Annotated in this window: 50 protein-coding genes and 1 tRNA gene (1 of these 51 cut by a window edge); 30 read left to right on the top strand and 21 right to left on the bottom strand. The window is 72.1% G+C overall.

What is annotated here, in order from left to right:
• Nucleotides 1-140: 140 nt before the first annotated feature.
• The 4 genes from OOJ91_RS19355 to OOJ91_RS19340 all read left to right on the top strand — a co-directional run bounded on the left by OOJ91_RS19355 (nt 141) and on the right by OOJ91_RS19340 (nt 2,781).
• Nucleotides 141-350 carry a DUF397 domain-containing protein gene (locus OOJ91_RS19355; RefSeq protein WP_266246817.1) on the top strand — a complete coding sequence of 70 codons (210 nt, stop codon included), beginning with the start codon at nt 141-143 and terminating at the stop codon, nt 348-350.
• Between the two features lie 140 nt (nt 351-490).
• Complete coding sequence (locus tag OOJ91_RS19350; RefSeq protein WP_266246816.1) at nt 491-973, top strand: SRPBCC family protein; 483 nt, start codon at nt 491-493, stop codon at nt 971-973.
• An 85-nt stretch (nt 974-1,058) separates the two neighbouring features.
• Nucleotides 1,059-2,315 (top strand): outer membrane protein assembly factor BamB family protein, encoded by a 1,257-nt coding sequence (locus OOJ91_RS19345; RefSeq protein ID WP_266246813.1) that lies wholly within the window; start codon nt 1,059-1,061, stop codon nt 2,313-2,315.
• An 88-nt stretch (nt 2,316-2,403) separates the two neighbouring features.
• Nucleotides 2,404-2,781, top strand: coding sequence for an LPXTG cell wall anchor domain-containing protein (locus tag OOJ91_RS19340; protein WP_266246811.1), 378 nt, complete (start codon nt 2,404-2,406; stop codon nt 2,779-2,781).
• A 54-nt stretch (nt 2,782-2,835) separates the two neighbouring features.
• On the opposite strand, the gene OOJ91_RS19335 is transcribed toward OOJ91_RS19340, so the two are convergent.
• The 6 genes from OOJ91_RS19335 to hppD form a co-directional block, all read right to left on the bottom strand.
• Nucleotides 2,836-3,717, bottom strand: a complete 882-nt coding sequence (locus tag OOJ91_RS19335) for a hypothetical protein (protein WP_266246809.1) — start codon at nt 3,715-3,717, stop codon at nt 2,836-2,838.
• 160 nt (nt 3,718-3,877) lie between these two features.
• Entirely contained in the window at nt 3,878-4,432 is a 555-nt protein-coding gene (locus OOJ91_RS19330) for a hypothetical protein (protein ID WP_266246808.1), read from the bottom strand.
• Nucleotides 4,433-4,566: 134 nt separating this feature from the next.
• Nucleotides 4,567-5,670, bottom strand: coding sequence for a histidinol-phosphate transaminase (gene hisC, locus OOJ91_RS19325; RefSeq protein ID WP_266246807.1), 1,104 nt, complete (start codon nt 5,668-5,670; stop codon nt 4,567-4,569).
• Entirely contained in the window at nt 5,667-6,710 is a 1,044-nt protein-coding gene (locus OOJ91_RS19320; protein WP_266246805.1) for an RDD family protein, read from the bottom strand. Before OOJ91_RS19320 ends, hisC begins: the two co-directional genes overlap by 4 nt.
• 46 nt (nt 6,711-6,756) lie before the next feature.
• Entirely contained in the window at nt 6,757-7,503 is a 747-nt protein-coding gene (locus tag OOJ91_RS19315) for an RDD family protein (RefSeq protein WP_266246803.1), read from the bottom strand.
• Nucleotides 7,504-7,514: 11 nt separating this feature from the next.
• Nucleotides 7,515-8,720 (bottom strand): 4-hydroxyphenylpyruvate dioxygenase, encoded by a 1,206-nt coding sequence (gene hppD, locus OOJ91_RS19310; protein WP_266246802.1) that lies wholly within the window; start codon nt 8,718-8,720, stop codon nt 7,515-7,517.
• 130 nt (nt 8,721-8,850) lie between these two features.
• Between hppD and OOJ91_RS19305 the strand changes: the two genes are divergently transcribed.
• The 5 genes from OOJ91_RS19305 (at nt 8,851) to OOJ91_RS19285 (ending at nt 17,343) form a co-directional block, all read left to right on the top strand.
• Nucleotides 8,851-9,357: an Lrp/AsnC family transcriptional regulator gene (locus tag OOJ91_RS19305; protein ID WP_266246801.1), complete on the top strand. Its 507-nt coding sequence runs from the start codon at nt 8,851-8,853 to the stop codon at nt 9,355-9,357.
• A gap of 79 nt (nt 9,358-9,436) precedes the next feature.
• A complete protein-coding gene (locus tag OOJ91_RS19300) occupies nt 9,437-10,885 on the top strand; it encodes an outer membrane protein assembly factor BamB family protein (RefSeq protein WP_439117080.1) in 1,449 nt (482 codons plus the stop codon).
• 105 nt (nt 10,886-10,990) lie between these two features.
• On the top strand, nt 10,991-12,658 hold the full coding sequence (locus OOJ91_RS19295) for a fumarate hydratase (RefSeq protein WP_266246800.1): 1,668 nt from the start codon (nt 10,991-10,993) through the stop codon (nt 12,656-12,658).
• Nucleotides 12,659-12,919: 261 nt separating this feature from the next.
• Nucleotides 12,920-15,898: an AfsR/SARP family transcriptional regulator gene (locus OOJ91_RS19290; protein ID WP_266246798.1), complete on the top strand. Its 2,979-nt coding sequence runs from the start codon at nt 12,920-12,922 to the stop codon at nt 15,896-15,898.
• Nucleotides 15,899-15,933: 35 nt separating this feature from the next.
• Nucleotides 15,934-17,343: a class II fumarate hydratase gene (locus OOJ91_RS19285; RefSeq protein ID WP_266246796.1), complete on the top strand. Its 1,410-nt coding sequence runs from the start codon at nt 15,934-15,936 to the stop codon at nt 17,341-17,343.
• A gap of 17 nt (nt 17,344-17,360) precedes the next feature.
• Here OOJ91_RS19285 and eno read toward each other — a convergent pair whose 3' ends face one another.
• Nucleotides 17,361-18,680 carry a phosphopyruvate hydratase gene (eno, locus tag OOJ91_RS19280; protein WP_266246794.1) on the bottom strand — a complete coding sequence of 440 codons (1,320 nt, stop codon included), beginning with the start codon at nt 18,678-18,680 and terminating at the stop codon, nt 17,361-17,363.
• Nucleotides 18,681-18,844: 164 nt separating this feature from the next.
• Between eno and OOJ91_RS19275 the strand changes: the two genes are divergently transcribed.
• The gene (locus tag OOJ91_RS19275) at nt 18,845-19,267 is read left to right on the top strand and encodes a MarR family winged helix-turn-helix transcriptional regulator (protein WP_266246792.1); all 423 of its coding nucleotides are present in this window, start codon (nt 18,845-18,847) and stop codon (nt 19,265-19,267) included.
• 3 nt (nt 19,268-19,270) lie between these two features.
• On the opposite strand, the gene OOJ91_RS19270 is transcribed toward OOJ91_RS19275, so the two are convergent.
• Complete coding sequence (locus tag OOJ91_RS19270) at nt 19,271-19,558, bottom strand: hypothetical protein (protein WP_266246789.1); 288 nt, start codon at nt 19,556-19,558, stop codon at nt 19,271-19,273.
• Between the two features lie 719 nt (nt 19,559-20,277).
• Here OOJ91_RS19270 and OOJ91_RS19265 point away from each other — a divergent pair.
• On the top strand, nt 20,278-20,865 hold the full coding sequence (locus OOJ91_RS19265) for a GNAT family N-acetyltransferase (RefSeq protein ID WP_266246787.1): 588 nt from the start codon (nt 20,278-20,280) through the stop codon (nt 20,863-20,865).
• Here the strand turns inward: OOJ91_RS19265 and OOJ91_RS19260 are convergent.
• Nucleotides 20,832-21,377 carry a CGNR zinc finger domain-containing protein gene (locus tag OOJ91_RS19260; protein WP_266246785.1) on the bottom strand — a complete coding sequence of 182 codons (546 nt, stop codon included), beginning with the start codon at nt 21,375-21,377 and terminating at the stop codon, nt 20,832-20,834. The genes OOJ91_RS19265 and OOJ91_RS19260 overlap by 34 nt on opposite strands.
• A gap of 85 nt (nt 21,378-21,462) precedes the next feature.
• Here OOJ91_RS19260 and OOJ91_RS19255 point away from each other — a divergent pair, with 85 nt between their 5' ends.
• The 3 genes from OOJ91_RS19255 (at nt 21,463) to OOJ91_RS19245 (ending at nt 24,928) form a co-directional block, all read left to right on the top strand.
• Nucleotides 21,463-22,419 carry an EamA family transporter gene (locus OOJ91_RS19255; protein WP_266246783.1) on the top strand — a complete coding sequence of 319 codons (957 nt, stop codon included), beginning with the start codon at nt 21,463-21,465 and terminating at the stop codon, nt 22,417-22,419.
• 13 nt (nt 22,420-22,432) lie between these two features.
• Nucleotides 22,433-23,131 (top strand): HAD family hydrolase, encoded by a 699-nt coding sequence (locus OOJ91_RS19250; protein ID WP_266246782.1) that lies wholly within the window; start codon nt 22,433-22,435, stop codon nt 23,129-23,131.
• A gap of 105 nt (nt 23,132-23,236) precedes the next feature.
• Nucleotides 23,237-24,928 carry a S8 family serine peptidase gene (locus OOJ91_RS19245; protein WP_266246780.1) on the top strand — a complete coding sequence of 564 codons (1,692 nt, stop codon included), beginning with the start codon at nt 23,237-23,239 and terminating at the stop codon, nt 24,926-24,928.
• Between the two features lie 148 nt (nt 24,929-25,076).
• Here the strand turns inward: OOJ91_RS19245 and OOJ91_RS19240 are convergent, their stop codons facing one another.
• Nucleotides 25,077-25,961 (bottom strand): DUF559 domain-containing protein, encoded by an 885-nt coding sequence (locus OOJ91_RS19240; RefSeq protein WP_266246778.1) that lies wholly within the window; start codon nt 25,959-25,961, stop codon nt 25,077-25,079.
• Nucleotides 25,962-26,232: 271 nt separating this feature from the next.
• Nucleotides 26,233-26,946 carry an IclR family transcriptional regulator gene (locus OOJ91_RS19235; protein WP_439117119.1) on the bottom strand — a complete coding sequence of 238 codons (714 nt, stop codon included), beginning with the start codon at nt 26,944-26,946 and terminating at the stop codon, nt 26,233-26,235.
• Between the two features lie 162 nt (nt 26,947-27,108).
• Between OOJ91_RS19235 and cysS the strand changes: the two genes are divergently transcribed.
• Nucleotides 27,109-28,524, top strand: a complete 1,416-nt coding sequence (cysS, locus tag OOJ91_RS19230; RefSeq protein WP_266246775.1) for a cysteine--tRNA ligase — start codon at nt 27,109-27,111, stop codon at nt 28,522-28,524.
• Nucleotides 28,524-29,657, top strand: coding sequence for a 23S rRNA (guanosine(2251)-2'-O)-methyltransferase RlmB (gene rlmB, locus OOJ91_RS19225; RefSeq protein ID WP_266246774.1), 1,134 nt, complete (start codon nt 28,524-28,526; stop codon nt 29,655-29,657). Before cysS ends, rlmB begins: the two co-directional genes overlap by 1 nt.
• A gap of 48 nt (nt 29,658-29,705) precedes the next feature.
• Here the strand turns inward: rlmB and OOJ91_RS19220 are convergent, their stop codons facing one another.
• Together OOJ91_RS19220 and OOJ91_RS19215 are read right to left on the bottom strand one after the other, a co-directional pair.
• On the bottom strand, nt 29,706-30,287 hold the full coding sequence (locus tag OOJ91_RS19220) for a hypothetical protein (protein ID WP_266246773.1): 582 nt from the start codon (nt 30,285-30,287) through the stop codon (nt 29,706-29,708).
• 171 nt (nt 30,288-30,458) lie between these two features.
• Nucleotides 30,459-31,550, bottom strand: a complete 1,092-nt coding sequence (locus OOJ91_RS19215) for an ABC transporter ATP-binding protein (RefSeq protein ID WP_266246772.1) — start codon at nt 31,548-31,550, stop codon at nt 30,459-30,461.
• Nucleotides 31,551-31,890: 340 nt separating this feature from the next.
• On the opposite strand from OOJ91_RS19215, the gene OOJ91_RS19210 reads away from it, so the two are divergent.
• From OOJ91_RS19210 to OOJ91_RS19185, 6 genes are all read left to right on the top strand, one after another.
• A tRNA-Thr gene (locus OOJ91_RS19210) sits at nt 31,891-31,967 on the top strand.
• 302 nt (nt 31,968-32,269) lie between these two features.
• A complete protein-coding gene (locus OOJ91_RS19205; protein ID WP_266246770.1) occupies nt 32,270-33,286 on the top strand; it encodes a hypothetical protein in 1,017 nt (338 codons plus the stop codon).
• A 106-nt stretch (nt 33,287-33,392) separates the two neighbouring features.
• Complete coding sequence (locus tag OOJ91_RS19200; RefSeq protein WP_266246768.1) at nt 33,393-34,451, top strand: hypothetical protein; 1,059 nt, start codon at nt 33,393-33,395, stop codon at nt 34,449-34,451.
• Nucleotides 34,448-34,849 carry a helix-turn-helix domain-containing protein gene (locus OOJ91_RS19195; protein ID WP_266246766.1) on the top strand — a complete coding sequence of 134 codons (402 nt, stop codon included), beginning with the start codon at nt 34,448-34,450 and terminating at the stop codon, nt 34,847-34,849. The genes OOJ91_RS19200 and OOJ91_RS19195 overlap by 4 nt, the downstream gene beginning before the upstream one ends.
• 34 nt (nt 34,850-34,883) lie before the next feature.
• Nucleotides 34,884-35,303, top strand: a complete 420-nt coding sequence (locus tag OOJ91_RS19190) for a VOC family protein (protein WP_266246765.1) — start codon at nt 34,884-34,886, stop codon at nt 35,301-35,303.
• A gap of 67 nt (nt 35,304-35,370) precedes the next feature.
• Entirely contained in the window at nt 35,371-36,021 is a 651-nt protein-coding gene (locus OOJ91_RS19185) for a histidine phosphatase family protein (protein WP_266246764.1), read from the top strand.
• A gap of 12 nt (nt 36,022-36,033) precedes the next feature.
• Here the strand turns inward: OOJ91_RS19185 and OOJ91_RS19180 are convergent, their stop codons facing one another.
• Nucleotides 36,034-36,582 (bottom strand): protealysin inhibitor emfourin, encoded by a 549-nt coding sequence (locus OOJ91_RS19180; RefSeq protein ID WP_266246763.1) that lies wholly within the window; start codon nt 36,580-36,582, stop codon nt 36,034-36,036.
• A gap of 168 nt (nt 36,583-36,750) precedes the next feature.
• On the opposite strand from OOJ91_RS19180, the gene OOJ91_RS19175 reads away from it, so the two are divergent.
• The 3 genes from OOJ91_RS19175 to OOJ91_RS19165 all read left to right on the top strand — a co-directional run bounded on the left by OOJ91_RS19175 (nt 36,751) and on the right by OOJ91_RS19165 (nt 41,940).
• Nucleotides 36,751-39,138, top strand: a complete 2,388-nt coding sequence (locus tag OOJ91_RS19175; protein WP_266246762.1) for a M4 family metallopeptidase — start codon at nt 36,751-36,753, stop codon at nt 39,136-39,138.
• A 175-nt stretch (nt 39,139-39,313) separates the two neighbouring features.
• Entirely contained in the window at nt 39,314-40,081 is a 768-nt protein-coding gene (locus tag OOJ91_RS19170; RefSeq protein ID WP_266246761.1) for an enoyl-CoA hydratase/isomerase family protein, read from the top strand.
• A 185-nt stretch (nt 40,082-40,266) separates the two neighbouring features.
• Nucleotides 40,267-41,940: a serine/threonine-protein kinase gene (locus OOJ91_RS19165; protein WP_266246760.1), complete on the top strand. Its 1,674-nt coding sequence runs from the start codon at nt 40,267-40,269 to the stop codon at nt 41,938-41,940.
• Nucleotides 41,941-42,007: 67 nt separating this feature from the next.
• On the opposite strand, the gene OOJ91_RS19160 is transcribed toward OOJ91_RS19165, so the two are convergent.
• From OOJ91_RS19160 to OOJ91_RS19145, 4 genes are all read right to left on the bottom strand, one after another.
• Nucleotides 42,008-42,451: an HNH endonuclease gene (locus OOJ91_RS19160; protein ID WP_266246758.1), complete on the bottom strand. Its 444-nt coding sequence runs from the start codon at nt 42,449-42,451 to the stop codon at nt 42,008-42,010.
• A 215-nt stretch (nt 42,452-42,666) separates the two neighbouring features.
• Nucleotides 42,667-43,923, bottom strand: coding sequence for a hypothetical protein (locus OOJ91_RS19155; protein WP_266246757.1), 1,257 nt, complete (start codon nt 43,921-43,923; stop codon nt 42,667-42,669).
• 66 nt (nt 43,924-43,989) lie between these two features.
• Entirely contained in the window at nt 43,990-45,543 is a 1,554-nt protein-coding gene (locus OOJ91_RS19150; protein WP_266246755.1) for an FAD-dependent oxidoreductase, read from the bottom strand.
• A gap of 30 nt (nt 45,544-45,573) precedes the next feature.
• The gene (locus tag OOJ91_RS19145; protein WP_266246753.1) at nt 45,574-46,056 is read right to left on the bottom strand and encodes an MSMEG_6728 family protein; all 483 of its coding nucleotides are present in this window, start codon (nt 46,054-46,056) and stop codon (nt 45,574-45,576) included.
• Between the two features lie 106 nt (nt 46,057-46,162).
• Between OOJ91_RS19145 and OOJ91_RS19140 the strand changes: the two genes are divergently transcribed.
• The 4 genes from OOJ91_RS19140 to OOJ91_RS19125 are packed head-to-tail and all read left to right on the top strand — an operon-like array spanning nt 46,163 to nt 52,995.
• Complete coding sequence (locus OOJ91_RS19140) at nt 46,163-48,223, top strand: NAD-binding protein (protein WP_266246751.1); 2,061 nt, start codon at nt 46,163-46,165, stop codon at nt 48,221-48,223.
• A gap of 60 nt (nt 48,224-48,283) precedes the next feature.
• Nucleotides 48,284-51,193 carry a BTAD domain-containing putative transcriptional regulator gene (locus OOJ91_RS19135; protein ID WP_266246749.1) on the top strand — a complete coding sequence of 970 codons (2,910 nt, stop codon included), beginning with the start codon at nt 48,284-48,286 and terminating at the stop codon, nt 51,191-51,193.
• Between the two features lie 30 nt (nt 51,194-51,223).
• On the top strand, nt 51,224-52,213 hold the full coding sequence (locus tag OOJ91_RS19130) for an ATP-binding cassette domain-containing protein (RefSeq protein WP_266246747.1): 990 nt from the start codon (nt 51,224-51,226) through the stop codon (nt 52,211-52,213).
• Nucleotides 52,210-52,995, top strand: a complete 786-nt coding sequence (locus OOJ91_RS19125; RefSeq protein WP_266246746.1) for an ABC transporter permease — start codon at nt 52,210-52,212, stop codon at nt 52,993-52,995. The genes OOJ91_RS19130 and OOJ91_RS19125 overlap by 4 nt, the downstream gene beginning before the upstream one ends.
• 28 nt (nt 52,996-53,023) lie before the next feature.
• On the opposite strand, the gene OOJ91_RS19120 is transcribed toward OOJ91_RS19125, so the two are convergent.
• Together OOJ91_RS19120 and OOJ91_RS19115 are read right to left on the bottom strand one after the other, a co-directional pair.
• Nucleotides 53,024-54,262, bottom strand: a complete 1,239-nt coding sequence (locus OOJ91_RS19120; RefSeq protein ID WP_266246744.1) for an APC family permease — start codon at nt 54,260-54,262, stop codon at nt 53,024-53,026.
• A gap of 9 nt (nt 54,263-54,271) precedes the next feature.
• Complete coding sequence (locus OOJ91_RS19115; protein WP_266249764.1) at nt 54,272-55,009, bottom strand: phosphatase PAP2 family protein; 738 nt, start codon at nt 55,007-55,009, stop codon at nt 54,272-54,274.
• Between the two features lie 120 nt (nt 55,010-55,129).
• Between OOJ91_RS19115 and OOJ91_RS19110 the strand changes: the two genes are divergently transcribed.
• Complete coding sequence (locus tag OOJ91_RS19110) at nt 55,130-56,353, top strand: DUF4032 domain-containing protein (RefSeq protein WP_266246741.1); 1,224 nt, start codon at nt 55,130-55,132, stop codon at nt 56,351-56,353.
• Nucleotides 56,354-56,991: 638 nt separating this feature from the next.
• Here OOJ91_RS19110 and nagA read toward each other — a convergent pair.
• Nucleotides 56,992-57,178 carry the final stretch of an N-acetylglucosamine-6-phosphate deacetylase gene (gene nagA / locus OOJ91_RS19105; protein ID WP_266246740.1) on the bottom strand. It continues 923 nt past the right edge of the window, so 187 of the gene's 1,110 nt are visible here — the last part of the coding sequence; its start codon lies off the right edge, out of view — the gene reads right to left on this strand; the stop codon is at nt 56,992-56,994.

Genomic DNA, 57,178 nt, shown 5'->3' with positions numbered 1-57,178 from the left:
CGTGCTCGCACCGTCTGTGCGATCACCAACCGTGGTTACCCCGTTGGTCATCCGGACCACGTCGCTCCGCCAGCCGTACGGCCGGATCTCCCCCGGTCGTCAGGTGGTGGGGCATCCCGACGCACACGGAGGTAACGACTATGCACGATCTCACCGGAGCGCTCTGGCGCACCAGCAGCCGCTCCAACGACCAGGGGCTCTGCGTGGAGGTGGCGGACAACCTGGTCGACGTCCTCGGTCTGGTCGCTCTCCGCGACTCCAAGGACCAGACCGGCCCCACGCTGGCCGTCAGCCCGCCGGGGTGGACGGCGTTCATCGGCGCGATCCGGGGCGGTCGCTTCGACCGCTGACCGGCACGCCGGGCACCTGTCGACGATCGGTGCCGGGCGACCGCCGAAAGGGACGACGGGGCCTCCGGGTGGTGGAAATTCCGCCCGGGGGCCTCGTCCTGCCCTCACCGCGCGTACCGTCGACGACACGGGAGGGTGGCATGTCGACGGTGGCGGTTACCGGTTTCATCGAGGCGCGCGCTGTCGATGTCTGGTGTCTGCTGACCGATCTGCCCGGCCGGGTCACCCGGTTGACCGCGGCCGGCCCGGTCGAGGTGCTGACCCCGGGCCCGTTCGGGCCGGGCACCGCCTGGCGTGAGGAGCGCGCCCAGCCGGGCGGTGGCACCCTCACCGAGGAGTTCCTGGTGGTGGAGGCGCTCGCGCCGCAGCGGCTGGTGCTGTGTTCCTCCGGCGCCGGTGCGGACTACCGGATCACCTGGAGCCTGCGCCCGGTCCGGCGTCGCCGCCGGGCCCGCACGGCGGTCACAGTCACCCAGGAGGCAGTGCCCACCGATCCGTACGGCCGGGTGGTGGCGTTGCTGCTCGGTGGCCTCGCCGCCCGGGCGGTCGAGGTGGCGCTCCGGCGCGACCTCGCCGACCTGGCCGTCGCGGCCGGCACCCTCGGCTCGGTCGAGGCGGCCTGACCCGCTCACCTGCGCACCACGACCCGTACGACCTGGCGGGGATCCGGTCGGTTGCGCTGGGTAGGGTGCCGGGCGGAGGTGCGGCATGGGGTTCCCGAGGGGCCGAGGACGATTGGTGCTGGCGGCGGCGGTGCTGCTCGCCGTGGCGGCCGTCGCGGTCATCGTCCACCGGGTGCTCGCGCCGGCCGAGGTGAGCACGCCGGCGCGCGGTGATCATCCGGACGCGCCCCGACCCGCCGCCGGTGTGGTCGGTCGGCTGCCGGTCGCCCCGTTGATCGTGGACGGCAGGCTGCGGGTGTACGCCGCACACCGCCAGGTCTACGCCGACCGGCCGGTCGACGGGCGGCACCGGGCCACGCCCTACTGGTCGTACCGGCGCTGGCCGGCGGAGTTGACCGGGGTGGTGGCGAGCGGCAGCACCGTGATCAGTCGCTGGTCCGACGGCCGGCTCGTCGCGCTCGACGCGTCCACCGGGCGGGTGCGGTGGCGGGCCGACGGACCGGTCCCGGCCCGGAGCACGGCTGTGGTCCGGCGGACCGGGGCAGCCACGGTCTGGGACCCGCGCGGGCTCCTCCTCGCCGATCTCGCGGACGGCCGGACGGTGCTGACGGTCACCGGGGACACGGAGGCTCGCGGGGTGGACGTGGCCGGTGGCCGGGAGCTGTGGCGGGCCGACCTGCCCGGCGGCTGCCGCAGCGACCTCGGCACCACTGCGACCGGGCAGTTGATGGGCCTGGACACCTGCGCCGGGCCGGCCACGATCGAGTTCCGGGACGCCGCGACGGGTGTGGTGGGTGAGCGTTGGCGGCCGCCGGGCGACGCGGATCGGCTGGTGGTCACCCCGCTCGGTTGTCGTACCGACCGGTCGGGCTGCCTGGCCCTGCGGACGGCCGGCCCCGGGGACGCCGGTGGCCGCGGCTGGCTGCTGGGCAGTGGTGCGCCGCTGGCCGCGCCCGCGCTGGACCCGGCCGGGGCAACCGTGGCCGGTGACCAGGCCGTCGCCGTCGTTGACGGGGTGGCGGTGGCCCGCTCGGCGCGAACGGGCGCCGAGCTGTGGCGTTTCCCGGGCCTGGGACCGGCGCGGGTGCTCGCGGCGCAGCCCGGCCGGGTGCATCTGCTGACCGAGGCCAACGAACTGGTGACGCTCGACCCGGTGACCGGTGCGCTGCTCTCCCGCTACACGCTCAACGTCGGCTCGGACGGCACGGGCTGGGTGCCCGGAGCGGTCTCCGCCGAGGACGGCTACGTCGCTGTGGAACGGCTGCGTGAGCCGGTCGACCCGAGCGGCGATGACCAGCGCTACTACCTGACCTCCGAGGCGGTGATCCTGGCCGCCACCTGATCGGGGCACCGGACCGTGAAACTTTCACCGCATCTGACCAGAAAAGGTACTTTTCTCACGGTTCAGGTTTCCGGTGGAGGGGGTCGGCATGGGCAACAGGGCAGCCAGATGGTGGGTCGGTGGCGTGCTGGCGGCCACCACGGGCCTCGTGATCACGGTGCCTCCGACCCTCGCGTCGGACCGGCCGTCGGCGAGCGCGTTCGCCGCCGTACGGGCCGCGCCGTCGGACGACACGGGAGTCACCTTCGAGGTGGTGCCCGCCTCGCCTACCGTCACCCCGCCAACGCCGACGCCCACCGCCACGGCAACGCCCCCGCCGACCCGGCACCCGCTCACTCCGACGCCCAGCCACGGCGGAGAGTTGCCTGTCACCGGCTCGGGTGGGTCGGTTCTGCTCCTCGTCGCGCTGGGTCTGACTCTGCTTGCCGTCGGTTGGCTGGCCGCACGCCGCCGCCGACCCAGCTGACGCATGCCGCCGACCGACCGCCGATGGGCTTCGGCGGCCGGTCGTCAGCGGGTCTCAGCGTCCGGCCGGGACCCGCTCGCGGGGTGCGGCGGCAGGGGCGCGACGGGACCGACGGGACCGGAGCAGGAGCACCGCGAGACCGGTGATCAGCAGCAGTGCCCCCACTGTCGCCCCCAGCGTCCAGGGAGACAGCATGCGGGAGACGACGCTGCCCTTGCGGCCGGCCTGGCCCGGGTCGGGGAACTGGATCCGCGCGGTCCCGCTCCGCTTCACGAGCCCGCTCTCCAGGTGCACCTCGGCCTTCCAGGGGCCGTTCGACAAATCGACGGGGAGCCGGGCGACGACCTGTCCGGCGCCACCCGGGGGCAGCGTGACGCCCTGCCCGACGGGGAACGGGCCAGCCCGGCTGCCGGCCGGTCCGTCGCTCAGGGCGACAGTGCCGGTCAGGTCGATGGCACGGCCGCCGGTGTTGGTGACCTGGACGGTCACCGACGGCACGCCCTCGGGACTGCGGGCCGGCCGCACCTCGCCGATGGCGAAGTCGGAGGCCGGTTCGCCACCGGGACCGATGTCGAGATACATCCGAACACCTACCCGGTGGATCTGCTTGATCTCGCCGCCGGCCCGGGGCGCGGAGGTGGCGGACGCCCAGACGACCCCGTACCGCTCGCCGCGGGATGCCTTCGGCGGCACCGTGACTGTCGCCCGGACCCGGGCCTCGCCCCACGGCTCCACCTCCACAGCCGTCTGGTCGAGGGTGATCCACGAGGTCAGCTCGTTCTCGGCGTGACCCTCGCCGAACGTGAACGCCGAACCCTCAAGCGTCGCCGCCGCCGGGTACACGTCGATGCGGCGGGCTTCGTCGGTGCGGTTGGTGATCAACAATTGTCGCTTGATCGTCGTGCCCGGCGGGAGATGATCGACGATGTAGCGCAACGCCCGGGGGTCGTCGCGACGATTGCTCGGCGCCTCCAGCAGTCGGATGCCGAGACGGTCGTCGTCGCCCGGCTCGGCCGCGCCGGCCCGGGTCGACAGACCCGGACCGGCGAGGCAGAACAGGGCGAGCGCGACCGCGATGGTCGACCGCCCCCGGCGGCTACGCGACCGAATGTGTCACCGTGCCGGTGTAGATGCCCGCGATGCTGTCCAGCGGGACGTTGACGATCATGGTCGGGTTCCAGGTCGCCGTGTTGCCGCCGGTGCCACCCGTGTGGGTGAACGCGGTCAGCGGAGCGACATTGTCCAGTGGCGCCGCGGCGGCCGCGTTGGCCTGGCCCGGCGTGAAGGTGCCGGTGCCGGTGGTCGCGGTGGCCGGACCCGACCAGTAGTCGATCTCCGTCGCGAGCACCGTCTCGGCCGGGGTGCCGCCGCCGGTCTGGAAGTTCGTCGCCGTCACCGTGGCCACCCAGGAGGCGTCCGCCGCACCCCGGGAGTCGGTGACCGTGACCGGGCCGAGCTGGCCGGTGATGGTGCCTCCGGGCGCGCCGCTGCCCAGGTCGGCGGTGGCCGGCGCGTCGATGTCGAGGGTGCCGACGAGCACCTCGAACGTGACGGTCGTGTCATCGGTGGGCGCCGCGGCGGCCGGCGCCGCGAGGAAGCCGACCATCGCGGCGGCGGCCGCTCCGGCGAGACAGATCTTGGCAGTACGCACTGTTCGTTACCCCGTTTTCTCGAAGTGAGCCGGCGCGGGTCCGCGCCGTACCGGCTACTTCGGAAGATAGGGCAAATAACACGCATAACTAGACAAACGGACCTTATGGCCCCGATGGGTGACGTGTGGGCCGCTCAGGTGAGCGCCGCCTCCGCGGCCGCGAGGAACGCGTCGTTCTCCGTCGGAGTGCCGATGGTGACCCGCACACCATCCCCGGCGAACGGCCGGACGATCACCCCGCGCGCCTCGCACGCCTTGCCGAACGCCACGGCCCGGTCACCGAGCGGCAGCCAGACGAAGTTGGCCTGGCTGGTCGGCACGTCGGGCACGAACTTACGCAGCGCCTCGGTGACCCGGTCCCGCTCGGCGACGACAAGCGCGCAGCGGCGCTCCATCTCGCCGGCCTGGGTCAGCGCGGCGAGCGCGCCGGCCTGGGCCGCCGTGCTCGTGGAGAACGGCGTCACCACCTTGCGGATGGCCGCCGCCACCACCGGCTGGGCAACCAGCCAGCCGATCCGCAGCCCGGCGAGGCCCCACGCCTTGGACAGGGTGCGCAGCACCGCCACGTTCGGCCGGTTCAGGTAGTCGAGGCCGTCGGGCACCTCGGCGTCGGTGACGAACTCCCGGTACGCCTCGTCGATGACCACAAGCACGTCGTCCGGCACCGCGTCGAGGAACCGGTCCAGCTCGGCCCGGCGTACGGCCGTGCCGGTGGGGTTGTTCGGGTTGCAGACCAGGATCATCCGCGTTCGGTCGGTCACCGCCGCGGCCATGGCCGCCAGGTCGTGCCCGTGCCCGGCGTCGTTGGGCACCCGCACGCTCGTCGCGCCGCTTGTCGCCGCGATGATCGGGTACGCCTCGAACGACCGCCACGAGTAGAGCACCTCGTCACCGGGCAGGCAGGTGGCCCGGACGAGGTGCTCGGCGAGCGCCACCGATCCGCAGCCGGTGGCGATCCGGTCCGCGTCCACGCCGTAGCGCTCTGCCAACGCGTCGCGCAGCGCGACCACGCCCATGTCCGGGTAACGGTGCGACGCGGTGACCGCCTCGGTGACCGCGTCGACCACACCCGGCAGCGGCCCGTACGGCACCTCGTTGCTGGCCAGCTTGATGGCCTCCGGCAGACCCAGCTCGCGCGCCAGGTCGGCGGGGCTGCGCCCCGGCACGTAGCTCGGCAGCGCGTCCAGGTCGGCGCGGGTCAGTCGCAGCGCGGGCTCGTGACGTCCGGAGTCGGTCATGGGGTGTCTCCCGAGGGCTGGGGGTGGTCGTCTGGGGCGGGGGTTGCGGGGGTGTCGGGGACCTCGACCACGACCGTCTGCGCGCGCTTGTCGTGCAGCGCCCGGCGCAGCGGGTGGTCGAAGAGGGGGGACAGGGAGTCGACAAGTTGCAGCAGCAGGCCGAGCCCGGCGCAGTACCAGAGCAGGGTGGGCAGGCCCAGCGTCGTCCACCGGGTCAGCGCCCGACCGAAGCCCAACGGCTGGTCGGCGGCGATCGGGACCGCGCGGATCCGCATCACCCGCTTGCCGATGGTCTGCCCGTTGGCCGCCATGGCGGGCACCTCGTACGCCAGCCACAGCGCGGTGGCGATCAGCACGATCACCACCTGGAGGAGCCCGGTCTGTTCGCTTATCGGCGGCATCCCCTCGCTGGAGGTGTTGCCCTCCATGCCGCGCCGGAACGCCTCCCGCCAGTACGGCATCAGCTCGTCCAGCCACCGCCAGACGAACCAGCCGTTGACAAGAACGTTCAGCGCGAACACGAGACCGAAGTCGATCAGCCGGGCGACGAGCCGGCGGCCGTAACCGGCCAACCTGAGCCCGTGCGGCCGAGGCTCGGGCGGTCTGCCGATCCAGCCGGGAGGACCGCCAGGTGCCCAGCCGGGCGGCACGCCCTGCGGCGGCCAGCCGGGGGGACCGGCCTGCGGCGTCCACCCGGGCGGGGCGCCCGGTGGCGTGCCCTGTGCGTCAGGTGGCGGCCAGCCGGAAGGGCCGGCCTGCGGGCCCCAACCCGGGCCCGGGTTGGCCTGCGGACCGTGTCCCGGGTGCGTACCGGCCTGCGGGGAGGGCCCGGAGTGCGGGGGCCGGCCCGCCGCGGCGCCCACCGGGTGGGCGGCGGGCGCGGCCGGGGTGACAGGTGCGGGCGGCGGCTCGGGCGGCGGCGGCCCGTCCGGCGGGGTGGCGTCGACGGGGATGGGCGCGCCGAGCCAGCCCTCGCCGTCCCAGTACCGCCGGGTGTCCCTGTCGGCGGGATCGACATACCAGCCGGGTTGCACGCTCACGCCGACGCTCCACTACTGAGCCTGCTGGTCCGCTCGCTGCGCTCGCTCACGAAGCCACCTTAACGACGATCGTTTCCGCGACCTTGTCGTGGAGGCACTGCTGCCAGGGCTTGTCCCAGAGCTGCCACAGCCCGTCGGCGTAACTCAGGCCCGGCACGACCGAGGAGGCCAGGTACTGCACCAGCCACCGCCGGCCGGCCATCCGCCTGTCGAGCGAGCGGGTCGGGTCGAGGGGCACCACGCGGAGCTTCATGACCTTCTTGCCGAGCGTCTGGCCGTCACGCTTGAGGTACTCCACGTGGTAGAGCCAGTAGAGCCCGAGCAGCACGACGAGCAGCCCGGCCTCGGCCAGCAGCATCGGCAGGAAGAACGAGGTGAAGAAGGTGGCCGGGTCGGGTTCCACGAGGGTCCCGTCCGGGTTGGTCCGGGTCATCTCGCTGAACATCCGCCACCACAGGACCAGGAAGACAGGCATGAACAGCACAAGCGAGACGGCTGTCGCCAGTGCCGTGTCGATGAGCCAGGCCAGCAGCCGGTCGGTGAAGCTGGCGAGCGGCTGCCCGCCGGGGCTCACCGTCGGCAGCGGCGCCATCGGCCGGGGCGGGCCGGGATACCACGGTGGCGGCGCGTACCCGGGTGGGGCGTACTGCGGCGGCACGGCGTACCCCAGTGGGACGTGGTGCGGCGGCACTGCGTACCCCTGGGGGTGTGGGCCGGGCGGCGGCGCGAGGCCGCCGGCGGCGGGCGGAGGCCCACCGACCGGCGGCGTCGGGTACGGCGGAGGCTGCGTCACGCTCGACAGTGTTACAGGTTGCCGCGGGCTTCCTGCTCCCGCTCGATGGCCTGGAAGAGGGCCTTGAAGTTGCCCTTGCCGAAGCCCAGCGAGCCGTGCCGCTCGATCAGCTCGAAGAAGACTGTCGGACGGTCCTGCACCGGCTTGGTGAAGATCTGCAGCAGGTAGCCGTCCTCGTCCCGGTCGACGAGGATCTTGTGGGCCTTCAGCTCCTCGATCGGCACCCGGACGTTGCCGATGCGGGCGCGCAGCTCCGGGTCCTCGTAGTACGAGTCCGGGGTGTCCAGGAACTCCACGCCTGCGGCGCGCATCGCGTCGACGCTGGCCACGATGTCGTTGGTGGCGACGGCGATGTGCTGGGCGCCGGGGCCCTGGTAGAACTCCAGGTACTCGTCGATCTGCGACTTCTTGCGGGCGATCGCCGGCTCGTTGAGCGGGAACTTCACCTTCCGGGTGCCGTTCGCGACGACCTTGCTCATCAGCGCCGAGTAGTCGGTGGCGATGTCGTCGCCGACGAACTCCGCCATGTTGGAGAAGCCCATCACCCGCTTGTAGAACTCGACCCACTCGTCCATCCGGCCCAGCTCCACGTTGCCGACGACGTGGTCGACGGCCTGGAAGAAGCGCTTCGGCTGGATGCCGGCGTCGATCATCGGCTGCCTGTCGACGATCGGGCCGCGGGCCACGAAGCCGGGCAGGAACGGGCCGCGGTAGCGGGAGCGGTCGACAAGCGTGTGCCTGGTGTCGCCGTACGCGGCGATGGCGGCCATCCGGACGGTGCCGTTCTCGTCGCTCACCTCGTGCGGCTCGACGACGCCTGTGGCGCCCTGGGCGACGGCGTGGGCGTACGCGGCGTCGACGTCCGGCACCTCGAGCGCGATGTCGCTGATCCCGTCGCTGTGCTTCGCCACGTGCTCGGCGCCGTCGGCGTCCGGGCGGACCGCACCGGTCAGCACGAACCGGGCCGAGCCGCTGGTCAGTACGTACTGGGCGTGGTCCCGGTAGCCCTGCTCGGGGCCCCGGTACGCCACGCAGGTCATGCCGAAGGCGGTGGAGTAGTAGTGCGCGGCCTGCTTGGCGTTGCCGACCAGGAAGTGCACGTGGTCGAGTCCACGGACGGGGAACGGGTCGTGGCTGATGTCGTGGTCGACAGCGCCGACGAGCCGGTCGACGTCGACGTCCTCGGTCGACTGGGGTCGGTCGATCGCCTGGGTCATGGTGGTCTCCCTCGCGTACCGGCCGGCCTCGTGGGCCGGTTCCTGACCGAAGGATCGCGGGGCGGGCGTCGAGTGGGCAACTGTCGACGTAAATGCTGGTCAGGTTGTGCATTCGGTATGGTGTGAACCCATGAATGGTGAGCAGGCTGTACAGCTCGACGCGCTCGACGTGCGCTTGATCGAACTGCTCGCCGAGGAGCCACGGATCGGGGTGCTGGAGTGCTCCCGGCGGCTTGGTGTGGCCCGGGGCACCGTGCAGGCCCGGCTGGACAAGCTCGTCGACAGGGGAGTCATCGGCGGCTTCGGCCCGGAGATCGCCCCGGCCGCGATCGGATTCGGGGTGACCAGCTTCGTCACCCTGGAGATCACTCAACGGCACGGCCACGACCCGGTCACCGCCCACCTCGCGGCGATCCCCGAGGTGCTGGAGGCGCACACCATCACCGGCTCCAGCGACCTGCTCTGCCGGATCGTGGCCCGCTCCAACACCGACCTGCAACGGGTCATCGACCAGATCGTCTCGTCGGCCGGCATCACACGCGCGTCGACGATCATCGCGCTGGCGGAGCAGATTCCCTACCGCACGCTCCCGCTCGTCCGCAGCGCCGTCCGCGCCGAGGGACGAACACCCACGTAACACCTCCGCGCCCAGAAAGCGCGGCGACACGGCGGCGCGGGGCGTACGGAAGATCCGAGAACGTGGCTACGGTGTGCGGGTGGCGAAGGGGAGCGTGCGCGGTGGGCTGCTGCTCGGCCTCGCCGTGGTCGTCGCCCTCGCCGCCACCGGCGTGTGGAACCCGTTCCCCGGGCTGTGGGAGTGGGTGGACCGCAGCGAACCCATCTCCGAGCCGGACGTGGTCTGGCAGCAGCGGGTCGGCGGCACCCCGCGCAGCGTGACGATCGCCGGCGACGCCGTCGTGGTCGAGCAGCGCACCCGGGTGGAGGCCCGCAGCCTGGCCACCGGCGCCCAGCTGTGGGAGCGCAAGGCGGACTGGTCGGCGGTCGCGGGCGGCGACCGCGACTCGGTAGTCGCCGTGGGCAAGCTCCTGGTCAAGGGGTACGAGCTGCTCGACCCGACCACCGGGGCGACCCGGCGGCGCGACGACGACGCAGTGGCTGTGTGGACGTACCGCAACCTGCTGCTGGACGCCCGCTGCTCGGACGCCACCGACTGCACCCTGAGCGCGTGGGACCCGCGCGGCACCGCCCCACTGTGGACGGCCTTCCTGCCCGGCGTGCACAGCGGCCTGCTCGCCGACAATCCGGGCCTGCGCGGCACCCGCCGGCTCACCTCCACCCGCATCGACGACGGGGTGGCCGGGCCCGAGCCGGTGCCCCCGCTGCTCGGCTTCCCGGTCGACGGCCGGGTGCACGTCGTCGACACGGCCACCGGCCGGGTCCTGCAGAACGTCGAGCCGGGCCGGGACGAGCGGCTCTCCGTGGTGGGCGGTCGGATGCTGCGGATCGCCGCCCGCTCCCAGGACGGCACCTGCTACTTCGCCATCTCGGCGCGGGACCCGGCGACGGGGCAGGAGGCGTGGCAGCGGGCCGGGGTCAACCTGCGTACCGCCGACACCGCCGGCTGCGTCCAGCGCGAGGATCCGCAGGGAGCGCGCAACGTGCTGATCGGCGTCGGTCCGGACGGCCGCGAGGCGGTCATCGACGGGTACGACGGGCGGCTGCTCTGGGTCGGCGAGGCCAGCACCAAGCTCGTCGCGGTCGACGACCGCTACGCGGTGTTCCGCTCCGCGGACAAGCGCTCGGTGGTGTCGCGTGAACTCGGCGCCGACCGGGTGCGGTGGACCCGCCCGGCAAGTGCCAAGGCCGGCGCGGCGCTCACCCCGTACGCGGCGGTGCTCGCCGACGAGAAGCCGTCGCGGTTGGTCGCCGTGGAGCCGCGTACCGGCACGGAGTTGGCCGTCCTGCGGACCTCCGCGAACGCCCTCGCGGTGGGGTCGCAAGGCATGATCATCGGCGAGGGCCGGGAGATCGGGTACGTCCGCTTCGGCGCCCCCGGCGGCGCCCCCGTCCCGCCGCCCGGCGACGGTGGCAACCCCGCCCCCGGCGGCACCGGTCCCGGATCGGGCAACGACGGCGACGGCGACGATGGCTGCGGGCCGAAGAGGGAACTCTGCCCCGATCCCGACGGCGGCAAGGACGGCTGAGCGGGCGGGCACCGGAGCGCTGCGGGGCGGGCGGATGAGAGCGGCGTCCCAGACCCAGCCCGGCGGGTGGGAATGATCGACCGGTCTGCCCTAGGCTTGCCGCTCATGAGCAGTGCCGCCGCATTCTCGTACGCCCCCCTGCTGCCGACCGGTCCCGACCAGACGGACTATCGCCTGGTCACCGACGAGGGCGTGGACGTCGTACACGGCCCGGGTGGCCGTCGTTTCCTCACCGTGGAGCCGGCCGCGCTCACCGCGCTGACCGCCGAGGCGATGCACGACATCGCGCACTTCCTGCGCCCGGCGCACCTGGCCCAGCTCCGGGCGATCATCGACGACCCGGCCGCGTCGCCGAACGACCGGTTCGTCGCGCTGGACCTGCTGCGCAACGCGAACATCGCGGCCGGCGGGGTGCTGCCGATGTGCCAGGACACCGGCACCGCGATCGTGATGGGCAAGCGCGGCCGGCACGTGCTGACCGACGGCGCCGACGCCGAGGCCATCTCCCGGGGCGTCTACCAGGCGTACACGAAGCTCAACCTGCGCTACTCCCAGCTCGCCCCGCTGACCATGTGGGACGAGCGGAACACCGGCAGCAACCTGCCGGCCCAGGTGGAGCTGTACGCCGAGGACCCGGACGGGCACCCCGACGCGTACAAGTTCCTGTTCATGGCCAAGGGTGGCGGCTCGGCCAACAAGTCGTACCTCTACCAGGAGACGAAGGCGCTGCTCAACCCGACGCGGATGATGCAGTTCCTGGAGGAGAAGCTGCGGCTGATCGGCACTGCCGCGTGCCCGCCGTACCACCTGGCCATCGTCATCGGCGGCACCTCCGCCGAGTACGCCCTGAAGACCGCGAAGTACGCCAGCGCGAAGTATCTCGACGCGCTGCCCACCTCCGGCTCGATGAGCGCGCACGGCTTCCGGGATCTGGAGCTGGAGGCGGAGGTGCTGGAGCTGACCCGCAACTTCGGCATCGGCGCGCAGTTCGGCGGCAGGTACTTCTGCCACGACGTGCGGGTGGTCCGGCTGCCCCGGCACGGCGCCTCGTGCCCGGTGGCGATCGCCGTCTCCTGCTCGGCCGACCGTCAGGCCGTCGCCAAGATCACCCCGTCGGGCGTCTGGCTGGAACGACTGGAGACCGACCCGGCGCGGTTCCTGCCCGACGTCACCGACGACACGCTCGACTCCGAGGTGGCCGTCCGGGTCGACCTCAACCGTCCGATGGACGAGATCCGCACCGAGCTGTCCAAGTACCCGGTGAAGACCCGACTGTCGCTGTCCGGCCCGCTTGTGGTGGCCCGCGACATCGCCCACGCCAAGATCGCCGAGCGGTTGGACGCGGGCGAGCCGATGCCGCAGTACCTGCGCGACCACGCCGTCTACTACGCCGGCCCGGCGAAGACCCCCGAGGGGTACGCGTCCGGCTCGTTCGGCCCGACCACGGCGGGCCGGATGGACGCGTACGTGGAGAAGTTCCAGGCCGCCGGTGGCTCGCAGGTGATGCTGGCCAAGGGCAACAGGTCGGGCCAGGTGACCCGCTCCTGCCAGCAGCACGGCGGCTTCTACCTCGGCTCGATCGGCGGCCCCGCGGCCCGCCTCGCCCAGGACTGCATCAAGCACGTCGAGGTGCTCGAATATCCGGAGTTGGGCATGGAGGCGGTCTGGAAGATCGAGGTGGAGGACTTCCCGGCCTTCATCGTGGTCGACGACAAGGGCAACGACTTCTTCGCCGAGGTCACCAAGCCGGTGCTCACCGTCGGCCGCCGCTGACAAACGCGTACGCGAAGGGGTGCCGGGCGAACCCGCCCGGCACCCCTTCTGTCGTCCGTGCTGAACCGACATCGGTGCGCCCGTACCGCCGGGGCGGCGGGGCGTGCGCACCGCCCCCGTCGGATGCCGTCACCGACAACCCGAAGTAAGTGTCCGATGGACCGCTGCCGATCCGCTCTCACATCGCTATCGCCTGACTGAGTCAATCTGTTACCGCCGGACTACGCTGCTGACAGTAGGGCCAGTGATGCGGGGGAGCAGATGCGGTTCGGGATCCTGGGTCCCCTGCGGGTCGGCGGTGGCGAGACCACTGTCACCGCTGGTCGAGACCGGATCGTGCTCGCCATGCTGCTGTTGCGGGCCGGCCGGCTCGTGCCTGTCGACGAGCTGGTCGACGCGGTGTGGGAGGAACGTCCCCCGGCCACCGCCCGTGCCCAACTGCAGACCTGTGTGTCACGGTTGCGCCGCCGGTTCGCCGAGCTTGGGCTTCCACCGGAGGTCATCGTCACCGATCCGGTGGGGTACGGCGTCCGCGCCGCTCCGGACGACCTGGACGTCGAGGTCTTCGGCCGGGGTGTGGAGGCGGCGCGTGCCGCAGTGGAGGCCGGTCGGCTGGACGACGCGCGCACCGAGTTCCGCGCTGCCCTGGCGCTCTGGCGCGGGTCGGCGCTCGCCGGTATCCCGAGCCGGAGCATCCGTCGCCGAGCGCAGGCCCTCGACGAGCAGCGCCTGACCACGTTGGAGGAGTGCGTCGACGTCGAGCTACGCCTCGGCCGAGCCGCCGAGCTGATCGACGAACTCGCGGAGAGCATCGACCAGCACCCGTTGCGGGAGCGGCTGCGCGGCCAACTGATGCTCGCCCTCTCCGCTGTCGGTCGACAGGCCGACGCGCTCGCGCTCTATCGGGAGGGTCGGCGGTTCTACGCCGACGAGTTGGGCATCGAGCCGGGCGTCGAGCTGCAGGAACTTCATCAGCGCGTACTCGCTGGCGATCTTGTCATGGCCGGTCGGGCACCGTTGCCGATCCACCCGGTCCGTTCGTTGCCCCGGGCGATCGGCGACTTCACCGGTCGGCACCAGACGCTGGCGCGTCTGGTGAAGGACGTGGAGGCCGGGGCCCGAATCCAACTCATCGATGGCATGGCCGGCAGCGGCAAGACCACTCTCGCCGTGCACGTCGCCACAGCCCTCGCGGACGACTACCCGGACGCCCAGCTCTACATCGACCTGCACGGGCACAGCGAGCGGACCCCGTTGACACCGGTCGCGGCGCTGGCGACGCTGCTGCGGCAGCTCGGTGTGCCCGCCGACCGGGTGCCGACGAACCTGGACGACCGGTTGGCGCTCTGGCGCAGTGAGCTGGCCGGCCGGCGGGCCCTGCTGGTGCTGGACAACGCCGCCAGCGCCGACCAGGTGACACCTCTGCTGCCCAACGGCTCGCACTGCCTGATCCTGATCACCAGCCGTCGCCGGCTGGTCGGTGTGGACGAGGGACGGCCGTCGTCGTTGCCGGTGCTCGACACGGACGAGGCGATCGAGCTGCTCGGGCACGTGGTCGGCGTCGACCGGGTGGCGGCCGAGCCGGAGGCCGCCACCGAGGTCGTCCGCCGTTGCGGCCATCTGCCACTCGCCATCCGACTGGCCGGTGCCCGACTGGCGCACCGGCCCCGCTGGCGCATCGCCGACCTGGCCGAGCGACTGACGAGCCGACCCGATCCGCTGGCCGAGTTCGAGGCGGGCGACCGGTCCGTCGGTCGCGCCTTCGCCCTGTCGTACGCCCAGGTGTCGCCGGCGGCGCAGCAGGCGTTCCGCCTGCTCGGCCTGCATCCGGGGGTACGGTTCGACAACTCGGTCGCCGCCGTCCTCGCCGAACTGCCCCTGCCCGACGCGCAGGACCTGCTTGACGAGTTGGTCGACGCGAACCTGGTGGAGGAGGCCGAGCCCGGTCGGTACCGGTTGCACGACCTGGTCCGCGAGTACGCGCGGACCCTGGTGGCGGAGCCGGAGCGGGCCGTCGAGCGGCGGCACGGCATCGAGCGTCTGCTCGACCACCATCTGCACGTCGCGATGGCGATCGCCCGCACGACGGAGTTCTCCTCGCTCCACTCGCTGATCCTGGTGGCGGAGCCGCTCCGCCCCGATCTCGTCGCGCTCGTCGCCGAGCAGGGCAGGGCCTGGCTCGACGAGAACTTGGCCGTGTGGACCGCCCTGGTCCGGCTGGCGGAGACCGAGGCCTTCCCGCAGTACTGCTGGCAGTTGGCTAGGGCCTGCTGGTACGCCCAGTTCGCGGGTGGTCGGTTGGACGAATTGATCGAGACGCACACCATCGGCCTGCGCGCCGCCGAGGCGTTGGGCGACGACCGGGCAGTGGGGACGATGCTCAACTATCTGGCCTCGGCCCACTACCGGCTGGCGGATTTTCCCGAGTCGATCCGGTTGATGGAGAGGTCACTGGAGATTTTCCGCCGCCTCGGTCTGTCCCGCGAGTTCCGCAACACCCTCGGCAACCTGGGCAGCTCGTACGCCGCCAACTTCCAGTTCCGCCGCGCCCGGGAGTGCTTCGACGCCGCTCGCAAGGTGGCGACGCGGATGCGCGACAAGGAGGCGCTGACGAACGAACTCAACAATCTGTCGCTGACCCTGCTGCTGTGGGGTCGCCACGAGGAGGCGCTGCACGTTGCCCGACGGCACCTGAGCATCGCCCGCGAGGTCGGCGACCCGCGGCGGATCGGCAACGCCCTCGGGCATCTCGGGATGATCCGGCATCGGATGGGTGACGTCGGACCGGCCAGCCGACTGCTGCGGGTGGCACTGCGGATCAAGCGACAGATGGGCAGCCGGTTCGGTGAGGGCGAGGTGTTGAACGAGATGGGGGCTGTGGAACGGGAGGCCGGGCGCCCGGAGCTGGCCGCCGACCTGCACCGCGCGGCGCTCGTCGCGATGACCGAGGTGGGGGATCGCATCGCCCAGTGCGGCTCGCGCAACCTACTGGCCCGAGCCATCCTGGACCAGGGGGACGTGACGAGCGCGCTCGACCTGCACCGTCGGGTGCTGGCGGACGCCGCCGCGTTGGGTGCCCGATACGAGCAGGCCCAGGCGCTGGAGGGCATCGCCCGCTGCCTCTTGCCGAGCGACCCGGCGACGGCCCGCGCGCACCTGACCCGGGCGCTTTCCCTGTACCGGCAGATCGACATGCCGGACCGGCACGAGGTGGAACGGCTGCTCGCCGGGTTGGGCTGACGGATCATCTGCGAGTCGGCCACGGGCGCGGCAGGATGGTACGCGTGACGACTCCAGAGGCGACCGGTTACCGGATCGAGCGCGACTCGATGGGCGAGGTCGAGGTGCCCGCCGAGGCGCTGTGGCGGGCGCAGACCCAGCGCGCGGTGCAGAACTTCCCGATCTCCGGCCGAGGCATCGAACCGGCCCAGATCAAGGCGCTCGCGCAGATCAAGGGCGCGGCGGCCGAGGTCAACGGCGAGCTGGGTGTGATCGACGCCGACGTGGCCGCGGCGATCGCGGCCGCCGCCGCGCACGTGGCCGACGGCGGCTACGACGACCAGTTCCCGGTCGACGTGTTCCAGACCGGTTCCGGTACGTCGTCGAACATGAACGCCAACGAGGTGATCGCGACCCTGGCGAGCCGGGAGTTGGGCTCGCCGGTGCACCCGAACGACCACGTCAACGCCTCCCAGTCCAGCAACGACGTGTTCCCGTCCTCGATCCATCTGGCGGCCACCCAGTTCATCGCGGAGGATCTGCTGCCGTCGCTGACCCACCTCGCCGAGGCGCTGGAGGGCAAGGCGACCGAGTTCGAGACGGTGGTGAAGGCGGGGCGTACACACCTGATGGACGCCACCCCGGTCACCCTCGGGCAGGAGTTCGGCGGGTACGCCGCCCAGGTCCGCTACGGCATCGAACGGTTGGAGGGCTCGCTGCCCCGGCTGGCCGAGCTGCCGCTGGGCGGTACCGCCGTGGGCACCGGGATCAACACCCCGCTCGGCTTCGCCGCCGCCGTGATCGGCAGGCTCCGTGAGTCGACCGGGCTGCCGCTGTCCGAGGCGCGCAACCACTTCGAGGCGCAGGGCGCCCGCGACGCGCTTGTGGAGACCTCGGGGCAACTGCGGACCATCGCCGTGGGCCTCTACAAGGTCGCGAACGACATCCGCTGGATGGGCTCCGGCCCTCGGGCCGGCCTGCGGGAGCTGCGCATCCCCGACCTCCAGCCCGGCTCGTCGATCATGCCGGGCAAGGTCAACCCGGTGGTCGCCGAGGCGATGCGGCAGGTCTGCGCCCAGGTGATCGGCAACGACGCGACAGTCGGTTTCGCCGGCTCGCAGGGCGACTTCGAGCTGAACGTGATGCTCCCGGTCATGGGTCGCAACCTGCTGGAGTCGATCCGGCTCCTGGCCGCGGTGACTCGGCTGTTCGCCGACCGCCTGGTGGCCGGCCTGGTCGCGGACGCCGAGGTCTGCCTGGCGTACGCCGAGGGCTCGCCGTCGATCGTCACCCCGCTGAACCGCTACCTCGGGTACGACGAGGCCGCCTCGATCGCCAAGGAGGCGCTGGCCAAGCAGGCTTCCATCCGGGAGGTCGTGATCTCCCGGGGGCACGTCGACTCGGGCAAGCTCACCGAGACCCAGCTCGACGAGGTGCTCGACCTGCTTCGGATGACCCACCCCTGACCGGCGTCGGGCGCTGCTCACGCCCGGCGCAGTGCGGAGCGGCCCGCGAAGCGCGCCGAGTCGCCAAGCTCCTCCTCGATCCGGATCAGCTGGTTGTACTTGGCCGTCCGGTCGGAGCGGGAGAGTGAGCCGGTCTTGAGCTGACCGCAGCCGGTGGCCACCGCCAGATCCGCGATGGTGGTGTCCTCCGTCTCCCCGGAGCGGTGCGAAATGACGACGGTCCAGCCCGCCTGCTGGGCGGTGGCCACCGTGGCCAGCGCCTCGGTCAGGGTGCCGATCTGATTGACCTTGACCAGGATCGAGTTGCCGACGCCCGTGCGGATGCCCTCACGCAGCAGCGTCTCGTTGGTGCAGAACACGTCGTCACCGGTGAGCTGGCAGCGGTCACCGACGCGGGCGGTCAGCTCGCGCCAGCCGTCCAGGTCGTCCTCCGCCATCGGGTCCTCGATGGAGACGATCGGGTAGGCGTCGATGAGCGTGGCCAGGTAGTCGGCGTGCTCGGCCGGGGTGCGGCGCACCCCCTCGCCCGCGTAGTCGTACACACCGTCGCGAAAGAACTCCGATGACGCCGGGTCCATGACGAGGCCGATGTCCGTGCCGGCGCGGTAGCCGGCGCCCTCGATGGCCCTCAGCACGAAGTCGAGCGCCTCCTCGGCGGTACGCAGCTCGGGCGCGAAGCCACCCTCGTCGCCCACGCCTGTGGAGTGCCCGGCGGCCAGCAGGTCGCGGCGCAGGGTGTGGAAGACCTCGCTGCCCATGCGGACGGCTTCGGCGAAGGTGTCCGCGCCCACCGGCACGATCATGAACTCCTGGAAGTCGAGCGGGTTGTCGGCGTGCGCGCCGCCGTTGACGATGTTCATCATCGGCAGTGGCAGAAGGTGGGCGTCTTCGCCGCCGAGGTAGCGGTAGAGGGGCTGGCCGTGGGCCGCCGCGGCAGCCTTGGCGACGGCGAGGGAGACGCCGAGGATCGCGTTGGCGCCGAGCCGGGACTTCGTGGTGGTGCCGTCGAGGGCGATAAGTGCGGCGTCCAGACCCGCCTGGTCTGCTGCGACCCGGCCGCGCAGGGCCGCCGCGATCTCCCCGTTGACGTTTGCCACCGCGCGGTCGACGCCCCTGCCATGCCAGCGCGCGGGGTCACCGTCGCGCAGTTCGACGGCCTCCCGGGCCCCGGTGGAGGCGCCGGAGGGGACGGCGGCCCGGCCCAGAGATCCGTCCGCCAACCTGACGTCGACCTCGACAGTGGGGTTGCCCCGGCTGTCGAGGATGCGGCGGGCGGTGACGGTCTCGATGGCGGCGGTGACGGTTCCGACTGAGTGTGCGGCTGTGTCTGCGGGCATGGGAGGTCCTTCTCGTTGTCGTGTGCCGTGGCCCCAGCTGCGACAACGCTGGCGCTGAGCCCGACAGCAGCAAACCCTACAGCAATGCTGTTCAGTGCTGCTGAACAGCATTTGCTGTGCAGGTCAGGTGCCTGGCAGCGCCGACGAACGGGGTAAAGTGCCGTGTGCCCACCTCGGAAGCCGCCGCCATCGCCGCCGAACTGCGGACCGCGATGGGCAAGCTCACCCGGCGCGTCAAGAACGAGGACCGCATCCCGCTCGGTCAGATCGCCGTGCTCGGCGCACTCGACCGCGACGGCGCCATGACCACCAGTGACCTCGCCGCCGATCAGCGCGTACGCCCCCAGTCGATGGCCCGGGCGGTGGGACTGCTCCTCGAACAGGACCTGGTCACGCGCCGGGCGCACCCCACGGACGGCCGCAAGTCACTTGTCGAGCTGTCGGACGCGGGTCGGGCCGCGCTGGAAGCGGAACGCAGCCGCCGGGCCGGCTGGCTCGCCCAGGCCATCGAGGCCGAACTCACTGATGAGGAGCGGGCGTTGCTGGCCCGCAGCGCAGCCCTGCTGGAACGGCTCGCCATGCGCTGAGCGTCAGGATTCGGGCAGTGCCGCCCAGTCGAGGAAGCGGACGTAGAGCGCTGCGGGGGCCGGGCCGTCGTGCGGGTTGAGCCGGTACAGGTCCGCCGCCGCGTCGTGCAGGACGGTGCACAGGTAGATGCTCAAGGCGATCCGGTCGTGGGCGTACTCCTGCCGAAGGGTGAGCCGCGCGACTGCGCACGGCCAAGGCCCGGCGCAGACCCGGCACAGCCAGAGCGGACGCAGCGGCAGGTGCGGTCGACGAGGCGTGGCGGCGCGATCGTCCAGGGCGGTCCGGTGCATGCTGCGACCTTCCTTTGGAGCTGATGCGTTCGGCGTTATCACCCCGCGCCCCCCGGTGGCGGTGTGTGCGACACCCCGGCACCGACCCGCAAGATCGCGCTCGATCCCGGATGTAGTGGTCTCCGCAGGTCAGGACCCCACTACTCCCAGGATCGAGCGCGATCTTGTGGTCGGCCTGATCCGGGGGTGGGACCGCCCGGCACGGGGGAGCGGGCGGTCCCGTGCGACGCCGTCGCCCGGGGGTGGGACCGCCCGGCACGGGGGAGCGGGCGGTCCCGTGCGACGCCGTCGCCCGGAGGCGGGAGCGGTGCCGCGCTTCACAGTCTGGTGATCGGACGACTACGGTCGGAAGGATTTGGCCTCGTCGTCGTAGCCGCCCTGTTCGTGGGCGGTGACGTCGGTGGCGGCCGGCTGGAGTTGATCGTCGGCGGGGTGGAGGGCGGCAGGGTATGGCCGATGGACAGATGACGGCGGCGGCGTTCCTGGTCGCGGAGCTGCGCCGGGCGCGCGCTCGCCGGCTCTTCGTGGTCGCGCCCCCGCGCTGACCCGACCGCCTGGCCCGCGACGGCGGTCGCGGGGCTTCCCCCGCGCAACGTCGCCGATGTTGCTGCTTCGGCGCGGCGTGAGGCAGCAACATCGCCGGAGTTGCGTGGATCTTGCGGTGGCGCGGGTGGTAAACGGCTCGACGGGGTCTGCGGGGTGGCGGGATGATCCCCGTCATGGGTGGCGATGACCTGGTGGTTCCTCCCGGGACCGAGCGGTTGCGGTTGCGGCGGCTGACGGCGGCCGATGTGGACGCGTTGGTCGAGTTGGACAGCGATCCAGAGGTGATGCGTTTCCTCACCGGTGGCGTCGCCACCCCGCGCGCCACTGTGCAAGACGAGCAGGTGCCGAGGCTGCTCGCGCAGTACGAGCGGCATCCCGGGCTCGGTCGCTGGGCGGCGCTCGACCGGGCGGGCGGCGACTTCCTGGGTTGGTTCGCGCTCGACCCGTCGGAGGACGGCACCGAGGCCGAGTTGGGCTACCGGCTGCGCCGCTCGACGTGGGGGCGCGGCCTGGCCACCGAGGGGTCGCGGGCGCTGGTCCGATACGCCTTCGACACGGTGGGCGTGCGTCGGGTGTGGGCCGAGACGATGGCCGTCAACGAGCGGTCCCGTCGGGTGCTGGCGAAGGCGGGGCTGCGCCACGTGCGCACCTTCCACCTTCAGTTCGACGACCCGATCCCGGGGACCGAGCACGGCGAGGTGGAGTACGAGCTGCGGGCCGACGTCGCTCAGGACCGGCCGGCGGCCCTGCGGGCGCGGTAGGCGGTCACCGCCGCCCGGTTGCCGCAGCCGGCCTCGCAGAACCGCCGCGACCGGTTGCGGGACAGGTCGACGACCACGTTGTCGCAGTCCGGGTACTCGCAGATCCGCAGTCGGCTCAGCTCGCCCATCCGGACCAGGTCGGCGATAGCCATCGCCGCCTCCACCGCCATGCGGGTGGCCAGCGGCGCGTCGCGGGGCACGGCATGCAGGTGGTACGGCTCGTCGTCGTGCTCGATGAGCTGCGGTATCGCCCGGTGCTCGAGCAGCAGGGCGTTGACCATGGCGACGATCTCGGCCGGCTCGGCGTGCCAGATCCGGCGCAGCCGGGGCCGCAGCTCCCGCACGGCGCGCAGCTCGGCGTCGGTGTGCTCGTGCCGCCCGCTGTAGGAGTGCCGGCTGAAGAACGCGTCAAGCGCGGCGACATCGGGCAGCAACTCGCCGTCGCGGCCCGCGGTGTTGACAAGCGCGGTGGCGGCGATCAGCGAACATTCGGTGTCATGAGCGAATAGCAACTTGACTCCTGTCACGGTGGCCGCCTAGCGTCATGAGCACAAGGATAGTTTGCTCATGACACCGTGTCGTCCCGAGGAGCCCGAGATGCAGTCACGACCCGCCGTCGGCGCCGCGCTGGCACTGCTCTCCGCGGTCACGTTCGCCACCTCGGGCACCTTCGCACGGTCGCTCATCGAGGCCGGCTGGTCGGCCGAGGCCGCAGTGGTCGCCCGGGTCGGCGTGGCCGCCCTGGTGCTGGCGATCCCCGCCCTACTGTCGCTGCGCGGCAGGTGGCACGTGCTACGCCAGAACAGCGCGGCGGTCGTGATGTTCGGGCTGCTCGGGGTGGCGCTGGCACAGGTGTGCTTCTTCAACGCCGTGCGCTACCTGCCGGTCGGCATCGCGCTCCTGCTGGAGTACCTGGGCATCATCCTCGTGGTCGGCTGGATGTGGCTGCGGCACGGCCAGCGTCCCCGGCGGCTCACCGTCGCCGGTTCGGCCGCGGCCCTGTGCGGGTTGGCGTTCGTCCTGGACCTCACCGGCACCGCCGGCTTCAATCCGGTCGGCCTGCTGTGGGGACTGGGCGCCGCGTTCGGCCTGGCCGGCTACTTCGTGCTCGCCGGTCGGGTCGACCCCCGGCTGCCCTCGGTCGCCATGGCCAGCGGCGGCATGGCCGTCGGCGCCGCGGTGCTGCTCCTCGTCGGGCTGACCGGTCTGCTGCCGCTGCGCGCCACGTTCGGCGAGGTAACCTTCGCCGGGCACCGCACCACCTGGCTGCTACCCATCGTCGGGCTCACCCTGGTCGCCGCCGTGATCGCGTACCTGGCCGGCATCGCCGGCACCCGGATCCTCGGTCCCCGGCTGTCGTCGTTCGTCGGGCTGACCGAGGTGCTGTTCGCGGTGCTCATCGCCTGGCTGTTCCTCGAAGAGCTGCCGACCCCGTGGCAGCTCTTCGGCGGTGCGCTCATCGTCGCCGGGGTCGCCCTGGTGCGCCTCGACGAGCTGCGCGGCACGCCCGCGCCCGCCAGCCCCGAGCCCGTGCTGGCTCGCAGCGCGCAATGAGAGAGTGGACGTCGTGCTGACCACCGTGGTGTTCGACGCCGACGAGACCCTGCTGGACCTGCGGCCGGCGGTGACCGGTGGGTTGGTGGCAGTCCTCGACGAGATGCGCCGCCGTACGCCTGTCGCGGCCGGCGTGACGCTCGCCGAGCTGGAGTCCGACTGGGACGCCGTCTTCGGCCGGCTGAGCGCCGCCCCGGTGCTGGAGATCCGCCGGGCCGCGCTGGCCCGATCGCTGGCCCGCGCCGGACTCGACGACCACCTGGACGAGATCGCCGCCCTCTTCTTCGCCCGCCGCTTCGCCCTCACCCGCCCCTTCCCGGACGTCCCGCCGACGCTGGCCACGCTGCGCGCCCGGTACGCGCTGGGCTTCGCCACCAACGGCAACAGCCGCGCCGAACGCTGCGGGCTCGCCGGCGAGTTCGCCTTCGAGTTGTACGCGCACGAGAACGGGCTGCCCAAGAAGCCCGCCCCGGAGTTCTACGCGGCGGTGGTCGAGGCCGCCGAGGTCCCCGCCGGTCAGATCGTGTACGTCGGTGACTCGTGGGAGCACGACGTGGTGGCACCCCGGCAGGCCGGCCTGCGATCGGTGTGGCTGAACCGGTACGGGCTGCCCCGCCCGGCCGGGTTCGCCCCCGACGCGGAGGTGTCCACCCTGGCCGATCTGCCATCGGTCCTGGCTGACCTGTCGGCAGGATCGCCCGCATTGAATTGAGCGGATGAACGAGAGATTCACCGCCATAACGGACGTTCACCTGGCGCAAAGCTGGCCGGTGTTGTGTGATGGCTGCCACGTCCCTCAACGAGAGGATCCGATGTGGTGAGCAAGCGCTTCACCGCCGGGGCCGTCGCGACCGCGGCAGCACTGGCACTGACGGCAGCGGGCCTGGGTGTACCGGCCAGCGCCGCGCCGAGCACCTCCCGCACCTTCACTGTCGTCGCCGAGGACGGCTTCGCCGCCGACACGGCCGTCGCCGCCATCCAGGCAGCCGGCGGCACTGTGGTGTCCCGGTCCGACGAGGTCGGCATGTTTCAGGTCACCAGTGATCGGGCCGACTTCGCGGCCAGGGCGACGGCAGCCCCGAGCCTGATCGGCGCCGCCGAGCAGAAGGCCATCGGCCGCAAGCCGAAGCTGGACCGGGTCGAGCAGGAGCACCTGACTGCTGCCGGCACTGCGCGCGCTGCCGGTGCGGCAGCGAAGAAGGGTGCCAAGCTGGACCCGCTCGACGAGAAGCTCTGGGGCCTGGAAATGATCCGGGCCGACAAGGCCCGCAAGATCGAGCCCGGCGACCGTCGGGTGACAGTCGGCGTCCTCGACACCGGCGTCGACGCCAGCAACCCCGACATCGCGCCGAACTTCAACTGGTCGCTGTCGCGCAACTTCGCGCCCGACCGGATCGACGTGGACGGCGATTGCGAGGTGGCGAGCTGCCTCGACCCGGTCGGCACCGACGACGGCGGGCACGGCACCCACGTGGCCGGCACCATCGGCGCTGCAGCCAACGGCTTCGGCCTGTCCGGTGTCGCCCCGAACGTTTCGCTGGTCGAGCTGAAGGGTGGCCAGGACTCCGGCTACTTCTTCCTCGACCCGGTGGTCAACGCCCTCGTCTACGCCGGCCGGTCCGGGATCGACGTGGTCAACATGTCGTTCTACGTCGACCCGTGGCTCTACAACTGCACCGCCAACCCGGCCGACTCGCCCGAGGACCAGGCCGAGCAGCGGGCCATCATCAAGGCGATGAAGCGGGCGCTCGTCTTCGCCCACAACAAGGGCGTCACACTTGTCGGCGCGCTCGGCAACAACAACGAGGACCTGGGCGCACCCCGTACCGACACCACCAGCCCGGACTACGGGGCCGACCCGTACCCCCGGCCGATCGACAACAACAGCTGCTGGGACCTGCCCACCGAGGGCCCACACGTGATCGGCGTGTCGTCGGTCGGCCCGTCCGGCAAGAAGTCCGACTTCTCCAGCTACGGCACCGAGCAGATCTCCGTCGCCGCGCCGGGTGGTTGGTTCCGGGACGGCTTCGGCACCGACTCGTACCGCACCGACGCCAACATGATCCTCTCGTCGTACCCGAAGCACGTGCTTCAGGAGGAGGGCTCGGTCGACGCCGACGGCAACATCGTCGCCGGCTTCGAGGAGTCGGTCTTCAAGCAGTGCAAGGCCAACGGTGAGTGCGGCTACTACACCTACCTCCAGGGCACCTCGATGGCGTCCCCGCACGCCGCCGGCGTCGCCGCGCTGATCGTCAGCCGGTACGGCAAGCCGCAGGGCCGGGGTGGCTTCGGCATGTCCCCGGACCTGGTCGAGCAGCACCTCTACCGCACGGCGGCCGAGCACGCCTGCCCGGAACCGCGCCTCCAGCAGTACCGCAACGAGGGCCGTGACGAGACCTACGACGCGTACTGCGCCGGTGGGGTCAACTTCAACGGCTTCTACGGGTACGGGATCGTCGACGCCTACGCGGCGGTGAAGACTCCGCTCAAGCCGAACGCCCGCCCGTAAGACACCACCTCGAGGCCCGGTCGACCACTGTCGACCGGGCCTCGCACGTGTGAAGGGTTTGATCGACTGCAGATCGCCGATGTGGCGCTAACAGGCTTCGCTGATGGCCCCATGTCGGCGACCTGGAGTCGATCAAACCTCTGTGTGCTCAGCGGCGCCAACCGCGAGAGATCAGGGCCGACCGCACCTCGCTCAGCACAGCCGGGAAGTCGTTCTTCAGCCGCCGGCTGGTCACGTGCAGCACCAACCAGCCCGCGCCGACGAGCAGGTTGAGCCGTCGACGGTCGCGGTGTAGTTGCTCAGGGTCCGCGTGCCATCGGCCGTCGTACTCCACAGCCACCCGAAACTCCGGCCAGGCCAGGTCGGGATGGAGGACGAGGCCGCCAGAGAGTCTGATCGGGTGCTGGGCGACCGGCCGGGGCAGTCCGCCCAGCACCAGACGCACCCGTAGCTGCGACTCGGGCGGGGATTGTGCGCCCGAATCGGCGAGGTCAAAGACCCAGCACGCCCGTCGGCCACCTGGCCGCTCGGCATTCGCGGTGCCGACAGTGGCCAGCGAGGCCCGAGTTGTCAGGCCCGTCGCGAGCAGCGAGTCGACGATCGCGACCGAGCGCAGCGGGTCCAACCAGGCCGCCGCCTCCCACGCTGCGGAGGATGGATCCGTTCGGCGGATCGCCGGTTCGCTCCGCACTTCGGGCAGTGCCGTCCCTGGCGTGGACCGTGAGACAGCCCTCGGGCCAGCGGGCCTGGTCGGGGCGGCGTCGGCGCCGACCACATGCACACGAAGGCCGCGTTGGGAGTCGACACGGGCTGTCCTCGGCACCAGGACGTGCACGTCGTCATCGAACCCGGCGGCGTGCTCGATGCCATGCAGGTAGGCCGACGACGGTCCGGCGATCAGCGCCTCGGGCGGCAGCCGCAGGGCCGCGGCGCGGCAGGCCAGTTCGTGGTTACGTTCGAGGCGGGCGTCGGCGTACACGTCGTGTCGGAGTCGGACCCAGGACGAGCCGCGCAACTGGTGTCTGGTGACCATGCCCTGTCCGATCGCGGCGGATCCACGGAAGACCCGCCAGGCGAGGGCTGGAGGTCGGGAGGGATGAGGAGGCATCTCGCCAGCCTCTGACGCTCGGCACGGAACCCGTTACCCCTGTGGATGACGTGGGGTGGGCACTCCGCGCGAGCCTGTGGACGACATCCATCTGAGCGACCGGAGTGCTATACGGCGAGATCATCACCAGGTCGGCGAAGTGGCGCTTTCTACGGATCAGGATGGCGCGTTTTCGGCGATCTGAACACGGTGGAGGTCAGCGGAGGGCGGCGGTGACGGCTGTGGCGGCAGCGCGAACCTGGGGGCCGACCAGGTCGACGTCCAGCGGGGCGAGCGCGACGACGCCGACGCTGGCCTCCAGACCCGGCACGCCGAGCACCGGAGCGGCCACCCCGTACGCGCCGGACTGCAACTCCCCGCTGCTGCTCACCGGTTCTGCCGCGCCGCCCCGGCCGGCCAGGATGGCCCGTCCTGCGGCGCCTCGATCCAGGGGGTGTCGCGCACCCGTCCGGTACGCGACATGGAACGACGTCCAGCTCGGCTCGACGACGGCCAGGGCGACACCCTCGCCGCCCTCCACCACGGTCAGGTGTGCGGTGGCGCCGGCCTGCTCGGCGAGCCGGCGTAGCGCGGGCATCGCCCCCTCGGCCAGCAGCGGCTGGGCGCGTCGGGCCAGGTGCAGCACCCCGACGCCGAGGCGGAGTCGGCCGTCGCTGTCGCGGCGCAGCATGCCGTGCCCGGTCAACGGGCCGACCAGCCGGTAGACGGCCGCCCGCCCGATGCCGAGCCGCGTCGCCACCTCGGTGACGGTCAACCCGGCCGGCGCGTCGGCGACCAGGTGCAGCAGCCGCAGCCCCCGATCCAGCGTCTGCGCCGTCTCCCCAGCCCGCCCGCCCACCACGTCGGCCCGCCTGCCGGGATCAGGTGCAGTGACGGCCTGCCCGGCGGCCTTCCGCCCGGCGGCGGCCATGTCGGTCTGCTCGATCGGGGTGCCGCGTCGGGCCCGTAGACGGGGGTCTTCACCGCCGGGGAGCGCGGGTGGCTCGGTGGGGTGTGCGGTCGCGTCCACGCCTGGCAGCGTACGACCCGGCACCGGCGGACCCGGACAGGCGTGGACGGCTACCCTTGTACGGTGACGCTACGCCTGTATGACACCGCCACCCGATCGGTGCGGGACTTCGTCCCGCGGGAAGCCGGCAAGGTGGGGGTCTACCTGTGTGGTCTCACCCTCCAGGCGCCGCCGCACATCGGCCATCTTCGCTCCGGCGTCAACTACGACGTGCTGCGTCGCTGGTTGCTGACCGCCGGCTACGAGGTCACGTTCATCCGCAACGTGACAGACATCGACGACAAGATCCTGGTCAAGGCGGGCGAGCGGGGTCAGCCGTTCTGGTCGATCGCGTACGCCAACGAGTTGATCCTCGCCGAGTCGTACCGGGCGTTGAACGTGCTGCCGCCCACCTACGAGCCGCGCGCCACCGGGCACATCCCGGAGATGCACGAGCTGATCACGAAGTTGATCGCGGACGGGCACGCGTACCCGGCCACCGACGGCTCCGGTGACGTCTACTTCGACGTGGCGTCCTGGCCGGCGTACGGGTCGCTGTCGGGTCAGTCGCCGGACGCGATGCAGTCGGCGGGCGACGCCCCCGACCGGGGCAAGCGGGACCCGCGCGACTTCGCCCTCTGGAAGGGCGCCAAGCCGGACGAGCCGGCGGACGCGTACTGGCCGTCACCGTGGGGGTTGGGTCGCCCGGGTTGGCACATCGAGTGCTCGGCGATGTGCTGGCGTTACCTCGGCCCGGAGTTCGACATCCACGGTGGCGGTCTGGATCTGACGTTCCCGCACCACGAGAACGAGATCGCCCAGTCCAACGCGGCCGGGCTGCCGTTCGCGCGGTACTGGGTGCACCACGGGCTGCTCAACATCGGCGGGGCCAAGATGGGCAAGTCCGCCGGAAACGCGCTCGACCTGGCGTACGTGGACTCGCTGGGTGTGCGGCCGGTGGAGCTGCGTTACTACTACGCCGCCGCGCACTACCGCTCGGTGATCGACTACTCGGAGGACTCGCTTCGCGACGCGGCCACCGCGTACCGGCGGATCGAGGGTTTCGTGCAGCGGGCCGTCGAGCGGGTGGGCGCCGGGCAGTTCGGTGAGCTGCCGGCCGGCTTCGTGGCGGCCATGGACGACGACCTCAACACGTCCGCCGCGCTGGCCGTGTTGCAGCAGCACATCCGCGACGGCAACACCGCGCTGAGCACCGGCGACGATGTGACCGTCCGCACCACCCTGGCCGCGGTACGGGCGATGCTGGATATCCTCGGGGTCGACCCCCTGGATGAGGGCTGGACCGGTGGCGGCCGCTCGGACGATCTGCGTGCCGTGGTGGACTCCCTGATCGCGCTGGCCCTGGAGCAGCGCGCGCAGGCCCGGGGCCGCAAGGACTGGGCCGCCGCCGACGCGGTACGCGACCAGCTCAAGCTGGCCGGCGTGGTGGTCGAGGACACCCCCCAGGGCCCCCGTTGGACTATTGGAGAGCAGGACTGATGGCCGGCAACTCGCAGCGCCGTGGCCGGCGACTGACGCCGAAGGCGGGTGCCCCCAAGGGCTCCGGCGGCAAGAACAAGGATTCTCTCACCGGGCGCGGGCGCACCCTGCCCGCCGACGAGCGACCCTGGCACAAGGGTTACTCGGGCACCGAGAAGCTGCCGCAGCGCACCGCCTGGAAGCAGGACAAGGAGCGCCGGGCGGCGGCCGAGGAGGGGCGTGCCCCGAAGATCGGCCAGCCGGGCAGTAAGGACACCACCTGGGGCAGGGGCGGTGGCCGGGGCGTACCGGCGAGTCGTGGTGGCTCGGCGGGGCGTGGTGGCCGGCCGGCCGCCGGACGGACCGGCCCCCGGGTCGCGCCGGGGCGCAAGTCCAACCCTTCCAAGGACACCCCGGAGCTGCTGGTCGGGCGCAACCCGGTGCTGGAGGCGCTGCGCGCCCAGGTGCCGGCGACGGCGCTCTACGTCGCCCAGGGCATCGACATGGACGACCGGATCAACGAGATCATCCGGACTGCCGCGGACCGGGGCATCGCCAACCTGGAGATCAGCCGCGCCGAGCTGGACCGGATGACCGGCGGGGTGCTGCACCAGGGCGTCGGGTTGCAGGTGCCGCCGTTTGCGTACCAGCCCTTCGAGGACATGGTCGCCGCGGCCCTGGAGCAGCAGGCGCCGCTCCTGGTCGCGCTGGACGGGGTCACCGATCCGCGCAACCTGGGTGCGGTGATCCGTTCGGCCGCCGCGTTCGGCGCGCAGGGTGTCTTCGTACCCGAGCGGCGGGCTGCCGGGATCACCGCGACCGCCTGGCGGACCAGCGCCGGCGCGGCCGCGCGGGTGCCGGTGGCCCAGGTCACCAACCTGACCCGGTCGCTGAAGGCGTGCCGCGACGCCGGCTTCATGGTGGTCGGCCTGGACGCCGACGGTGACACCGACCTGTACGACCTGGAGGCCGCAGTCGGGCCGCTGGTGGTGGTGGTCGGCTCCGAGGGGCGTGGGTTGTCCCGGCTGGTCGGCGAGACGTGCGACCTGACCGTGAGCATCCCGATGATCTCCGAGGTGGAGTCGCTCAACGCCAGCGTGGCCGCTGCGGTCACCCTCGCCGAGGTCGCCCGCCGCCGCTCGGTCGAGCTGTAACGACGTCGACGAGGCCCCTTCCCGCCGGTGCGGGAGGGGGCCTCGTCGTCAGATCTGGTGGAGCCAGGCGACGAAGAGCAGCGCCCCGGCCGCCGCGATCAGCAGTGTGGTCGGTAGCAGCCAGGCCCCACTGCGCTCCCCGTCGAGACGGCGGGTCAGTCGCTGGTGCACGGCGGCGATGCCGATCAAGGCGGCCAGGCCGGCGGCGGCCATCGGCAGGCCGACGAGGAAGTGCGCAAGCCACGCGCCGGCCCGGGTCGGACCACCCCAGGAGTGGTCGTACGGGCCGGGGTCGACGATGCCGTACAGCACGCCGCGCAGCACCAGCAGCAGTTGGACGCCGAGCGGCAGCAGGGCCACGAGGCCGAGCAGCAGACTGAGCAGTCCGTGGCCGAGCACCGCGACCGGGCCGGGTCGCCGGTCGGGCGCGGGCGTCGGGGGCGCTCCGAGCAGCCCGGTACGCAGCCTCCGCCACCGCGCTGCTGCGGCACCGGCGCCACCCACCGGGGCGGTCACCAGCGCGAGCAGGGCGACCGGCACCAGCGCCGCGCAGTAGGCGAGGCTGCGGCCGGTCAGGCGGGCCGTCCGGTCGAGCCGGGAACTGGTGATCGGGTGAACGGTGGCGGACACGGCGTCTCCTCGGGTTGGGCGTGCCGCGACGCTACGGCCGCGGCCCGCCCGGCCGAGTCACCCCGCGGAGCCACATCCGCGCTGGCACTACGGAGTGAGGCGCCCTCTCCGGGTACGACGAAAGGGGCGGCCCGCCGAAGCGGACCGCCCCTTTTGCCTTACGGCGTTACGTCAGATCCGGCCGCCGGTGGCGGCGTGGAAGACGTGGCTGCGGCCGGTGCGCGGCTTGACGAACACGGTGTCACCCATGTTCGGCATGGTGCGCCGGTCGGTGCGGACGACGAAGCGCTCCGAGTTGCCGCCCAGCGCGGCGTGCCCGTAGACGTTGGCGTCCGAGCCGAGGTCCTCGACCAGCTCGACGACGACGGGCATGCCGCCCTCGGTCGGGCTGACCAGGTCGCAGTCCTCCGGGCGGAAGCCCACCGTCACCTTGCCGTCGCCACCCTCGGCGCGGGCCGCCTCGACCTGCTCGCGGGTGAGCGGGATGTGCAGCTCGGCGAACTCGGCGCCCTGCTCGTTCAGCGGAACGGTCTTGATGTTCATGGCGGGCGAGCCCATGAAGCCGGCGACGAACACGTTGGCCGGGGTGTCGTACAGCGTCCGCGGGGTGTCCACCTGCTGGAGGACACCGTCGAGCAGCACCGCGACCCGGTGGCCCATGGTCATGGCCTCGACCTGGTCGTGCGTGACGTAGACCGTGGTGACGCCCAGCTTGGCCTGCAGCGAGGCGATCTGGGTACGGGTCTGCACGCGCAGCTTGGCGTCGAGGTTCGACAGCGGCTCGTCCATGAGGAAGACCTGCGGCTCGCGGACGATCGCCCGGCCCATCGCGACACGCTGACGCTGACCGCCGGAGAGCGCCTTCGGCTTGCGGCTGAGGTACTCCTCCAGCTGGAGCAGCCCGGCCGCCTCCTTGACCCGCCGGTCGATCTCCGACTTGGAGGTCTTACGCAGCTTGAGGGCGAACGCCATGTTCTCGTACACGGTCATGTGCGGGTAGAGGGCGTAGTTCTGGAAGACCATCGCGATGTCGCGGGCCTTCGGGGGCAGGTGGGTCACGTCGCGCTGGTCGATGTAGATCGAGCCGGCGTCGACGTCCTCCAGGCCGGCGAGCATGCGCAGGCTTGTGGACTTGCCACAACCGGAGGGGCCGACGAGAACGAGGAACTCGCCGTCGCCGATCTCGAGGTTCAGCTCGTTGACGGCGGGACGCTCGGTGCCCGGGTAGATCCGGGATGCCTTGGAATAGGTGACCGTAGCCATGGTGGTGCGCTTCCTCTCACCGGCAGGAACGTGCCGGACGATCCGAGTGAAGGAGCGGCCGGCACGTATCCGCGCCGGTCAGCGGACGGCGGTCGGCCGCGGGGGCGGCCGTGGTGTCGTCCGTGTCACTGCACCGTAAACGGCTTTCCCCGCGCTGCCAAGGCGAGGGCCCCTCGGAAGTGATCCAGTGCCCACGCATTCCGGGCACTCGGGCACGGGCAGGCATCAATCGACGCCGTGCCAAGGCGGCGAGCGTCGGGTTGTTGACGTTTCCCGTGCTCGGGAGCACTCGCGAGCGGGATATCCGGACGGCAGTCGCTATGCTGGCCTCGACACACGCGCCCCTGTAGCTCAGCTGGCCAGAGCACTCGCCTTGTAAGCGAGATGTCGCCGGTTCGATCCCGGCCGGGGGCTCCATATCCACAAGGCATTTCCGGTCGGCTCCGCCACGAGCCGACCGCTTGACAGCAACGAGCTTTCCGTCGAGCTTGCCGAGCGCTGCCGGGCTGCACGTCGGGCGCGTGGGTGATTGCGGTAGGCCATCCCGCCCGCCCCCGACCCCGATGAGGCGAGCACACCACCGCCCGACCCGCCAGGGTCCGTACGTCCGCCAAGGCCGGGCTTGCGATGGCGGGCCAGGCGGTGCCCGCTCCCCGGTGGGCGGGTCGAGGGCAGGCGGGTTGGCCAGCCATTGACCTGGCGTGCGACTGTGTGGCGAGATGTCTGAGGCTGTCCTGTCCGAAGAGGTGGACGTGCAGTTACGGCGAAACACCACGAAGCTGCGCAGGACTTGCCTTTATTGGGCGATTTTCGGGGTGCTTGTCTGGTGGGCGGCAGGCAACGCCGCAGCCGACCCCGATCACTTTTACCACAACAAGGCGCCCTTGTACGAAGTGCTCAGCGTGGTCATGGTCGCCCTTTCTCTCGGCGCGTGGCTGATGCTTCTCTGGCCGTTCCTGATGGAAGTCGACGAATCCGGCCTGACACTCCGCCTACGAGGCGTCACGACCCGGTTGCCGTGGCGCTCTGTGGAGTCGCTGAATGTAACGAAGGTGGGGGAGTCGTGGAGGAATCCGAACCTGGAGATTCACCTGGCGCCGGGTGTGAAGCTCCGGGGGCGGTGGGCCAGCAAGCGAGGCGGACGGCGTGTCTACACGTTGCTCGCACTGGCTGACTTCACCGTCGCGCCCGAGGAGGTGATCGCGGGTCTGCAGCGGTATGGCGCAGGCAAAGTCGACGCTCAGCAGTACCTTCAGCACCGTGCCGCCGCGCGGTCCGTCGCGCGATACATGCGCGGCGATGCAATCGGGGTCGATCCGCATCTGGCCGCATACATGGCCGAGCAGCGGAGGATCGAGGTGGACCGACAGATGGCGGCCCCAGACACCAATGAGCAGGGGCCGAGCGCCGTTCCCGCTGGCCCCGAGGTAAAGGACATGATCGGCGTGGTGGAGCCCACGATTCTGGCCGAGGTCCGGTTGGGGCCGGAGCATCGGCCTACCGGGTTCACCCGCCATTACTACTGCGGTGTCGACGGACTCCGCGTCGAGGTGCCGCCCCCAGTGGTGTTGCGCATCGTGCAGTACGACGGCGACGAGCCGCAGGCATACCTGTTCTACTGCGACGACAGCGGCGAGGAGATGACCGACACCTTGCATGACTCTGTTGCTGAGGCCATGGAGCAGGCCACGGCGGAGTTCGGCGTTCAGCGACACGAATGGGACCTCAGGGGGTAGCGGACAGCCGGCCGGCCTCCGACGGCTCGTCGGCAGCGCCGTCGGAACGGGCATCGATGGCCGGTCACTCCTATAGTTCGGGTACCACCGACCGTCGAGGAGTCGCATGAGCCCGCTCGTCGCGATCACCGGTAGCGCCCAGGCGGGCCGTACCTACTCGCCCGCCGTACGAGACCCGGAGGGCGCGGCTGCGGCGGCGGCCGAGTTGGGTGCGGCGCTCGCCACCCGGGGGTGCCGCATCGTCGTGTACTCCGGCGACCCCGAGTACCTGGAGCGGGACGTCGTGCGCGGCTACGTCCGCTCCGGCCGGGCGCAGCCCGGGTCGATCCTGGTCCGTGGCCGGTACCAGAAGGACGTGGGTTTCGAGGAGGCCCACCGGTACCCGGATCTGTTCACGGTCGTGCCCGAGTCGACCGAGGACTGGGAGGTCACCTTCTACCGGTCGTTGCTGAGTGTCGACGCGTTGCTGCTGGTGGGCGGCGGAAGCTCCACGTTCATCGCGGGGCTCATCGGTCTGTCCCGGCACATCCCGGTCGCGGCGGTGGCGGCGTTCGGCGGCGGCGCGGAGAGGGTCTGGCAGCGCCTCAGCGGTGAGCGCGGCGTCGCCACCGAGGAGGAGGTGGCCCTGCTGGCCCGCCCGTGGCAGCCGGGCGCCGCCGAGCCGATCGTCGCCGCGCTTGACGCCCAGGTGCAGCGCCGCGCCGAGCAGGAGCGTGCCGCCGGCGAGGCCGAGCGAGCCGCCGGCCGGCGTACGGTGGCGGGTCTGGTCACCGCGCTGGTCCTCCTGCTGCTCGCCCTCGCCACGATCCCGCTGGCGTACGCCGCGCCGGCCGGCGGATGGCAGAACGTCGCGGTTCTCGTGGCCGCCCCGCTGTTCGCCTCGGTGTGGGGCGCGATCGTGCGCAACGCGTACGACGGCAGTGGCAACTGGCTGCGGGCTGCGGCGTTGGGCTCGGCCGCCGGTGTCATCGCCTTCCTGCTGTTCGTCGCGGCGCAGATCTCCACCAACCCGGGCCTGCTCGACGGCGACGCGGCGCGGCAGTTGGTCTTCTTCGTCCTTGCCATCGGGTTCATCGGCGGGTTCACGTCCGAGGTCGTCTACGCCAAGCTGCGCGACCAGGACGTGACGCAGACGTCGGTCCTGCCGCCGGGCGGTCCGCAGTGAGCCGTGCCGTGGAGGAGTCCAACCGGGCGATGCTGCGTGCCCGCGACGCGATGGACCGGGCGTACGCCGACCCGCTGGACATCCCGGCGCTGGCCCGGATCGCGCACGTCTCCGAGGCGCACTTCATCCGGACGTTCCGGGCCACCTTCGGCGAGACGCCACACCGCTACCTGCAACGCCGTCGGGTGGAGCGGGCCATGGCGCTGCTGGTGGAGACCGGCCGGGACGTGACGGACATCTGTTACGCGGTCGGCTTCGGCAGCCTGGGCACGTTCAGCCGGACGTTCCGGCAGATCGTGGGGGAGTCGCCCTCGGATTTCCGGCGTCGCCGCGCCGCGCCGGCCAACGTGCCGTCCTGCTTCACCAAGGCGTGGACGCGTCCCAGCAGTTTTGGATAAGCAGCAGGTCAGGGCCACCCTCTACGGTCATGGCATGACGATGAACGCGATCAGCCGCTCCCAGCTCTACGTCCTCGACCAGGACGAGGCGCTGGACTTTTACGTGAACAAGCTCGGCATGGAGGTCAACACCGATCAGGATCTCGGCTTCATGCGCTGGTTGACCGTCAACCTGCCCGGCGACCCGGAGCGCGAGATCCTGCTGGAGACGCCGGGCCCGCCGGCGCTGGACCCGGCGACGGCCGAGCAGGTGCGGGAGTTGCTCGCCAAGGGCGCCCTCGGTGGGTACCTCTTCATGACCACCGAGGACGCCCGCAAGACCCACGAGGATCTGGTGGCGAAGGGCGTCGAGATCATCGACGAGCCGACCGAGCGCCCGTACGGGATCGACTTCGGCATCCGGGATCCGTTCGGCAACAAGATCCGCATCGGCCAGATGTTTCCCCGGGCGTAGCGTCAAGATCAAGAAACCGGAAGGCGCGGGCCAGTCCCGTGCCTTCCGGTGTGTTTGGGTGTACGGCATGCGGACGCGGTTGCTGTACCTGGCCCGGCACGGCGAGCAGGACCTCACCGGGCACGCCGACACGGACTCGACCGAGCCGGACACCGGCCTGTCCGATCGCGGCCGGCGGCAGGCCAGCCTGCTCGCCGAGCGCCTGCGGGGCTTGCCGTTCGCCGCCGTGCACCACGGGCCGCTGCGCAGGGCCGCGCAGACCGCCGAGGTGATCGCCGCGGCACTGCCCGGAGTTCCGGTGTACGCCACGGAGCTGGCAGGTGACCACCTCCCCCACGACACGGATCCGGCCGGCCTGCCGCCGGCGTACGCCGAGTTCCTGGCCGGATTCTCGACTGCCGAGCGGGCCGACGGGCCGCGAGTGACGGCGGCGGCGGTGCGGCGCTTCGCGGGTCCGGTGACCGCCGACGGGGGAGCGGCCGAGGGTGTGCCGGTTCGTGAGCTGGTGGTGACGCACACCTTCCTGATCGCCTGGCTGGTCCGGCACGCCCTCGACGCGCCGGAGCGGCGGTGGCTGGGTTCGAACCACCACAACGCGGGGTTGACCGTCATCCGGTACGGCCCGGCCGGGCCGCCGAACCTGATCACCGTCAACGACGTGGCGCACCTGCCGGCGGAGCTGCGCGGCACCGGCCTGCCCCCGGACTACCTGGTGTGAGCCGCCGGTCGGTCAGCCGGTGGCCCGCAGCAGCAGCTCGACGAGCGCACGGGTGACGGGCGGCGGCGCGGGATCGGCGGGGCAGTCGACGTACCCGGTCTCGACGGCACCGACGGTCAGGCGGTAGCTGAACGCGTCCGCGCAGCTCGTCGTGGTGGCCGTGCGGCGGGCCTCGGTGGTCAGCCGCCTGTCGGCCGCCAGGCCGCGGAGCCGGCCGAGATCGCCGGCGTCGAGTTTCCCGGTACGCCGGCCGCCGGCCCGGTCCACCACGGTCCATTGGCCGTCCGATTCGACTGTGACGTTGTCGCCGCGTCCGGCGAAACCGCCGGAGCGGAACAGTGTCACCCGCCCGGCCGCCGCGTCCGGGGCCCCGGGCACGACCGGCGCGGTGCCGCTCGGCGTCGGGGCGATCGGAGTGGTCGGGGTCGCGGTCGCCGGCTGCGGGGTGCCGGTGGCAGATGGTTGGTTCGCGGGGGTGTCGGCCCGGTCGGTGCCTGTGCAGCCGGCCAGGAGGGCGGCCAGGAGCGCGATCGTGGCGCCGGTCGTCGAGGCGGGTCTCATATCCGTCGGACGTGTCGTTGCCGGCGTTGGTTCCCTTGTCAAGGCCCTCATCCGTTCGGCCAGTCTCAATGTCTGGGAGCGGTCCAAGTCTTCTCTTTTCCTCAACGCATCGCTATATCTACATGCGTGACTACCCCCGTCACACTCTTTCTCCTTTCAGGAGGGCACGTGAAACGACCCCTCGCGGCCGTCAGCGCAGCGCTGCTCACCAGCGGCCTGTTGACCTGCGTCGCCACCACGGCGCACGCCGCCCCATCCACCGCTCCCGCGCCGGACGCCTCCGCCGCAGCCCGAGCGGCGGCCGTCCTGCGAACGAACCCCGGCGCCGTCCAGGGTTCGGGCCCCGAGTCCTACCAGGTGCGCAGCACCAAGGTGGACGCCACCGGCGCGGCGCACACCCGCTACACCCGGACCTACCAGGGGCTCCGCGTGTACGGCGGTGACTTCGTCATCCACACCGCGCCGAACGGCACGTACGCCGGCAGCTCGGTCGCACTCGCCGCGCCGCTGACCCTCGCCACCACCGCCAAGGTCACCGCGGGCGCGGCGAAGAAGGCCGCCACCGCCCGGTTCACCGGCAAGGCCGAGGCCGTGGGTGCCCCGGAACTGTTCGTCGACGCCAGCTCCGGTACGGGCCGGCTGGCCTGGGAGACGGTGGTCAGCGGCATGAGGCCCGACGGGCAGACGCCGTCGCGGCTGCACGTGATCACCGACGCCACCTCCGGCGCGACAGTCGGGTCGTTCGACGAGATCGAGTCGGTGGTCGGCAGCGGCCAGGGCATCTACACCGGCACGGTCAGCATCGACACGACGCTCTCCGGCAGCACCTACCAGATGATCGACCCGTCGCACGGCAACGGCCGTACCTGCGACATGAACAACGGCACGTCCAGCTGCACCACCTTCACCGACGCCGACAACGCGTGGGGCACCGGCGCCAACTCCAACCGGCAGTCCGCCGGCGTGGACGCTCACTTCGGCGCGGCGAAGACGTTCGACTACTTCAAGAACGTGCACGGTCGCAACGGCATCTTCGGCAACGGCAGCGGCGTGCCGAGCCGGGTGCACTACGGCAACAACTACGTCAACGCCTTCTGGGACGGCGCCCAGATGACCTACGGCGACGGCTCCGGCAACTCCCGCCCGCTGGTCTCGCTGGACGTGGCCGGGCACGAGATGAGCCACGGTGTCACCGAGGCGCTGGCCGGCCTGGTCTACTCCGGCGAGTCCGGCGGCCTCAACGAGGGCACGAGCGACATCTTCGGCAACATGATGGAGTTCTACGCCGCCGCGCCGAGCGACCCGGGTGACTACCAGGTGGGCGAGAAGATCAACATCAACGGCAACGGCACGCCGCTGCGCTACATGTACAACCCGTCGCTGGACGGCTCGTCCGACAGTTGCTGGTCCACAAGCACCAAGAACAAGGACGTGCACTACTCCTCAGGCGTCGCCAACCACTTCTACTTCAACCTCGCCGAGGGCACCGGCGCCACCGCGTACGGCACCTCACCGGTCTGCGGGTCCGCCCCGGCGGTCACCGGCATCGGCCGCTCCAAGGCGGAGAAGATCTGGTACCGGGCGCTGGACGTCTACTTCACCTCCAACACGTCGTACGTCAACACCAGCAACCCGGCGAACACCGCCCGCGCCTACAGCCTGCGGGCGGCCACCGACCTGTACGGCAGCTGCTCGACCGAGTACAAGGCCGTGCAGGCCGCCTGGACCGCGGTGAACGTGGCCGGCAACGACGCGCCCTGCTCCACCGGCAACGACTTCTCCGTGTCGCTGTCGCCGACCGCCGGCTCGGTGAACCCGGGCAGCGCGGTCTCCACCACCGTGTCGACCGCCACCACAAGCGGTACGGCGCAGACCGTGACGTTCTCCGCGTCCGGCCTGCCCAGCGGGGCGAGCGCCGCGTTCAGCCCCGCCTCGGTGACCTCGGGCGGCTCGTCCACCCTCACCATCAGCACCTCGGCGAGCACCCCGCCCGGCACCTACTCGGTCACCGTGAACGGCACGGGGTCGGTCACCCGTAGCGCCACCTACACGCTCACCGTGAACGGCAGCGGGGGCGGCTGCACCGCGCCGGGGCAGAAGCTGGCCAACCCGGGCTTCGAGTCCGGCGCGACCGGCTGGACGGCCAGCTCCGGCGTCATCACCACCGACAGTGGCCAGGCGGCCCACGGCGGGTCGTACAAGGCGTGGCTGAACGGGTACGGCAGCAGCCACACCGACACGCTCGCCCAGTCGGTGGCCCTCCCGGCGGGCTGCTCGTCGTACACGGTCAGTTTCTGGTTGCACATCGACTCGGCCGAGACCACCACCAGCGTCGCGTACGACACGCTGCGCGTGCAGGTGCTCAACTCGGGCGGGACGGTGCTGGCCACGCTGGCGACCTACTCGAACCTGAACAAGGCCACCGGCTACAGCCAGAAGTCGTTCTCCCTGGCCGGGTACGCCGGCCAGACCGTCACCCTGAAGTTCACGGGCGTCGAGGACTCCTCGTTGCAGACGTCCTTCGTGGTCGACGACACCGCGCTCAACGTCTCCTGACCTGACCTGACCTGACCTGACCTGACCAGGACCGGGCCCGGCAGCCCCCACACGGTGGCCGCCGGGTCCGTGCCGTTGGCTCTCTGGCAATCTTGGACAGTTTCCGTCATCTCCGGACGGAAACTGTCCAAGATTCGCTTTGGGCGGACGCGTGCGGCGAGGATGGGGTGGGTCTGTGGCGGGTGCGGAGTTGACTGTTGCGGTGGCCGGGCCGGTGGCGACAGTGGTCATCCACAACCCGGCGCGTCGCAACGCGATGACGGCGGCGATGTGGCGCCAGCTTCCCGAGCTGCTCGACCGGCTGGAGCCCGACCCCGACGTACGTGCCCTGGTGCTCACCGGCGCGGGCGACGCCTTCTGCGCCGGCGCCGACCTCGGCGACCTGGCCGAGCTGCTGGACGCCGGCGACGCCAGCATCGCCGTGGCCGCCGAGGAGCGGCTGGCCGGCTTCGCCAAGCCGACAGTCGCGGCGATCCGGGGCGCCTGCGTCGGGGGTGGCGCTCAGCTCGCCGTCGCCTGTGACCTGCGGATCGCCTCGGATGACGCCCGCTTCGGCGTACCCCCGGCTCGGCTCGGGCTGATCTACCCGGCGCCAACCACCCGCCGGTTGGCCCGGCTGGTCGGCCCGTCGGCGGCGAAGCACCTGCTGTTCACCGCCGAGCTGATCGACGCCGACCGCGCCCTGCGGATCGGCCTGGTCGACGAGGTGCTGCCGGGCGACCGGCTCGCCGCGCGGGTGGACGACCTCACGGCCACGATCGCGCAGCGGTCCGCGCTGAGCGTCGCCGCCGCCAAGGAGATCGTCGACGACCGGGCCGGCCCGGCGCGGATCGCCTGGTGGCACCGGAAGGTGAGGGACAGCGGCGAGGCCCGCGAGGGCGTGGCGGCCATGGCGGAGCGCCGGTCACCCCGGTTCGCCTGGCGGCCGCCTTCCGACAGCTGACGGCTGCGCCGCTGCTCGCTGCCGGCGCCGCACGCCTGCTCCGTCGGCGGCCACCAGACCACCGAGGGGCGGGGAGCGGGTCCAACCGGACCTGACCGGGCGGTAACCGCCGCCGCGAATGCATCCATTGCGAAACCTCGATCCCGGGTGGTGCCGGGACTGAGCGGTACGGCAGGCTGTCCGTCGTGCAGCGTGATCGGTTGCTTGCGGGTCGCTACCGGCTCCTGGAGCGCCTCGGCAGCGGCGGCATGTCCGCGGTCCACCGCGCGTACGACGAGGTGCTGGAACGGGACGTGGCGGTGAAGGTGCTCGTCGCCTCGGACACCAACGCCCGACAGCGGATCCGAGCCGAGGCCAAGGCGGCAGCCCGGTTGTCGCACCCGCACGTCACAAGCGTCTACGACTTCGGTGAGTCGACGGTCGACGGCGTCCAGGTCCCGTTCGTGGTGTTGGAACTGCTCAACGGCGTCACCCTCGAACAACGACTGGCCGCCGGGCCGCTGCCGCCCCGGGCCGGGCTGCGGGTCTGCGCGGAGGTGGCGGCGGCACTCGAAGCCGCACACGCCCAGGGATTGGTGCACCGCGACGTCAAGCCGAGCAACGTGATGCTTACCCCCACCGGCGCGAAGGTGCTCGACTTCGGCATCGCGGCCGCCGCCGGCGACCCGGAGATCGACTTTGAGGGGCGGCTACTCGGCACGCCTGCCTATCTCGCCCCGGAGCGGCTGGCGGCCGGCGAGGTACTGCCGGCCTGCGACCTGTACGCCCTCGGCCTGCTCCTGCACCGGACGCTCACCGGCCGGCTGCCCTGGGCCACCGAGACGCAGACCGGGATGCTCCGCGCCCACGTCCACGTCGAACCGGACCCGTTGCCCGAGATCGACGGGGTTCCGCCCGAGATCCACAGGCTCTACCGCTGGTGCCTGGCCCGCGATCCCGCCGACCGGCCCCCGGCCGCCGAGGCGGCCCGCATCCTGCTCGCCGCCGCCACCGGGCCGGTCACGGCGCGTGCCGCCACCGCTGCGGCCACGGCGCCTGCCGCCACCGGGCCGGTCACGGCGCCTGCCGCCACCGCTGCGGCCACGGCGCGTGCCGCCACCGGGCCGGCCACGGCTGGCGCAGCCGCCGCTCCGGTTGGGCTGGGTGAGCCGGTCCTGGACGCGAGCGCTGCCGCGCCTGACGTCGGCCGGCACCTCACGCCTGTGCCACCCAGCCCGTCCCCAACAAGCGTGGCCGAGGTCGACGACGCGTCGACCGAGCCGGGCGCCGGTGTGACCGCCGGCCCGACCGACGACCCGCGGCGACGGTCCCGGCGTCGGCACCTGGTGGTCCTGGCGGTCGGTGGCGCGGTGATCGCCGCGGTGGCGGTGGCCGGGTCGCTCGGTGACTACGCCACGCGGCAGCACGACGGGACCAACCCACGAACCGGAATCGGCACGGGTGGCACCACCACTGTGGGACTGCCGCAGACCGTCGCACAGCCCGAGCCGTCAGTCGACCAGCCGCCGGCCGGTCCGTCGGTCCGGACCACCCCGGCCGCCCCCCGGACAAGCCCATCGGCGGGTTCGGGCGGAAGGTCCACGTCGGCACCGACCCAGCCCGGGCCGAGGCCGACTCCCACCGATCCTCCCGTGATCACGGTGCAGGCCGTGGGCGGGACGGTCACCGTCCGCTGCCTCGGGGGATCGGCCGAACTGCTCACGGTGACGCCCGCGCCGGGCTATCGGGCGGCGCCCTACGACCCGGGCCCGGCGAAGCAGGTCCAGGTCGAGCTGACCTCGGCCGAGCACAGCAGCGAGATCCGTACGCACTGCGCGGGCGGTCGCCCGAAGCCGAAGGTCAAGGAACGCGGCGTCTGACCGGGGCCGGCGGGTGCCGCGCCGGGGCGTACCCCGACGCGGCCCCCCGTTCCCGCCGGCCGGTCGGTCACCGCCCGGCCAGCGACGCCCAGCCCGGGCTCACCGGCTCCCGGCGCAGCGGCATGCCCGCCTCCGCCGGGGTGCGGTCGCCCTTGCGCTGGTTGCAGCCGTAGCAGGCGGCGGTCGTGTTTCGCCAGGTGTTCCGGCCTCCCCGCGAGCGCGGCAGGATGTGGTCGATTGTCGATGCGGCTCCCCCGCAGTACGCGCAACAGCGCTCGTCGCGGCGCAGCACCCCGGCCCGCGACCAGGCCGGCCCGGAGTTGAACCGCCACCTGGTGACCACGTAGCGGACCAGTCGCACCACCCGGGGCAGCGGGAAGACACCGATCACCTGGTCGGGCTCCGCCTCGTGGATCTCGGCCACCCGGCGGCAGAGCATCCGGACGGCGTGCTGAACGGTGACCCGGTGCAACGGGCCGAGGTCGGCGTTGACGACGAGGACGGCGTCCACCGGGACTCCTTTCCAACTGGTGCCGGACAGCGAAGAGCCGCCCGGTCCGGCATTCGGACGGGGCGGCTCGGCGCGTACGGGTACGCGTCAGTCGGGCCGGCCCGCGCGGGGACCTTCCGCTCGCCAACCGTCGCCGGGCAGCGACGACGACGGCACGGTGGTGACGTGCGACGTCGTCATGATCTGCTCCCGCGGCGGTGGTTGACCTTGCGCGATCACGGTAGGTCGGCACGGGAGAGCGGGGCAACGTATTTCGATGGGCCGCCCGGCTCCTCGGGACGACGCTGACGCCGGGTCCGGGGTGCGCGGCGGGTCCGTGGAGCGCGCCGGGTCGGGGGAGGGACCCCCGCCGCGCGGCGGGCGTTGGTCAGCGGCCGGTCCAGGCGGAGGGCCATCCGTGCGGTGAGTTCGCTGTCCAGCAGCGGCCGGTTGACCTCGCCCGCGACCGCCAGCGCGGGACCGGAGACGGAACGCCAGATGGCGGCCAGCCCGGCGCCGAAACCGAGCAGGGCGACTGTGGCCCGGGTGGTAGGTGAACCGCCCGCGGCGGCGGCGCTCACCCCGACCACCGCGAAGAGCACCACCAGCAGGGGTACGAGCACCGGCCAGAAGATGCCCCGGGCGGCCTGGGCCACCAGTCGCCGGTCCCGGATGATCAGGTTCCGGGCGACCACCGCATAGTCCTCCTCGTCGAGCAGGTCGCGCGGGTGCAGGCCGCCGGTCAGTACGCCGCGCCAGAGGTCACCCTGGTTGCGCAGCTCGCGGCTCAGCTCGGCCGGCTCGGGTTCGGTCGGATCGCCCCGGCCGGCCCGTTCCACAGCGACCGCCCAGGCGGCCAGCGAGCGGCGTACCACAGCCGCCGAGTACGGCGGCAGCACGCTTGCCAACTCGTCAAGCCACCGGCTGATCTGGATCTGGCGGCCGTCGAAGCGCCGCAGCAGTTGGGCGGCGTCGCCGGGCCGGACCGTGTCGGCCAGGGATCGGCCCAGCCGGTAGGCCAACCCGACCCGGAGGTTGGTGGCCATCGCCCAGCGCAGCACGTCCACGTTGAGGTCGTCGAGGGCGAGCAGCAGCGGTTCGATGTCGGGGGTGTCAGACTGTTCCAGGTCGGGCAGCCGATCCAGGTCGGGCAGCCGGGTCCGGGCGGCGGAGGTGTCCGGCAGCGACCCGGTGTGCCGGGTGAGCGCCGAGATCTGGGCCAGCGCGACGTCCACGCCGTCGAGGTACATCCGCATCCGGCGCGGCGCCGACATCTCGGTCAGGTTGGAGAGCTTGGCCGGTGGGTGGGCCGGAACGGTCGGCCCGGGCTCGACGTGCTGCCCGTGGTGGTACGCGTCCGCCATCCACCAGCCCAGGCGCAGCGCGATGACGACGCAGGCGCGCTCGTCGCGGAGCAGCGGGTACGCGTCGTCCCGGGCGGTCTCGTCGGCCTGTCGTACGTCCGCCGGGCCGGCGCGGTGCAGTGGTGACATCGCTGCTGCCCTCCCGCCCGGCCGATCGACGGATGATCATTCGAGCGTACGGCAGCGTACCGTCGGTTATGTTGGTTTTTGTCGGTTTGGGGTGCCCCGCCCGGCCAGCAGGCCCCGGGGCCGGATCGAGCGCACCGGCTCGGCCGCGGCGCCCTCCGCGCGCAGGATGTGGTTCGCCGCGATGATCCCGGTGGCGGCGGAGCGTTCCATCAGGGCGCTCGGGAAGTCCGTGGCGATGCCGTCGCCGGCCAGATAGACACCGGGCGCCTCGGTGCGGACCCCCGGACGCCAGGCGTGGCTGCCCGGCGTGAACGCCGGCGCCTGCGCCTCCACCCGGGCGCGCAGCTCCCGGACCCGTAGGGCCGCCGCCTCCGGCCAGAGCGTTACCAGCTCACGGCGCATCCGCTCGGCCAGCTCGTCGGCCGGCACGCCGGGCTCACAGGCGTACGCGTGCAGCTCGACGACCGAACCACCGGTCTGTCGCGCCCAGCGACGTGACTCGTTCTCCAGCCGGTGGTAGAGCGTCACCGAGTCCAGAGTGGGCTGCCGCGACACCCCGCTGAACACGGCCCGGTCGGCCGCGACGTCCCCGTCGCACCAGTACCGCGCCACCGCGTACGGCGGGCCGGGCGTGCCGAAGCGGGGCATCCGCGCCGCCAGCTCCGGTGCCTGCCCGACCAGGTCGGGGGAGGCCGCCACCAGCGCGGCCAGGGCCGGCGGATCCACCGCGAGCACCACGTGGGCCGCCTGGTGGCTACCGCCGTCGGTGGTCGTCACCCGCCAACCCTCGCCGTCGCGGTGCACCCCCGTGGCGGCGCTGCTGGTGACCACCCGACCGCCGTGCTTCTCCACGTGCCTCGTCAGCGGCTGCCAGATCGCCGTCGCATAGTCCTCGTCGGGGCAGTCGAAGGCCAGCCCCTCCGGATTGCCGAGCAGGTAGAAGTGGAACTGGGCGACCATCTCGGCGGCCGACATCTCCGCCTCGTGGTTGAAGAACGAGTGCGAGAAGACCTCGAACAGCATCGCCCGCGCCCGGTCCGGCAGCCGCAGCGAGGCCAGCAGCTCGTCGGCGGTCGTGTCGTCCAACTCCGCGTAGGTGCGGACCGGGTCGTAGGTGAGCAGCGGCAACGCCGCGTCCCGGTCCATCGACCGCAGATCGGCCAGGCGCAGGCTCGGGCTGCGCAGCAGCAGCGCCAGCAGGTTCGCCGGCGGCGCGGGCGGCAGCTTGCCGAACTCCTCGGTCGGCCACTTGGCGCTGAGGATCGGGTAGCCCGGAATCGGCTTGAGAAAGCCCAGGTCGGGCTCGACGCGACGAAGGATGGACCGCCAGTTGTAGTACTGCCGGAAGAACGCGTGGAACCCGTGCTCGTTCTGCTGCTCGCCGTCGCCGAGCGCCTCGGGCCATGCGCCGAGCCGCCCGCCGAGCGTGGGCGCCGCCTCCAGCACCGTCACCGCCACGCCCCGCTCGGCCAGCACGACAGCCGCCGACATGCCGGCGATTCCGCCACCGACCACCACCGCCGCGACCGGTCCCGGCACGCGGTCGGCGCCACCTCCGCCCGGGTCCACCTGGTGCTGACGTACGCCGATGAGCCGACCCACCACACGCGACAGCGCCACGGGGACCTCCCTCTTCCGGGCCAGTCTCCCCTACGGCAGGCAGCGGCGCTCGCGGTCGGACGCGGGCCAGACGTACTCCAGGTCCTCCGGGACGTCGTCGCCGAAGATCGGTCGGTAGTGCGTCGGGTCCTTGCGCAGCAGCGACGAGCGGTGGCTCAGGTGCAGGTCGTCGCGGCCGAGCCAGGGCGGCAGGTCACCGGCCTGTGCCAGCTCGTCCTGGGTGCGTACGACGCCGGCCCCGCAGGCGGCGGCGAGGTCGACGGTAAGCGTGGTGGCGCAGGTGTCGGCCCGTCCCGGCTCGGTCCAGACGGCGCACATGTCCAGCCCGTAGCGGGTGAGCGCCTCCTCGTACCCGGCCCACATCTTCACCGCCGGATGGTTGCGCCACCCGTACCCGGGCCGGGTCAGGCCGCGCAGCACCTGGATGGCCTCCACCCGCTGCTTGCCCAGCCGCTTCTGGTCCAGCACACGCGCGCTGGCCAGAAAGTCCGGGTACGGCAGGAAGGTCTGCATCCCGGTGCTCTACCCGCCGCCCAGGTCGCCATGCCTGGCCGTGATGCCTGGTCGGGATGATCCGGGCGGGGTCGCCCAGTGTGGTCGTGCTGGTTACGATCCGGGCATGGCGGAGCCGTGGCGGGACCGGGCGCGACGGGCAGTCGAGTGGAACTGGCGGCTCCGCGCCGCAGGCGATCCGCGTCCGCACTACGTGATCTGCGGCCAGGACGCGCTCGCCTACTACGTGGTCCGCGCGATGCTCGAATCCGACCTTCCGACCGGCGGCGTCCGGGTGACGGTCGTGCTGCCGGAGCGCTACCGCCGCAACGGGCCGGACGTGGCCGGGCTGCGCGGGGTCCGCGTGGTCCGCTCGGAGCGCCTGGACGTGGCGACCTTCGAGGCCGCCGGGCTGGCCGGGGCGACCGGCCTGGCCCTGCTGCACCAGGACGACGTCGGCAACCTGCACGCCGCTCTCTGCGCCCAGGCCGTCGACCAGCGGGTCCGTCAGGTGCTGCGGATGTTCAACGGCACCCTCGCCGACGGCGTACGCAAGCTGCTCAAGGCGCCCGTCGAGGTGCTCTCCGACGCCGAGATGGCCGCGCCGGCGTTCGTGGCCGCCGCGCTCGGCGAGGTCGACCCCAGCTCCTTCCAACACCGGGACAAGACGTTGCGGGTGGCGCGGCGTGCCGACGTCCGACCGCAGGACGTGGTGTGCGCGCTGGCTCGCCCCGACTCGGAGCAGGGGATAGAGCTGCTGCCTGCCGAACAGGCCGGCGCCGACCTGGTGCTCGCCGAGGCGACAGGTCAACCGCCGGGCACGCAGGTCGCCGCCAGGCGTCTGGTCCGGGCGCGCCGCCGCCGACGTCCGGCCGCGGTACTGCTGCGGGCCGTACGCGGCTTCGCCACCCGCAAGATCGGCATTGCGGTGATGCTGGTGCTCGCGTTGATCGCGGTGCTCGGCGCGCTGATCTCCCGCGCCGAGGACGTCTCGCCGCTGGAGGCGCTCTATCTGACGCTTGTCACCACACTCAGCGGCGCCGACCCGGACACCGACAAGGCGGCCGACGCACAGATCATGCAGGTGGTGCTCAACCTGGCTGGGCTGGCGCTGATCCCGCTGATCACCGCGGTCGTCGTGGACGGCATCGTCAACGCCCGACTGGCCCTGCACACCGGCCGTCTGCAACCGGCCCGCGCCGGGCACGTGGTGGTGATCGGCCTGGGTAACGTCGGCACCCGGGTGATGGCGCAACTCCGCGAGTACGACGTCGAGGTCGTGGCGATCGACAAGGATCCGGAGCCGCGCGGGGCGACCCTGGCCCGCCAGTTGGACGTGCCGCTTGTCGTCGGCGACGCCGCCCTGCCCGAGACCCTGGCCGCCGCGTCGGTGGCCGACTGTCAGGCGCTTGTGGTGGCGTCCACCGACGACGTCGCCAACCTGGAGGCCGCGCTTGCCGCGCGCGACCTCCGCGACGACCTGCGGGTGGTGCTGCGGCTCTTCGACGGTGACTTCGCCGAACGGGTGGAGGAGACCTTCGCGCTCGGGGTGTCCCGATCGGTCTCCTACCTGGCCGCGCCGGCCTTCATCGGCGCCCTCACCGAACGCGCGGTGATCACCACGATTCCGGTCGACAGGCACGCGCTGCCGGTCGCCGAGGTGCCGGTCGCCGCCGGCTCCGAGCTGGACGGTCGACCCCTGGAGCTGGTCAACCGGGACGGGCAGGTCCGGCTGATCGCCCGGACCCCGGCCGGCGGCGCGAAGACGATCTGGTGGAAGGACCTCGACCCACGGCAGGTGATCTTCGCCGGGGACCGGCTCACAGTTGTCGCCCGCCGGCGCGGCCTGGACTGGCTGACCAGGCAGTGCGCCCCGCCCGCCCCGGGCAGGGTCCCCATGCCATCGGGTCACCTCGATCCGATGCCCCGGGGCGTGCCCACCCCGTCCGGCGCCGGCTCGGCTGGTCTCGCCGTCGGCGGGGAGTCGTCCACGCCAGCGGTGCTTCCGGGGACGCCGCCGACGCCCACCGATCAGGAGATCGCCGCCTCGGCCCCCGGCGCGGCCCATCCGGTGCCGACCTCGCCGACGCCGGGCGACGACGCTCCGGTGCCTCCGGCCCGAGGCGCGGGGGCCGAGCCGACAGCGGCGGACGACGACTCGACAGGTGCTCCCCAGGTACGTGGTTGATCACGGGCCAGCCGATCAGCGGCTTCGTGTGGTCGTTGCCGCTGAGTGACAATCAGTGCCATGCGTTTCCGCGTCCTGGGGCCCACCCAGGTGCTGCTGGCCGACGGGCGTGAGATCGCCGTGGGCGGTCCACGGCTGCGCGCGCTGCTGGCGCTCCTGCTGCTCGACGCGGGCCGGGTGGTGTCCGCCGAGCGCCTGATCGACGGCCTGTACGGCGAGCACCCGCCACGGGGCGCCGCCAACGCGCTCCAGTCCCTGGTGTCGCGCCTGCGTCAGGCGCTGCCCGCCGAGCACACGCCTGTCGAGTTCCACCCGGCCGGCTACCGCCTCGCCGTGGATCCCGAGGACGTCGACGCGTACCGGTTCGAGCGGCTCGCCGAGGCGGGGCGTCGCGCGCTCGCCGGCGCTGACTGGCCCCGCGCGTCGACCGTGTTGCACGAGGCGCTGGAGCTGTGGCGTGGTCCCGCCCTGGCCGACGTCATCGACGTGGCAGGCGTACCCGCTCGGGCGGCCCGGCTGGACGAGCTGCGGCTGGCCGCCACCGAGGATCGGATCGAGGCGGAGCTGGCGCTGGGCGGGCACGCGGAACTGGTTGCGGAGCTGCGGCAACTGGTCGTGGCGCATCCGCTTCGGGAGCGCCCGCGAGGCCACCTCATGCGCGCACTGTCCGCGCAGGGCAGGACGGCCGAGGCGCTGGCCGAGTTCGAGGACGCTCGGCGCAGCCTGGCCGAGCAGCTCGGGGTCGACCCGTCGGCGGCGCTGGCCGCGATTCACCTGGCCGTGCTGCGTGGCGACGAGAGCGCCGCCGCGCCCCGCGGCGGAGGCAGCTCCGCCGTGCCCCCGACGACCGAGCAGGCGCTGCCGAGCCAGCTCACCACCTTCGTCGGGCGGGAGGAGGAGCTCACGCGCGTACGCGCGTTGCTCGGCGAGCGCAGGCTTGTCACCCTCACCGGCCCAGGGGGAGCGGGCAAGACCCGGTTGGCCATCGAGGCGGCAGGCTGCTCGGACGGCGAGGTCTGTCTGGTCGAGCTGGCCGGGCTGGCCGACGGGTCGGACGTACCGCAGGCGGTACTGAGCGCGCTCGGTCTGCGTGACGCGGGCCTGCGGGCCCCGGCCGAGCCGGGCCGGCAGACCACCGACCGACTGGTCGAGGCGCTTGCCGCGCGGCGGTTGCTGCTCGTGCTCGACAACTGCGAGCACGTCATCGCCGACGCGGCCCGGCTCGCCGCACGACTGCTGGGCGCGTGCCCGGCGCTGCGGGTGCTCGCCACGAGTCGCGAGCCGCTCGGGCTGGCCGGCGAGGCGTTGTGTCAGTTGTCCGGGCTCACCCTGCCGCCACCGGACGCGTCGACGGAGGAGGCCGACGAGTACGCGGCGGTAAGCCTCTTCGTCCAACGGGCCGTCGACGTCGCACCCGACTTCACCGTCACGCCGGCCAACGTCGACGTGGTGCTGCGGATCTGCCGTACCCTCGACGGCTTGCCGTTGGCGATCGAGCTGGCCGCCGCGCGGCTGCGGGCGTTGCCCGTCGCCGAGGTGGCCGCCCGTCTCGACGACCGGTTCCGATTGCTGTCCATGGGCAGCCGGGCCGCGTCGCCCCGACACCGCACGCTCCGGGCCGTGGTCGAGTGGAGCTGGGACCTGCTCGACGATGCCGAGCGCACACTGGCCCGCCGGCTCACCGTCTTCGCGGGCGGCGCGACGCTGGCGGCCGCCGGGCGGGTCTCCGGCCTGTCCAGCGGCGAGTTCGTCGACGCGCTCAGTGGTCTGGCCGACAAGTCCTTCGTGGAGCTGACCGGCGGCCGTTACCGGATGCTGGAGACGGTGCGTGCCTTCTGCGCGGAGCGTCTCGCCGAGGCCGGCGAGGCCGACGAACTGCGCCGCGCGCACACCGCGTACTTCCTGGAGTTCGCCTGGACCGCGAGCGACCACCTCCGGCAGGCCGAACAGTTGCACTGGTTGCGACGGCTCGACGCCGAGCGGGACAACCTGCACGCCGCGCTGCGCCGTGCCACCGCGGCCGGCGACGCGTCCGACGCGGCCGGGCTGGTCGCGGCCCTGTCCTTCTACTGGTGGCTGCGGGGCATGCGCGGGGAGGCGGCTCGGCTGGCCGCGGGCGTGCTCGACCTGCTGGGGGACGAAGCGCCGCCGGGGCTGAGCGAGGAGTTCGTGCTCTGCGTCTACAACACCTCACTTGCCGGCGCCGGCCACCTGCCGTCGCTCGGCACGCAGCGGTCGGTGATCCGCAGCCTCGACCGGCCACCTCGACAACCGTTCCTGCTGTACCTGTCGGGGATCTCGACGGGGCCGCCGTCCGGCGGGGCCGAGCACGTCGAGGAGCTGATGCGGGAGCTGCGGCAACTGGTCGGCCCGGACGCCTGGATCAACGCGCTCGGCGCGATGGGTAGCGGCTCGGCGCTGATGTGGAGTAGTCAGTGGGACCGGGCCAGGACCGCGCTGGTCGCCGCGCTCGACGGCTTCCGGAGCACGGGGGACCGGTGGGGCTGCATGATCACGCTCGGTGCGCTCGGTGAGCTGGCTGCCCGGGAGGGTGACCCGGCGACGGCGGGCGCCCACATGGACGAGGCCATGGGGCTGGCCGAGGCGCTCGAGTCGGCGGTCGACCAGGCCGACATGCTGCGGACCAGGGGCGAGATCCGGCTGCGGGCCGGTGACCTCACCGGGGCGCGGGACGACTTCGCCGGTGCGCTGCACCTGGCGCAGCGCAGCGGCGCACCCGAGTTCGTGGCCAGTGCCCGCCTCGGCCTCGCCCAGGTGGCCCGGCTGCGCGGCGACCTCGTCGCGGCGCGACGCTTCTGCGAGGAGGCGTTGGTGGGTGGGCTCACCGGCTGGTACGTCGGCGAGGCGACGCGTTCGGAGATCATCCTGGTCCTCGAAGAGATCACCGAGGCGGAGCGGGCCGGAGCCGTGAGCCGGTCCGGTGCGCCGCCGTCAGCGGGCGGTGCGTGACCGGTCAGCGCCCGACCGCACCCTTGCGGCATGACGACATTCGACGTGACAGCCGAAGGACTGGGCAAGCGGTACGGCCCCACCAGGGCACTTGACGCCTTCGACCTGACCGTACCGAGCGGCACGGTGCACGGACTGCTGGGGCCGAACGGGGCCGGGAAGACGACTGCCGTACGGATCCTCACCACGCTGCTGCGCTTCGACGCCGGCCAAGCCACCGTGGCCGGGTTCGACGTGCGGCGTCAGCCGGACGAGGTGCGGGGCCGAATCGCGTTGACCGGCCAGTACGCGGCGGTCGACGAAACCCTCAGTGGGCGGCAGAACCTGGAGTTGTTCGGCAGGCTGTTCCGTCTGAGCCGACGGGCGGCCCGCCAACGCGCCGACGAACTGCTGGAACGGTTCGGGCTCGACGAGGCGGCGAGTCGGTCGGCAGGCGAGTACTCGGGTGGGATGCGCCGCCGGCTGGACCTCGCGGCCAGCCTGATCCGTACACCGCGGGTCCTCTTCCTCGACGAGCCGACCACCGGCCTGGACCCGCGTAGCCGCAACCAGGTGTGGGACCTGGTCCGTGGCCTGGTCGCGGACGGGACCACAGTCCTCCTCACCACCCAGTACCTGGAGGAGGCCGATCAACTCGCCGACCGGATCTCGGTGATCGACGCCGGTCGGGTGGTGGCCGAGGGCTCGCCGGACGAGCTGAAGGCGATGACCGGCGGCGACCGGATCGAGGTGGTGGTGCGCGACGCGGCCGACCTGACCCGGGCTGCCCGCATCGTCGCGTCGATCTGTGCCGCGCAGCCGGAGCGCGATCCGGAGGTGCGGCGGCTCAGCGTGGCGGTGGCCGACCGGGTCGCCGGGCTTGTCGACGTGGTGCGGGCGTTGGACGACGCCGAGATCGCGGTGGAGGACATCGGCCTGCGACGCGCGACGTTGGACGAGGCGTTCCTGCATCTGACCGGGCACCGACCGGACGAGGCCCGCGAGCCCGTCGGCGTTGGAGGAAAGGCGGACGTGGCATGACGACTGCGGTGGCCGACGGCTGGACGATGACCCGGCGGAACATGATCCACGTGATCCGCGCACCGGAGGAGCTGATCCTCTACTTCTCGCTGCCGATCATGTTCGTGCTGGTCTTCGGGTACGTCTTCGGCAGCGGTATGCAGGTGTCGGGTGGGGGAAACTACCGCGAGTTCCTGCTGCCCGGGGTCTTCGTGATGACGATGCTGTACGGCCTCGGCGCCACCGCGACAGGCGTGGCGCTGGATCTCAGCCGGGGTGTCGTCGACCGGTTCCGCTCGATGCCGATGGCACGATCCGCCCTGATGACCGGTCGTAGTGCCGCCGACCTGCTCCGCGCCCTGCTGGAGATGTCCACCCTGCTGGTCTGCGGACTGCTCGTCGGCTGGCAGTGGCGGCAGGGTGTCGGCAAGGCGCTGCTCGCCGTCGGGCTCCTGCTGCTGCTCCGGATCGCGATCACCTGGGTCGGGATCTACCTGGCGCTGTTGGTCCGCAACCCGGACACGGTCGGTGTGATCGTCTTCCCGGCGGCGTTCCCGTTCACCGCGATCTCCAACGTCTTCGTCTCGCCCGAGCTGATGCCCTCGGTCATCGGCACGATCTCGGAGTGGAACCCGTTGTCGGCCACCGTCGCCGCGATCCGTGAACTGTTCGGCAACCCCGGTCTGGGTGGCGAGTCCTGGCCGGCACAACACGCGATGCTGTTGGCTGTGGTGTGGCCGGTGCTGCTGATCGCGACGTTCGCGCCGTTGGCGGTGCGCCGCTACCGGCGGCTGAGTCGCTGAACACCTCGCCGCCGGTGGCCTACTCGGGTCACCGGCGGGCGGTGCGCAGCGCGTACCAGGCGACGCCCGCGGCGAGCACGCCGAACCCGGCGAGGACGCTGCTGAGCGGCAGGTTGACCGCGAGCAGCAGGCAGCCGACCAGTCCCAGGCCGGCGAGCACCTGCACCGGTAGTTTCCGCTCCCGCTCCCGGCCCAGCGTGAGCGCCGCCGCGTTGGTGATCGCGTAGTAGACCAGCACCGTGCAGCTGGAGAAGCCGATCGCGTCGCGGACGTCACCGAGCAGCACCACCACGATCACCACGGCGGCGACTGCCAGCTCGGCGCGGTGCGGCACCTGGCGCACCTGGTGCACGGCGGCCAGCGCGCCGGGGAGGTCGCGGCGACGGGCCATCGCGAGGGTGGTCCGGCCGACCCCGGCGACGAGGGACAGCAGCACCCCGACGACGGCGATCGTGGCCCCGGCGCGGACCACCCAGGCCAGGTCGGGCAGCCCGGCGACGGTCACCACGTCGACCAGGGGCGCTGCGGAACCGGCCAGCCGGTCGGCGCCGAGCACGCCGAGCGTGATCACGGCCAGCACCAGGTAGATCGCGAGCACCACCCCGAGGGCCAGCGGCACCGCGCGGGGAATGGTCCGCTGCGGGTCGCGGACCTCCTCGCCGAGCGTGGCGATCCGCGCGTACCCGGCGAACGCGAAGAACAGCAGCCCGGCGGCCGTGAGGACACCCCGGGCGGAGCCACCGGGGTCGCCGAGCCGATCCAGGTGCACAGGCCCGCCCACCACGCCGACGACCGCGACCAGGGCCAGCACCGCGAGCACCAGCGCCACAAGCAGTTTCGTGACGGTAGCGGTCTTGCCGATGCCCCGCAGGTTCACAGCTGTCACCCCGAGCACCGCGCCGGCGGCGACCAGCCGGGCCTGCCCCGGCCACAGGTACGCCCCGATTGTCAACGCCATCGCCGCGCAGCTCGCCGTCTTGCCGACCACGAAACCCCAGCCGGCCACGAAGCCGGCCAGCGGTCCGAGGCGTTCCCGGCCGTAGACGTAGGTGCCGCCGGATTCCGGGTAGCGGGCCGCCAGCCGGGCCGAGCTTGTCGCGTTGCAGAAGGCTACGACACCGGCAAGCACCAGCGCGGGCAGCAGTCCGGCGCCGCCGGCCGCCGCTGCGGCCGGGCCGAACACCACGAAGACGCCCGCGCCGAGCATCGAACCCAACCCGATGACAACCGCATCGGGTACGCCGAGCCGCCGCGCCAGCCGATCCACGAACCGACCCTAGGGGTACGAGGTGAACGGCCGGTCCCAGGCGCGCAGCCGGCCGGGGAGCGGCACGTCGTCCCAGGGCACCCGGTGCAGCAGCCGGTCCAGCAGTAGGCCCAGCAGCAGCCCGGCCACCGAGTCGGTGAGCCAGTGCCAGCCCAGGTAGGTGGTGGTGGTGAGGACGACAAGCGGCGGCACGATGCGGATCACGGTGACCAGCCGGGCCGGCAGGTGGCGGCCGAAGCTGCGGGCCAGCGGGGCCAGCAGCAGCGCGATGACGCCGTACCAGACGATGGCGTTGGCCACATGCCCCGACGGGTAGGACTGGGCGAACCGCACCGGCAGGTCGTCGTGGAAAAGCGGCAGGGTCTCCTCGGGCGGCAGGAACGGCTCCTTGCTGCTGGCGCTCGGTGCCGCCCGCGCGGTCCAGACCTTGAGCGGACCGATGGTCAGGTAGGTCAGCACGAACCCGACCACCGGCGGCAGGATCGGCCGCACCGACCGCAGCCGGACGGCCAGCAGCACGCCCAGCCCGGCGGCGATCAACGTCAGCGGGGTGCCCTGGCCGAGCAGGTTGAACACCCGGGCCACCCAGTAGGCGGCCGTCGGCCGGTGCCCGTCGGCCCAGTCGGCGACGGCCCGGTCCAGCCCGAAGAGCTGGTCGGCGGCGAGCGCCACGGTCAATCCGACAAGTCCGACCAGCAGGAGGGCGTCGAACCACCAACCGGCCGGGCGGACGGGCCGTAGCCGCAGGTCACGTCGTACCGCCGAGGGTTTGAGCACGCGACCACGCTACCGGGCCGACGCGAGGCCGGGGTGTGCGGCGCTGTGGGCCCAGCCACGATGTGAGGCGGATGCGGGGGGCGACCCGTCATGCTTGTGCCCGTGCGGATCACGTCTGCCCTCGTGGACCCGGCGCTGCTCGACCTGCCCTGGTCGACACCGCTGGAGGAGTGGCCTGCCCAGCACCTGGTGGCCCTGCCGCAGGGCATCTCCCGACACATCGTCCGCTTTGTCCGCTTGGGCGACTACGTGTACGCGTTCAAGGAGACCCGCGAGCGGATCGCCGAGCGGGAGTACGACCTGCTCCGGGCCCTGGAGCGGATCGACTTCCCGTCGGTCGAGGCGGTGGCGGTCGTCGCCGACCGGCAGACCGAGGACGGCGAGCCCCTCGAATCGGTACTGATCACCCGGCACCTGCAGTTCTCGCTGCCGTATCGGGCGCTCTTCTCGCACACTCTGCGACCGGAGACGATGAGCCGGCTGCTCGACGCGCTCGCCGCACTGATCGTGCGGATGCACCTCACGGGCTTCTTCTGGGGCGACTGCTCGCTGTCCAACACGCTGTTCCGCCGGGACGCGGGCGCTTTCGCCGCCTACCTGGTCGATGCGGAGACGGGTGCCCTGCACAACTCGCTCTCCAACGGACAGCGCGGCGAGGACCTGGAGATTGCCCGGGTGAACATCTTCGGCGAGGCGTTGGATCTGCAGGCCGCCGGCCTGCTGCACGAGTCCATCGACCCGGAGGTGGTCTGCGAGGAGGTCGTGCAGCGCTACGAGCGGCTCTGGCACGAGATCACCTACGAGCAGGCGGTCGAGCGGGAGGCCCGGCACGACATCGAGGGCCGCATCCGTCGGCTCAACGAGCTGGGCTTCGACGTGGCCGAGGTCGCCATGTCGACGATCGACGACGGGCGCTACCTGGTGCGGCCGAAGGTGGTCGACGCCGGCTACCACACCCGGCGGCTACTGCGGCTGACCGGTCTCGATGCCGAGGAGAACCAGGCCCGCAAGCTGCTCAACGACCTGGACGCGTACCGGGCGGAGAGCGACCTGACCGACGAGCAGCAGGCGGCGCACCGCTGGCTCACCGAGGTCTTCGAGCCGGTGGTCCGGGCCGTGCCCGCGAACCTGCGCCGCAAGCTGGAGCCGCAGGAGCTGTTCGCGCAGATCATCGAGCACAAGTGGCTGCTCTCCGAGCAGGCCGGCCGGGACGTCGGGATGGCCCCCGCCGTACAGTCGTACCTGGCCGACGTGCTTGTCCACCGCCCCGACGAGCAGGCCGTACTCGGCGTCGACGTCCCCGCCCTGGGCTGACCCGGGGTACTCGGCGTCCGCTGGCGCCCGGCGTCCGCTGGCGCCCGGCGTCCGCTGATTCGGTGCTCGGTGCTCGGTGCTCGGTGCTCGGTGCTCGGTGCTCCGTGTTCGGTGTTCGGTGCTTCCTGCTCGGTTGTTCTCGGCGTCTGCTGGTGCCCGGCGGAGAGCGATAGAGGTGGTCGCGTCCTTTGGAGCTGATGTCGCGAACGAATCGGTCCCCGTGACATGGCCTTGATCGGCTGGCCCGCAGCCCCGGCCCGCACCCCCGGCCCGCGCCCCCGGCCCGCACCCCCGGCCCGCACCCCCGGCCCGCACCCCCGGTCGCCCCGTTCATCGCTGCGGGCGTTCGACGCTCGGTCCCACCCTTGCCTTGTCCTACCCCTCGCTCTGTCCCTCGGCTTCTCCTTCGAGATCCTCAGGGCCTCGCCGATGTCGTTGAGCGAATCAGCTCCAAAGGGCCAGCGAAGTCCAGGTCGGACCGCGCCTGGTCGCCGCGCCTGGTCGCCGCCTCCTGGTCGCCGCGCCTGGTCGCCACCGCCTTGCCACCGCGCCTGGTCGCCGCCGCCTGGTCGCCGCCGCCTTGCCACCGCCGCCTGGTCGCCGCCGCCTTGCCACCGCCGCCTTGCCACCGCGCCCGGTCACTCCACCCAGGAGCCTCCGCGCAGCACCCGTACCACGTTGAGGTCGTCGTCGAGCACGACCAGGTCGGCGCGGAGGCCGACCTGGAGGGCGCCGACCCGGTCGCCCAGGCCGATGGCGCGGGCCGGGGTGGTGGCCACCATCCGGGCGGCGTCGGCCATCGGGATCCCTGCGTGCACGGCGTGC

Source organism: Micromonospora lupini, from assembly GCF_026342015.1.
GTDB classification, from domain to species: domain Bacteria; phylum Actinomycetota; class Actinomycetes; order Mycobacteriales; family Micromonosporaceae; genus Micromonospora; species Micromonospora lupini_B.
Note: the sequence above shows the minus strand (reverse complement) of the source record. Positions and strands in the feature narration are given on the sequence as shown.

Coding starts and splice junctions, on each gene's coding strand:
- OOJ91_RS19355 (WP_266246817.1), top strand. CDS start 141: ATGCACGATCTCACCGGAGCGCTCTGGCGCACCAGCAGCCGCTCCAAC.
- OOJ91_RS19350 (WP_266246816.1), top strand. CDS start 491: ATGTCGACGGTGGCGGTTACCGGTTTCATCGAGGCGCGCGCTGTCGAT.
- OOJ91_RS19345 (WP_266246813.1), top strand. CDS start 1,059: ATGGGGTTCCCGAGGGGCCGAGGACGATTGGTGCTGGCGGCGGCGGTG.
- OOJ91_RS19340 (WP_266246811.1), top strand. CDS start 2,404: ATGGGCAACAGGGCAGCCAGATGGTGGGTCGGTGGCGTGCTGGCGGCC.
- hisC (WP_266246807.1), bottom strand. CDS start 5,670: ATGACCGACTCCGGACGTCACGAGCCCGCGCTGCGACTGACCCGCGCC.
- hppD (WP_266246802.1), bottom strand. CDS start 8,720: ATGACCCAGGCGATCGACCGACCCCAGTCGACCGAGGACGTCGACGTC.
- OOJ91_RS19305 (WP_266246801.1), top strand. CDS start 8,851: ATGAATGGTGAGCAGGCTGTACAGCTCGACGCGCTCGACGTGCGCTTG.
- OOJ91_RS19295 (WP_266246800.1), top strand. CDS start 10,991: ATGAGCAGTGCCGCCGCATTCTCGTACGCCCCCCTGCTGCCGACCGGT.
- OOJ91_RS19290 (WP_266246798.1), top strand. CDS start 12,920: ATGCGGTTCGGGATCCTGGGTCCCCTGCGGGTCGGCGGTGGCGAGACC.
- OOJ91_RS19285 (WP_266246796.1), top strand. CDS start 15,934: ATGGTACGCGTGACGACTCCAGAGGCGACCGGTTACCGGATCGAGCGC.
- eno (WP_266246794.1), bottom strand. CDS start 18,680: ATGCCCGCAGACACAGCCGCACACTCAGTCGGAACCGTCACCGCCGCC.
- OOJ91_RS19270 (WP_266246789.1), bottom strand. CDS start 19,558: ATGCACCGGACCGCCCTGGACGATCGCGCCGCCACGCCTCGTCGACCG.
- OOJ91_RS19265 (WP_266246787.1), top strand. CDS start 20,278: ATGGGTGGCGATGACCTGGTGGTTCCTCCCGGGACCGAGCGGTTGCGG.
- OOJ91_RS19255 (WP_266246783.1), top strand. CDS start 21,463: ATGCAGTCACGACCCGCCGTCGGCGCCGCGCTGGCACTGCTCTCCGCG.
- OOJ91_RS19240 (WP_266246778.1), bottom strand. CDS start 25,961: ATGGTCACCAGACACCAGTTGCGCGGCTCGTCCTGGGTCCGACTCCGA.
- OOJ91_RS19235 (WP_439117119.1), bottom strand. CDS start 26,946: ATGGCCGCCGCCGGGCGGAAGGCCGCCGGGCAGGCCGTCACTGCACCT.
- rlmB (WP_266246774.1), top strand. CDS start 28,524: ATGGCCGGCAACTCGCAGCGCCGTGGCCGGCGACTGACGCCGAAGGCG.
- OOJ91_RS19215 (WP_266246772.1), bottom strand. CDS start 31,550: ATGGCTACGGTCACCTATTCCAAGGCATCCCGGATCTACCCGGGCACC.
- OOJ91_RS19205 (WP_266246770.1), top strand. CDS start 32,270: ATGTCTGAGGCTGTCCTGTCCGAAGAGGTGGACGTGCAGTTACGGCGA.
- OOJ91_RS19200 (WP_266246768.1), top strand. CDS start 33,393: ATGAGCCCGCTCGTCGCGATCACCGGTAGCGCCCAGGCGGGCCGTACC.
- OOJ91_RS19190 (WP_266246765.1), top strand. CDS start 34,884: ATGACGATGAACGCGATCAGCCGCTCCCAGCTCTACGTCCTCGACCAG.
- OOJ91_RS19185 (WP_266246764.1), top strand. CDS start 35,371: ATGCGGACGCGGTTGCTGTACCTGGCCCGGCACGGCGAGCAGGACCTC.
- OOJ91_RS19180 (WP_266246763.1), bottom strand. CDS start 36,582: ATGAGACCCGCCTCGACGACCGGCGCCACGATCGCGCTCCTGGCCGCC.
- OOJ91_RS19155 (WP_266246757.1), bottom strand. CDS start 43,923: ATGTCACCACTGCACCGCGCCGGCCCGGCGGACGTACGACAGGCCGAC.
- OOJ91_RS19145 (WP_266246753.1), bottom strand. CDS start 46,056: ATGCAGACCTTCCTGCCGTACCCGGACTTTCTGGCCAGCGCGCGTGTG.
- OOJ91_RS19140 (WP_266246751.1), top strand. CDS start 46,163: ATGGCGGAGCCGTGGCGGGACCGGGCGCGACGGGCAGTCGAGTGGAAC.
- OOJ91_RS19135 (WP_266246749.1), top strand. CDS start 48,284: ATGCGTTTCCGCGTCCTGGGGCCCACCCAGGTGCTGCTGGCCGACGGG.
- OOJ91_RS19130 (WP_266246747.1), top strand. CDS start 51,224: ATGACGACATTCGACGTGACAGCCGAAGGACTGGGCAAGCGGTACGGC.
- OOJ91_RS19125 (WP_266246746.1), top strand. CDS start 52,210: ATGACGACTGCGGTGGCCGACGGCTGGACGATGACCCGGCGGAACATG.
- OOJ91_RS19110 (WP_266246741.1), top strand. CDS start 55,130: ATGCTTGTGCCCGTGCGGATCACGTCTGCCCTCGTGGACCCGGCGCTG.